This window comes from uncultured Dechloromonas sp., from assembly GCF_945957265.1.
GTDB lineage: Bacteria > Pseudomonadota > Gammaproteobacteria > Burkholderiales > Rhodocyclaceae > Azonexus.
On sequence record NZ_CAMFKO010000034.1, the window covers coordinates 1 to 46,595 of the forward strand.

The 46,595-nt window shown below is 63.4% G+C and carries 49 protein-coding genes; 32 read left to right on the plus strand and 17 right to left on the minus strand.

What is annotated here, in order from left to right; genetic code table 11:
• Positions 1–213 precede the first annotated feature (213 nt).
• Complete coding sequence (nifE, locus tag Q0P59_RS15540; protein ID WP_295007905.1) at positions 214–1,614, plus strand: nitrogenase iron-molybdenum cofactor biosynthesis protein NifE; 1,401 nt, start codon at positions 214–216, stop codon at positions 1,612–1,614.
• A 92-nt stretch (positions 1,615–1,706) separates the two neighbouring features.
• On the opposite strand, the gene Q0P59_RS15545 is transcribed toward nifE, so the two are convergent.
• From Q0P59_RS15545 to Q0P59_RS15555, 3 genes are all read right to left on the minus strand, one after another.
• Entirely contained in the window at positions 1,707–1,973 is a 267-nt protein-coding gene (locus Q0P59_RS15545) for a Txe/YoeB family addiction module toxin (protein ID WP_295007907.1), read from the minus strand.
• The gene (locus tag Q0P59_RS15550; RefSeq protein WP_295007909.1) at positions 1,967–2,209 is read right to left on the minus strand and encodes a type II toxin-antitoxin system Phd/YefM family antitoxin; all 243 of its coding nucleotides are present in this window, start codon (positions 2,207–2,209) and stop codon (positions 1,967–1,969) included. The genes Q0P59_RS15545 and Q0P59_RS15550 overlap by 7 nt, the downstream gene beginning before the upstream one ends.
• A gap of 94 nt (positions 2,210–2,303) precedes the next feature.
• Positions 2,304–2,690, minus strand: coding sequence for a DUF488 family protein (locus tag Q0P59_RS15555; RefSeq protein WP_295007911.1), 387 nt, complete (start codon positions 2,688–2,690; stop codon positions 2,304–2,306).
• Positions 2,691–2,935: 245 nt separating this feature from the next.
• Between Q0P59_RS15555 and nifN the strand changes: the two genes are divergently transcribed.
• The 8 genes from nifN to Q0P59_RS15595 are packed head-to-tail and all read left to right on the plus strand — an operon-like array spanning position 2,936 to position 6,950.
• Entirely contained in the window at positions 2,936–4,333 is a 1,398-nt protein-coding gene (nifN, locus tag Q0P59_RS15560; RefSeq protein WP_295007913.1) for a nitrogenase iron-molybdenum cofactor biosynthesis protein NifN, read from the plus strand.
• Positions 4,296–4,775, plus strand: coding sequence for a NifB/NifX family molybdenum-iron cluster-binding protein (locus tag Q0P59_RS15565; protein WP_295007916.1), 480 nt, complete (start codon positions 4,296–4,298; stop codon positions 4,773–4,775). Before nifN ends, Q0P59_RS15565 begins: the two co-directional genes overlap by 38 nt.
• The gene (locus Q0P59_RS15570) at positions 4,775–5,242 is read left to right on the plus strand and encodes a SoxR reducing system RseC family protein (RefSeq protein ID WP_295007918.1); all 468 of its coding nucleotides are present in this window, start codon (positions 4,775–4,777) and stop codon (positions 5,240–5,242) included. The genes Q0P59_RS15565 and Q0P59_RS15570 overlap by 1 nt, the downstream gene beginning before the upstream one ends.
• Positions 5,235–5,696 (plus strand): NifX-associated nitrogen fixation protein, encoded by a 462-nt coding sequence (locus Q0P59_RS15575; RefSeq protein WP_295007919.1) that lies wholly within the window; start codon positions 5,235–5,237, stop codon positions 5,694–5,696. The genes Q0P59_RS15570 and Q0P59_RS15575 overlap by 8 nt, the downstream gene beginning before the upstream one ends.
• Positions 5,697–5,698: 2 nt before the next feature.
• Complete coding sequence (locus Q0P59_RS15580; protein WP_295007922.1) at positions 5,699–5,917, plus strand: CCE_0567 family metalloprotein; 219 nt, start codon at positions 5,699–5,701, stop codon at positions 5,915–5,917.
• Positions 5,914–6,183, plus strand: coding sequence for a ferredoxin III, nif-specific (gene fdxB, locus Q0P59_RS15585; protein ID WP_295007924.1), 270 nt, complete (start codon positions 5,914–5,916; stop codon positions 6,181–6,183). Before Q0P59_RS15580 ends, fdxB begins: the two co-directional genes overlap by 4 nt.
• 2 nt (positions 6,184–6,185) lie before the next feature.
• Positions 6,186–6,530, plus strand: coding sequence for a hypothetical protein (locus tag Q0P59_RS15590; protein ID WP_295007926.1), 345 nt, complete (start codon positions 6,186–6,188; stop codon positions 6,528–6,530).
• Positions 6,531–6,533: 3 nt separating this feature from the next.
• On the plus strand, positions 6,534–6,950 hold the full coding sequence (locus tag Q0P59_RS15595; RefSeq protein ID WP_295007928.1) for a hypothetical protein: 417 nt from the start codon (positions 6,534–6,536) through the stop codon (positions 6,948–6,950).
• Here the strand turns inward: Q0P59_RS15595 and Q0P59_RS15600 are convergent.
• Both Q0P59_RS15600 and Q0P59_RS15605 read right to left on the minus strand, forming a co-directional pair.
• Complete coding sequence (locus Q0P59_RS15600; protein ID WP_295007930.1) at positions 6,947–7,540, minus strand: glutathione S-transferase; 594 nt, start codon at positions 7,538–7,540, stop codon at positions 6,947–6,949. The genes Q0P59_RS15595 and Q0P59_RS15600 overlap by 4 nt on opposite strands.
• Positions 7,541–7,568: 28 nt before the next feature.
• Positions 7,569–8,120: a pyridoxamine 5'-phosphate oxidase family protein gene (locus Q0P59_RS15605; protein ID WP_295007932.1), complete on the minus strand. Its 552-nt coding sequence runs from the start codon at positions 8,118–8,120 to the stop codon at positions 7,569–7,571.
• 117 nt (positions 8,121–8,237) lie between these two features.
• On the opposite strand from Q0P59_RS15605, the gene Q0P59_RS15610 reads away from it, so the two are divergent.
• The 7 genes from Q0P59_RS15610 to Q0P59_RS15640 all read left to right on the plus strand — a co-directional run bounded on the left by Q0P59_RS15610 (position 8,238) and on the right by Q0P59_RS15640 (position 16,266).
• Positions 8,238–9,134 carry a LysR family transcriptional regulator gene (locus Q0P59_RS15610; RefSeq protein ID WP_295007934.1) on the plus strand — a complete coding sequence of 299 codons (897 nt, stop codon included), beginning with the start codon at positions 8,238–8,240 and terminating at the stop codon, positions 9,132–9,134.
• Between the two features lie 178 nt (positions 9,135–9,312).
• A complete protein-coding gene (locus Q0P59_RS15615; RefSeq protein WP_295007936.1) occupies positions 9,313–9,636 on the plus strand; it encodes an iron-sulfur cluster assembly accessory protein in 324 nt (107 codons plus the stop codon).
• A gap of 12 nt (positions 9,637–9,648) precedes the next feature.
• A complete protein-coding gene (gene nifU, locus Q0P59_RS15620; RefSeq protein WP_295007938.1) occupies positions 9,649–10,545 on the plus strand; it encodes a Fe-S cluster assembly protein NifU in 897 nt (298 codons plus the stop codon).
• 43 nt (positions 10,546–10,588) lie between these two features.
• Entirely contained in the window at positions 10,589–11,803 is a 1,215-nt protein-coding gene (nifS, locus tag Q0P59_RS15625) for a cysteine desulfurase NifS (RefSeq protein WP_295007940.1), read from the plus strand.
• A 186-nt stretch (positions 11,804–11,989) separates the two neighbouring features.
• Positions 11,990–14,149, plus strand: a complete 2,160-nt coding sequence (locus Q0P59_RS15630) for a TonB-dependent receptor (protein ID WP_295007942.1) — start codon at positions 11,990–11,992, stop codon at positions 14,147–14,149.
• A gap of 326 nt (positions 14,150–14,475) precedes the next feature.
• Positions 14,476–15,723, plus strand: a complete 1,248-nt coding sequence (locus tag Q0P59_RS15635) for a porin (RefSeq protein WP_295007944.1) — start codon at positions 14,476–14,478, stop codon at positions 15,721–15,723.
• Positions 15,724–15,750: 27 nt separating this feature from the next.
• Positions 15,751–16,266 (plus strand): hypothetical protein, encoded by a 516-nt coding sequence (locus tag Q0P59_RS15640; protein WP_295007946.1) that lies wholly within the window; start codon positions 15,751–15,753, stop codon positions 16,264–16,266.
• Between the two features lie 15 nt (positions 16,267–16,281).
• Here the strand turns inward: Q0P59_RS15640 and fnr are convergent, their stop codons facing one another.
• Positions 16,282–17,025 carry a fumarate/nitrate reduction transcriptional regulator Fnr gene (gene fnr, locus Q0P59_RS15645; RefSeq protein WP_295007948.1) on the minus strand — a complete coding sequence of 248 codons (744 nt, stop codon included), beginning with the start codon at positions 17,023–17,025 and terminating at the stop codon, positions 16,282–16,284.
• Between the two features lie 85 nt (positions 17,026–17,110).
• Here fnr and hemN point away from each other — a divergent pair, with 85 nt between their 5' ends.
• The 10 genes from hemN to Q0P59_RS15695 all read left to right on the plus strand — a co-directional run bounded on the left by hemN (position 17,111) and on the right by Q0P59_RS15695 (position 29,601).
• Positions 17,111–18,514: an oxygen-independent coproporphyrinogen III oxidase gene (hemN, locus tag Q0P59_RS15650; protein WP_295007950.1), complete on the plus strand. Its 1,404-nt coding sequence runs from the start codon at positions 17,111–17,113 to the stop codon at positions 18,512–18,514.
• A 64-nt stretch (positions 18,515–18,578) separates the two neighbouring features.
• Positions 18,579–19,250: a sulfite exporter TauE/SafE family protein gene (locus tag Q0P59_RS15655; RefSeq protein ID WP_295007952.1), complete on the plus strand. Its 672-nt coding sequence runs from the start codon at positions 18,579–18,581 to the stop codon at positions 19,248–19,250.
• A 13-nt stretch (positions 19,251–19,263) separates the two neighbouring features.
• Positions 19,264–19,689 (plus strand): universal stress protein, encoded by a 426-nt coding sequence (locus tag Q0P59_RS15660; RefSeq protein ID WP_295007954.1) that lies wholly within the window; start codon positions 19,264–19,266, stop codon positions 19,687–19,689.
• Positions 19,686–21,884 carry a heavy metal translocating P-type ATPase gene (locus tag Q0P59_RS15665; RefSeq protein ID WP_295007956.1) on the plus strand — a complete coding sequence of 733 codons (2,199 nt, stop codon included), beginning with the start codon at positions 19,686–19,688 and terminating at the stop codon, positions 21,882–21,884. The genes Q0P59_RS15660 and Q0P59_RS15665 overlap by 4 nt, the downstream gene beginning before the upstream one ends.
• Before the next feature lie 85 nt (positions 21,885–21,969).
• The gene (locus Q0P59_RS15670) at positions 21,970–23,628 is read left to right on the plus strand and encodes an EAL domain-containing protein (RefSeq protein ID WP_295007958.1); all 1,659 of its coding nucleotides are present in this window, start codon (positions 21,970–21,972) and stop codon (positions 23,626–23,628) included.
• Positions 23,629–23,635: 7 nt separating this feature from the next.
• On the plus strand, positions 23,636–23,842 hold the full coding sequence (locus Q0P59_RS15675) for a heavy metal-associated domain-containing protein (RefSeq protein ID WP_295007960.1): 207 nt from the start codon (positions 23,636–23,638) through the stop codon (positions 23,840–23,842).
• A 43-nt stretch (positions 23,843–23,885) separates the two neighbouring features.
• Positions 23,886–24,932: a selenide, water dikinase SelD gene (gene selD, locus Q0P59_RS15680; protein WP_295007962.1), complete on the plus strand. Its 1,047-nt coding sequence runs from the start codon at positions 23,886–23,888 to the stop codon at positions 24,930–24,932.
• A gap of 234 nt (positions 24,933–25,166) precedes the next feature.
• Positions 25,167–27,320, plus strand: coding sequence for a TonB-dependent siderophore receptor (locus Q0P59_RS15685; RefSeq protein ID WP_295007964.1), 2,154 nt, complete (start codon positions 25,167–25,169; stop codon positions 27,318–27,320).
• A 113-nt stretch (positions 27,321–27,433) separates the two neighbouring features.
• Positions 27,434–28,447, plus strand: coding sequence for a Fe(3+) ABC transporter substrate-binding protein (locus Q0P59_RS15690; protein ID WP_295007966.1), 1,014 nt, complete (start codon positions 27,434–27,436; stop codon positions 28,445–28,447).
• Between the two features lie 23 nt (positions 28,448–28,470).
• Entirely contained in the window at positions 28,471–29,601 is a 1,131-nt protein-coding gene (locus tag Q0P59_RS15695; protein ID WP_295007968.1) for a DUF1513 domain-containing protein, read from the plus strand.
• Positions 29,602–29,673: 72 nt separating this feature from the next.
• Here the strand turns inward: Q0P59_RS15695 and Q0P59_RS15700 are convergent, their stop codons facing one another.
• The 3 genes from Q0P59_RS15700 to bfr (Q0P59_RS15710) form a co-directional block, all read right to left on the minus strand.
• Positions 29,674–29,877 (minus strand): (2Fe-2S)-binding protein, encoded by a 204-nt coding sequence (locus tag Q0P59_RS15700; RefSeq protein ID WP_295007970.1) that lies wholly within the window; start codon positions 29,875–29,877, stop codon positions 29,674–29,676.
• 239 nt (positions 29,878–30,116) lie between these two features.
• A complete protein-coding gene (gene bfr, locus Q0P59_RS15705; protein ID WP_295008003.1) occupies positions 30,117–30,599 on the minus strand; it encodes a bacterioferritin in 483 nt (160 codons plus the stop codon).
• A gap of 12 nt (positions 30,600–30,611) precedes the next feature.
• Entirely contained in the window at positions 30,612–31,094 is a 483-nt protein-coding gene (gene bfr / locus Q0P59_RS15710; RefSeq protein ID WP_295007972.1) for a bacterioferritin, read from the minus strand.
• A 298-nt stretch (positions 31,095–31,392) separates the two neighbouring features.
• On the opposite strand from bfr (Q0P59_RS15710), the gene Q0P59_RS15715 reads away from it, so the two are divergent.
• Together Q0P59_RS15715 and Q0P59_RS15720 are read left to right on the plus strand one after the other, a co-directional pair.
• A complete protein-coding gene (locus Q0P59_RS15715; RefSeq protein ID WP_295007974.1) occupies positions 31,393–33,900 on the plus strand; it encodes a PAS domain S-box protein in 2,508 nt (835 codons plus the stop codon).
• Positions 33,897–36,119: an EAL domain-containing protein gene (locus Q0P59_RS15720; RefSeq protein ID WP_295007976.1), complete on the plus strand. Its 2,223-nt coding sequence runs from the start codon at positions 33,897–33,899 to the stop codon at positions 36,117–36,119. Before Q0P59_RS15715 ends, Q0P59_RS15720 begins: the two co-directional genes overlap by 4 nt.
• A 9-nt stretch (positions 36,120–36,128) precedes the next feature.
• Here Q0P59_RS15720 and Q0P59_RS15725 read toward each other — a convergent pair whose 3' ends face one another.
• Positions 36,129–37,358 (minus strand): MFS transporter, encoded by a 1,230-nt coding sequence (locus tag Q0P59_RS15725; protein ID WP_295007978.1) that lies wholly within the window; start codon positions 37,356–37,358, stop codon positions 36,129–36,131.
• Positions 37,359–37,460: 102 nt separating this feature from the next.
• On the opposite strand from Q0P59_RS15725, the gene Q0P59_RS15730 reads away from it, so the two are divergent.
• Positions 37,461–38,108 carry an HD domain-containing protein gene (locus Q0P59_RS15730; RefSeq protein ID WP_295007981.1) on the plus strand — a complete coding sequence of 216 codons (648 nt, stop codon included), beginning with the start codon at positions 37,461–37,463 and terminating at the stop codon, positions 38,106–38,108.
• Positions 38,109–38,127: 19 nt separating this feature from the next.
• On the opposite strand, the gene Q0P59_RS15735 is transcribed toward Q0P59_RS15730, so the two are convergent.
• Entirely contained in the window at positions 38,128–38,592 is a 465-nt protein-coding gene (locus Q0P59_RS15735) for a PaaI family thioesterase (RefSeq protein ID WP_295007983.1), read from the minus strand.
• A gap of 198 nt (positions 38,593–38,790) precedes the next feature.
• Here Q0P59_RS15735 and Q0P59_RS15740 point away from each other — a divergent pair, with 198 nt between their 5' ends.
• A complete protein-coding gene (locus Q0P59_RS15740) occupies positions 38,791–39,021 on the plus strand; it encodes a DUF2789 domain-containing protein (protein ID WP_295007985.1) in 231 nt (76 codons plus the stop codon).
• A 37-nt stretch (positions 39,022–39,058) separates the two neighbouring features.
• On the opposite strand, the gene Q0P59_RS15745 is transcribed toward Q0P59_RS15740, so the two are convergent.
• The 4 genes from Q0P59_RS15745 to Q0P59_RS15760 form a co-directional block, all read right to left on the minus strand.
• The gene (locus Q0P59_RS15745) at positions 39,059–39,439 is read right to left on the minus strand and encodes a hypothetical protein (RefSeq protein ID WP_295007987.1); all 381 of its coding nucleotides are present in this window, start codon (positions 39,437–39,439) and stop codon (positions 39,059–39,061) included.
• A gap of 115 nt (positions 39,440–39,554) precedes the next feature.
• Complete coding sequence (locus Q0P59_RS15750) at positions 39,555–40,259, minus strand: nucleotidyl transferase AbiEii/AbiGii toxin family protein (RefSeq protein ID WP_295007989.1); 705 nt, start codon at positions 40,257–40,259, stop codon at positions 39,555–39,557.
• Positions 40,252–40,752: a helix-turn-helix domain-containing protein gene (locus tag Q0P59_RS15755; protein WP_295007991.1), complete on the minus strand. Its 501-nt coding sequence runs from the start codon at positions 40,750–40,752 to the stop codon at positions 40,252–40,254. The genes Q0P59_RS15750 and Q0P59_RS15755 overlap by 8 nt, the downstream gene beginning before the upstream one ends.
• Positions 40,753–40,819: 67 nt before the next feature.
• On the minus strand, positions 40,820–41,263 hold the full coding sequence (locus Q0P59_RS15760) for a phage holin family protein (protein ID WP_295007993.1): 444 nt from the start codon (positions 41,261–41,263) through the stop codon (positions 40,820–40,822).
• 139 nt (positions 41,264–41,402) lie between these two features.
• Here Q0P59_RS15760 and Q0P59_RS15765 point away from each other — a divergent pair, with 139 nt between their 5' ends.
• Positions 41,403–42,422, plus strand: a complete 1,020-nt coding sequence (locus Q0P59_RS15765) for a nucleotidyltransferase domain-containing protein (protein ID WP_295007995.1) — start codon at positions 41,403–41,405, stop codon at positions 42,420–42,422.
• 156 nt (positions 42,423–42,578) lie between these two features.
• Positions 42,579–42,971 carry a glutaredoxin domain-containing protein gene (locus Q0P59_RS15770; protein ID WP_295007997.1) on the plus strand — a complete coding sequence of 131 codons (393 nt, stop codon included), beginning with the start codon at positions 42,579–42,581 and terminating at the stop codon, positions 42,969–42,971.
• Positions 42,972–43,067: 96 nt separating this feature from the next.
• Here Q0P59_RS15770 and fliD read toward each other — a convergent pair whose 3' ends face one another.
• Complete coding sequence (fliD, locus tag Q0P59_RS15775; RefSeq protein WP_295007999.1) at positions 43,068–44,066, minus strand: flagellar filament capping protein FliD; 999 nt, start codon at positions 44,064–44,066, stop codon at positions 43,068–43,070.
• A gap of 342 nt (positions 44,067–44,408) precedes the next feature.
• Entirely contained in the window at positions 44,409–46,223 is a 1,815-nt protein-coding gene (locus Q0P59_RS15780; RefSeq protein ID WP_295008001.1) for a hypothetical protein, read from the minus strand.
• Between the last annotated feature and the right edge of the window lie 372 nt (positions 46,224–46,595).

Sequence of the window (46,595 nt, forward strand, 5' to 3'; positions counted from 1 at the left end):
CCGACAACTGCCGCATGCTCTATGGCGATGCCCAGCCCATGGCCGGGGAGATCATTCAGCATTTGAAGACAATGGGGTAGGGGAGGAGGGACTTTCCCCAAGGCCGGATTGTCGGATTTGCGACAACCGGCCTGTTCTGTAAGTCAAGTAAAATCAACGTGTTATGTTTGGCACGCATTTCGCTGAATCCTCTTCAGATCATTGGAGAACGCCATGAAAGCCAGCAAAATTCAGGCCCTGCTCGACGAGCCGGCCTGCGACCACAACAAGAAGGAAAAGTCCGGTTGCGCCAAGCCCAAGCCGGGCGCCACGGCCGGCGGCTGTTCCTTCGACGGCGCACAGATCGCGCTGCTGCCCATCGCCGACGTCGCGCACATCGTGCATGGGCCGATCGCCTGCGCCGGTTCGTCGTGGGACAACCGCGGCACGCGTTCCTCCGGTATCACGCTGTACAAAATCGGCATGACCACCGACCTGTCGGAAACCGACGTCGTCATGGGGCGCGGCGAGAAGCGGTTGTTCCATGCCATCAAGCAGGCCATCGACAGCTACGCGCCGAAGGCGGTTTTCGTCTACAACACCTGCGTCACCGCGCTGATCGGCGACGACGTCGGAGCCGTCTGCAAGGCGGCGACCGAGCGCTGGGGCGTGCCCACCGTGCCGGTCGATGCCGCCGGCTTCTACGGCACCAAGAACCTCGGCAACCGGCTGGCCGGCGAGGCGATGTTCAAGCACGTCATCGGCACGCGCGAGCCGGTGCCCGCCGCGCCGCGCGCCGACGGCCTGCCGACCTACGATGTAAACCTGATCGGCGAATACAACATCGCCGGCGAGTTCTGGCACGTCGCGCCGCTGTTCGACGAACTCGGCCTGCGCATCCTGTGCACGCTGTCCGGCGATTCGCGTTTCCACGAAGTGCAGACCATGCACCGTGCCAGGGTGAACATGGTGGTCTGCGCCAAGGCACTGCTCAACGTGGCGCGCAAGATGCAGGACAGCTTCGGCATCCCGTTCTTCGAAGGCAGCTTCTACGGCGTGGCCGACGTGTCGAATGCCCTGCGCGACTTCGCCCGGCTGATCGGCGACCCGGACCTGACGGCACGCACCGAGGCCGTCATCGCCCGCGAGGAGGCCAAGTCGCACGCTGCGTTGGAGCCGTGGCGCCAGCGCCTGAAGGACAAGCGCGTGCTGCTCTACACCGGCGGCGTCAAGTCGTGGTCCATCGTCTCCGCGCTGCAGGACCTGGGCATGAAGGTGGTCGCCACCGGCACCAAGAAGTCCACCGAAGAGGACAAGGCCCGCATCCGCGAACTGATGGGCGAGGACACCAAGATGATCGACGACGGCAGCCCCAAGGCGCTGCTGTCGACCTACCACGAGTACCAGGCCGACATCCTGATCGCCGGCGGCCGCAACCTCTACACCGCGCTCAAGGCGCGCATTCCCTTCCTCGACATCAACCAGGAACGCGAATTCGGCTACGCCGGCTACGACGGCATGGTCGAACTGGCCCGCCAGCTGGCGCTGTCGATGGAAAGCCCGGTGTGGAAAGCGGTCAGGCGGCCGGCGCCGTGGGCGGCGAGCAAGGGGCCGGGGGAAGTATTGGCGGCCTGATGGGGCGTGGCTGTCAGGAACTCTGGATGTAGCCAATCAGGCTACGAAGGTAGCCAATTTGGCTACAGTTTTGGGAGATGAGCAGGAAGGCGTTATTCGTAGTGCGTCCACATCCGCAATACGCGAACCACGCGTTCCTGCGGGAAGACCTCGTAAACCAGGCGGTGCTGGATATTGATGCGTCGCGAGTAAGCGCCAGCCAGATCGCCGACCAGCTTTTCGTAGGGTGGCGGATTCTGAAACGGGTCGGTCGCCAGGATGCCCAGGAGTTCCATCGCCTTGCTCTTCAAACCAGCTGCGGCCAGCTTCTTGGCATCCTTCTGCGCATGCTTCGAGTAGGCGATCTGCCAGCCTACCATTCAAGCTCCGTAGCGCTTTCGCCCAACGGCTCGGCCATGCCTTCCTTGATGGATTCGCGCATCCCCGGAACCGACAGCAGATGGAGCGTTTCCTGAATGGCCTCCCAGTCCTCAGATGCCAGCAATACCGCGCTCGTTCGCTTTCCCGCGATGTGAATCGGCTGGTGCGACTCGGCCGCCTGATCGATCAGTCGATACAGGTTGGCGCGGGCTTCGCTTGCGGTCAGGGTGGTCATGCTTGTTCTCCGGGAATGAGTAGAATAATGGTACGTTTTTGCGTACGAATTGTCGACCTATACTTTTTCGGGGATAAGCGCGGACTGTCCCCGATTACCCGACAGAAGCGCCCTTTTCCTGCAGAAGGGCTCGCAGCACCGAGCGATGGCAGCGCGCTTCGTCCTCGCAGTAACAGCCGACGGAAAAATTGTTCTGGCGTGACAGGGCAGCCAGGAGTTCAAGAGCATGGCTGTTCTCGGGGGTGCCCATCTCGGCCCGGTACTTCTTCTTGAAGGATTCCCACTCCGCAACGCTCTTGGCCTGTTGCCCAAGCTTCATGGTTTCCACGCTCGGCGCAAGATTGGGAAACCACACGTCGTACCAGTTCCCGGAGGCGAACTCGGTCTTCGGAATGCCGCGTGGCGGACGGCGCACTGTGCCAATGCGCGTGCCTTCATCATCGGTTCTTGGCGTGCCGAGTCTGACGATGCGAACGACCATGCGAAGTCTCCTTGTGATGTCCGGCAACCGGATGGAACGAGCTTGAGCGCCATGATTATGCCTTTACTTTGGACAGGTGATCCTGAAAGCACTCAAGTCATGAAGGGTGCCTGTCACAGCCCCGGCAGTAGCGGGTTGTCGTATTGCCTACAATTGAACTTCATTTAACCAATTGATTTTTCAGTGAATGTATATTGGCGCGTTCCTTGCTGAGATGTGGTCAATCTCAACGGGGCGATGTCCAAATGGCAGAAATCATCCAATCCAAGAAGGCGCTGGCGGTCAATCCGCTCAAGGTCAGCCAGCCGGTTGGCGCGTCGCTCGCTTTCCTCGGCCTGGCCAAGAGCCTGCCGCTGATGCATGGCTCGCAGGGGTGCACGGCGTTTGGCAAGGTGTTCTTCGTGCGCCATTTCCGCGAGCCGATTCCGCTGCAGACGACGGCGATGGATCAGGTGTCGACCATCATGGGTGCCGACGAGAACATCATCGAGGCGTTGCGCACGCTGTCCGACAAGAGCAAGCCGGACATCATCGGCCTGGTCACCACCGGCCTGTCGGAAACGCAGGGCACCGACATCCTGCGTGCGGTCAAGGATTTCCGTGCCGCGCATCCCGAATTCGCCCACGTCGCCGTGGTGCCGGTCAATACGCCGGACTACGTCGGTTGCCTGGAAAGCGGTTACGCGCTGGCCATCGAGTCGCTGATCGCCACGCTGGTGCCGGAAAGCCGGAGCGCCGGCAAGCGGCCGAAGCAGGTCAATGTGCTGGCCTCGGCCATGCTGACGCCGGGCGATATCGAGGCGATCAAGGAGTGGGTCGAGGCTTTTGGCCTGCGCCCCGTCGTCGTGCCGGACATCGGCGATTCGCTGGACGGCCATCTGGTCGAGGCGGAGACCTCGTCGCTGACCATCGGCGGCACGCCGCGTTCGGAAATCGAGATCATGGGCGAATCGGCGGCGACGCTGGTGGTTGGCCCCTCGCTCAACAAGGCGGCCGACCTGCTGCACAAGCGCACCGCCGTGCCCGATTTCCGCTTCGAAGGCCTGATGGGCCTCGACGATTGCGATGCCTTCACCCAGGCGCTGGCCGACATTTCCGGCAACCCGGTGCCGGCGAAGGTCGAACGCCAGCGTGCCCAGTTGCAGGACGCCATGGTGGACAGCCATTTCATGATCGGTTTCGCCCGCGTCGCGCTGGCCGCCGACCCCGACCTGCTCGGCATGCAGGCGCGCTTCCTGACCGGCATGGGCGCCAAGATTGTCAGCGCGGTCAGCCCGCACAAGCACGACAGCCTGCTCGGCCTGCCCATTCCGAAAGTCATCGTCGGCGACCTCGAAGACATGGAAAAGGAGGCACGCGCCAACGCTGCGCAGCTGGTGATGGCCAATTCGCACGCCGCCGAGACGGCCAGGCGCCTCGGCCTGCCGCTGCTGCGCGCCGGTTTCCCGCAGTACGACCTCGTGGGCGGTTATGCCCGCACCTGGGTGGGCTACCGCGGCACGCGGCAGGCCTTGTTCGATCTCGCCAATCTCATGTTGGGGCAACACCATGAACTCGAACCCTATCGATCGATTTACTGGAACGAATCCCGTCCAGACGAACGCCATGTCCTCTCGTCGGCTGCAACTGGTCTGGTCCATTAGGCAGGAGCCGGAAGCCGTGCTCAAGGTCGCCTTCGCCTCCACCGACCGCAGCCGGGTCAACCAGCATTTCGGCGCCGCCGAGGGCTTCGCCATCTTCGAGGTGACGCCGGACAAGGCCACCTTGGTCGGCGTCGCCGAATTCGCCGAGGAGGCGATGGACGGCAACGAGGACAAGCTGGGCGCCAAGGTCGATTTCCTGGAAGGCTGCGCGGCGGTCTACGTCATGGCCATCGGCGCCTCGGCGATCAAGAAGCTGATGGCCAGGGGCATCCAGCCGATACGCGTCGACGAGGTCGATGCCATCGACGACCTGCTGCTCGACATCTCGAAGGCGATGACCGAGGGTGGGGTGGCCTGGGTCGACCGCGCCATCGCCGCCCAGGGCAAGGCCAAGCCGGAAGACCGTTTTGCGTCGATGGAAGCGGAAGGCTGGGAAGGCTGATGGCAACGAACATGATCGAACACCGCGGCATCGTGCAACGCATCGAGGGCGGCCAGGCGCTGGTCGCCATGGAAACGGCCGGCTGCTCCTCGTGCGGCCAGGGCGCTTCGTGCGGGGTCGGCAAGATGGCCGCCGGCCGCCCGGCGACGCTGCTTACCATCCCTGTCTCCGCCGACATCCGGGCCGGCGATTTCGTGCTCATCGGCCTGCCGGAAAGCAAGCTGACCCTGTCGGCGCTGCTCGGCTACCTGTTCCCGGCCTTCGCCATGCTCGTCGGCGCATGGCTCGGGGCCAGCCTGGAAGGCAGCGACGGCGGCACGGCGCTCGGCGCCATCGTCGGCTTCCTCGGTGCGCTGGCCATCGCCCGCATCGCCATCGGCCTCGTTCCCGGCCTGCTGCCGGCGCCGCGGCTGATCCCGATTTCCAACCAATCCACCGCCTTCCCCAAGGAGCACCATCATGACTGAAGCCATCGCCGCCGATCCCATCCTCGAAACCGATTTCGTCAAGGAAATGGCCCGCCAGATGCGCGCCCTCGACACCTACGGCACCTACCAGGGCTGGAGTGTCGAGAAGATCCTCGACCCCTACGTGCTGACCAAGGAGCGCAAGGCGGAAATCCCGCTCATCGGCGATCCGGACGACGAGACCATTTCCCGCGTCAAGGCCTTCTACAACGCCGTCGCCGTGCTCATCGAGAAGGAATGCAGGCTGCTCGCCGTGCCGCTGGTGCACCTGACGCACGAAGGCTTCGGCCGCGCCCTGATCACCGTCGGCAAGCTGGTCGCCGTCGACCGCACGCTGCGCGACGTGCATCGCTTCGGCTTCGCCAGCCTGTCGAAGATGAAGGACGAGGCCGACAAGATCCTCGGCGTCGCCCTCGAACGCATCGGTCAGCACCCGGCGGTGGCGGGGCTGTGATCGTGTCCGATGACGAAATCGCCGCCCTCGACAAGGAAGTGAAGAAGCTGAAGCGCATCGCTTCCGAGTGGGCCTCGCAGATGCACGACCTCGTGGAAGACCGCCTGCCGGCGGCCTACCAGGAGATTCCCGGCATCGCCCGATCCACCTTCGACGCCTGCCAGGCCTGGGCCGAAGCCAATGCCCGCCTGAGCGCCGCCCGGAAAGGACAACCCGCATGATTACCGGCCTCACCCGCGGCGGCGCCGAATGGACGCCGCAATTCGCCACCCACCTCGACCAGGCCAAGTGCATCGGCTGCGGCCGCTGCTACAAGGTCTGCCCGCGCAACGTGCTCGACCTCGTCGAACGCGAGCTGGACGATGACGACGACAGCGAGGACGACAACATGATGGTCATGTCGCTGGCCAACCCGCTGGACTGTATCGGCTGCGGCTCCTGCGGCCGGGTCTGTCCGAAGAGCTGCTACACCTACGCGCCGGCCTGAGCATGGTCCAGCCGCCCGATCCGGCCTTCGGCGAGGCGGTCTGCGCCGCCCTGCGCGGCCAGGTCGAAAAGCTCGGGCTGTCCATCGGCCCCGAGCCGGTGTGGGCGGCCGCCAGCTTCGCGGAGGCGGTGGACCCGTTCTCGCAGGAAGCCAGCGTCGTCGCCACCTGGCGCGGCGGGGCGCGCTTCGGCAAGGCCAGCTTTTTCCCGGATGGCCGCGTCTTTGCCGAGTACCAGGTGCTGCTGCCGTCACCGACCGATGCCGGTCGCTACATCGACAGCGTGCAGGTCTGGGGCGATGCCGGCAAGCTGCGTGGCGAGGCCATTGCGGCCGAGTACGCCAAATAGGCCATGTCGGTCCTGCCTCGCCTGATCCTGCTGCACAAACAGAAGACCAGCGGCCGCGTCCGTTTCCTGTGCTTCGCCGCCGGCATCCTCGCCTTCGACCCCTTGCCGGCGCTGGCCGCCCTGCGCGACGAGGATTACTCGCCGACGGTGCACTTCCATCCGACCGCCGTCGTGCGCGAGGCGGAAGTCCGCCTCGGCTTGCCGGAGGGCGCCATCGAGCCGGAAGCCGAGTTCGCCGCCTGGGTCGATACCGCGACGGGCGACGTGCCGGTGCTGCTCGCCGCCTTTGCCGCCGTCGACCCGCCGTTCGAGGCGGCCGGGCGGAGCCATGGCCGCTTCATCGCGATCACCGAGTCCCGGCACCTGAGCGATATCGAACGCCAGTTGCTGCGCCGGGCCTACGAACACGTGCTGGGTTAGATTCCCGGCATCGGCACGAAGCCGGGCAGCGCCTTGATGCGGGCGATCCATTGCCGGATATGGGGGAAGTCGGCCAGCGACACGCCGCCTTCCGGCGCCAGCGCAACGTAGGGGAAGACCGCGCAATCGGCGATGGTCGGGCGGCCCAGCGCCAGCCAGTCGTGGCGCGCCAGGTGGGCGTCGAGCAGCGGCAGGATGCGGGCGGCGCGACGCAGGGTGTCGGCCTTGTCCAGCTGGTAGCCGAACTTGTCCACCAGGCGGGCCGCGCCGGGGCCATTCTGGATTTCATTGGCCGATGTGGACAGCCATTGCATGACCGTTGCCATGCCGGTCGCGTCGCCGGGCAGCCAGCTCTCGCCGGCATAGCGCCGGGCCAGGTAGACGAGGATGGCCTGGGAGTCGCGCAGCACCACGTCGCCGTCTTCGAGGATGGGGATTTCGCCCCACGGGTTGAGGTCGATCAGCGGCGGGCGCTTGTGTTCGCCGGCCAGGAAATCGACCGCCACGATGTCCAGCGGAATGCCGGCCAGCGCGGCCAGCAGACGGACCTTGTAACAGTTGCCGGACAGCGACAGGTCATGCAGTTTCATGGGGTTCTCCTTTGCTTGGGTGGGATTTTCAGGGCATCAGGCCGCGTTCGGCCAGTTCGTTCACGGTGTAGCGGGGGGTAATGTGCTGGGAGCAGTTCCAGTCGAAGGCGGCGACGCGGATGCGCATGATCCGCTCGGCGACCGGATCGCCGGAGGCGGTGACGGCCTGCAGCAAGGCCGGGTCGGCGGCCGCCGCCGGGCACACCTCGATGTTGCCGAGGATCTTCAGGCGCCGGCGGTTGGGGTAATCGACCAGGATCAGCGCCGCCTTCGGATTGTCCGCCAGGTTGCCGACGCTGACGAATTGCCGGTTGCCGCCATAGTCGGCGAAGGCGAGCAGCGATGGCGCGAGCACCTTGAGGAAGCCGCCCGGCCCGCCGCGATGCTGGACGTGCGGCCAGCCCGTCGAACTGACGGTGGCCAGGTAGAAGCTGTTGCGGGCGGCGATGAAGGCGCGCTCGCCATCCCCCAGCTCCGGCGTTGCGCCTGCCGCCGTCGGCGGCATTTCATTGCCGTTGTAGCGGCGCTGCTCGGCGCGCACGCCGGGCGTATAGGCAAGGTGGGCAAAATGGCGGGACATGATGGGTTCGTCTTTCTGATGGCTCGCGGTGATGAAGCCATGTTGATCCATTCGTGAAGGGCAATAAATAGATCGCATCGCATTTGATTGCTGCGAAAACCGGTTTAATATCGGGAGATGGACAAATTCAAGGCCATGAGCACCTTTGTGCATATCGTCGAAGCCGGCAGCCTGACCGGCGCGGCGGAGCGGCTCGGCGTCTCGCTGACCGCCGTGGTGCGCACGCTGGCCGCGCTGGAGCAGGGAATCGGCGTGCGCCTGCTCAACCGCACCACCCGGCGCATCGCGCTGACCGACGAGGGGCGGGAATATTTCGAACGCTGCCGCCGCCTGCTGGCCGATCTCGAAGAGGCCGAGAATGCGCTGAGCGACCGCCAGCTGACGCCGAGCGGCCGGCTCGCCATCACCGCCCCGGTGATGTTCGGTCGCCTGCACGTGGCGCCGGTGGTCACCGATTTCCTCGTCGCCTATCCGGAAATGCGGGCCCGGCTGCTGTTGCTCGACCGGGTCATCGACTTGCTGGAGGAGGGCGTCGACCTGGCGATACGCATCGGCCCGCTGCCCGACTCGTCGCTGGTTGCCATTCCGCTGGGCGCGACCGGCCGCGTCATCTGCGCCAGTCCGGACTACCTGGCCCGCCACGGCACGCCCCGGCATCCGGCCGACCTGGCCGGACATCGCTGCATCCGCTTTACCGGCCTGGGCAGCGGCAGCGACTGGGTGTTCGCCCGGGGCGGCGAAACGCAAAGGGTCGCCGTCGCCGACAGCTTTGCCGCCAACCAGGTCGATGTCGCCCTCGATGCCTGCCGCAAGGGGCTGGGCTGCGGCCGTTTCCTCGCCTATCAGGTGCGTGAGCTGGAGGCCGGCGGCCAGCTGGTGCGCATCCTGCGCGACTGGGAGCCGGAGGCGCTGTCGGTCAGCCTCGCTTACCCGCACAGCCGGCTGCTCTCGCCGCGCATCCGCGCCTTTGTCGATTGGGCGACACCCCGCCTGCGCGAGCGCCTGGCGGGATAGACGGCCTCCGTCGGCGGCATCCCGCGGGAAGCCGACAAAACCCCGCCGTCACCGCCTTTGTCGCAAACACGACAAAGCGATGTTGTGTGGCAAGTTATTGAAAAATCGGTGTTTATGGTGACCCGGTGGCGTGGCATGCCCTTTGCGAGAAGAGGGCATCAACCCCTGGAGAACCGACATGATCAACCTCACCCCCGCTGCCGTGAAAGCCGTCCAGCGCTTCATCCGCGGTTCCGAAACGCCGGTTGCCGGCCTGCGCCTGATGATCTCCGGCGGCGGCTGCTCCGGTCTGCAGTACGGCATGAAGCTGGAGGCCGAGAAGGCCGAGGACGACTGGGAACTGGAAGTCGAAGGCGTCAAGCTGCTGGTCGATCCGATGACCTTCCCGATGATCGACAACGTCACCGTCGATTTCGTCGACACGCTGACCCATACCGGCTTCAAGTTCGACAACCCCAACGCCAGCTCGCAGTGTTCCTGCGGCTCGTCGTTCTCGGTCTGAGGAGCACCAGCCATGTGGGAATATTCTGACAAGGTCCGCGAGCACTTCTTCAACCCGCGCAACTCCGGGCCGCTCGAAGACGCCAACGGCATCGGCGACGTCGGTTCGATCCAGTGCGGCGACGCGCTGCGCCTGATGCTCAAGGTCGATCCGGATACCGAGATCATCGAGGACGCGCATTTCCAGACCTTCGGCTGCGGTTCGGCCATCGCCTCGTCGTCGGCGCTGACCGAGATCATCAAGGGCATGACGCTGGACCAGGCGCTGGAAGTCTCCAACCAGAACATCGCCGACTACCTCGATGGCCTGCCGCCGGAAAAGATGCACTGCTCGGTGATGGGCCGCGAAGCGCTGCAGGCCGCCATCGCCAACTACCGCGGCGAGGAATGGTCGGACGACCATGAAGAGGGCGCGCTGATCTGCAAGTGCTTCGCCATCGACGCGGTGATGATCGAGGACGTGGTCAAGGCCAACAACCTCAACACCGTCGAGGAAGTGACTTTCTACACCAAGGCCGGCGGCGGTTGCGCGGCCTGTCACGAGGGCATCGAGGAAATCCTCGCCCAGGTCAAGGCCGAACGCGCCGGCCCCGGCGAAGTCTCGCCGCCGCCCGCCTGCCCGGCGACGCCGGAAGCGCCGAAGCCGCCGAGCGCCAAGCTGACGCTGGTGCAGAAGATCAAGAAGATCGAGGAAGTGCTGGAGTCGGTTCGCCCGATGCTGCAGCGCGACCACGGCGACGTCGAACTGGCCGACGTGCAGGGCAAGAAGATCTACGTGCATCTGAAAGGCGCCTGCTCCGGCTGCATGATGGAAGCGGCCACCCTGGGCGGCATCCAGCAGAAGATGATCGAGACGCTGGGCGAGCTGGTGCAGGTCCTGCCGTCGTCGCACATGCCCGTAGAGGCCTGAGTCGAACCCACCCCGTCACAACAGAGAACCCGAGGACCGCGCCATGGAACCGAAACCGATCTACCTGGACAACAACGCCACGACGCGGGTCGATCCTGCCGTGGTCGAAAGCATGCTCCCGTTCTTCACCGAGCATTTCGGCAACGCCTCGTCGATCCACGCCTTCGGCAGCGAGGTCGGCAAGGCGCTGAAGAAGGCGCGCAGCCAGGTGCAGGCGCTGCTCGGCGCCGAGCACGATTCGGAAATCATCTTCACCTCCTGCGGCACCGAGTCCGACTCGACGGCCATCCTGTCGGCGCTCAAGGCGCAGCCGGAGCGCAACACGCTGATCACCACCAACGTCGAGCATCCGGCCGTCCTGACCCTGTGCGAATGGCTGGAGAAGGAGGGCTACATCGTCCACAAGCTCAAGGTGGACAAGAAGGGCCGCCTCGACATGGACGAGTACAAGTCCCTGTTGAACGACCGCGTCGCCATCGTCTCGGTAATGTGGGCCAACAACGAGACCGGCACCATCTTCCCGGTGGTCGAGATGGCCGAGCTGGCTTCGGCCAAGGGCATCATGTTCCACACCGACGCCGTGCAGGCGGTCGGCAAGATTCCCATCGACCTGAAGAACACCAGGATCGACATGCTGTCGCTGTCCGGCCACAAGCTGCACGCGCCCAAGGGCATCGGCGTGCTCTACCTGCGCCGCGGCTGCCGCTTCCGGCCGTTGCTGCGCGGCGGCCACCAGGAGCGCGGGCGGCGGGCCGGCACCGAGAACGCGGCGTCCATCGTCGGTCTCGGCAAGGCCTGCGAGCTGGCCCTGCGACACATGGAGGCCGAGAACAGCACGGTCAAGCGCCTGCGCGACAAGCTGGAGCAGGGCATCCTGAGCCAGATCAGCCATTGTTTCGCCACCGGCGATACCAGCAACCGCCTGCCCAACACCAGCAACATCGCCTTCGAATACATCGAGGGCGAGGCCATCCTGCTGCTGTTGAACAAGCTCGGCATCGCCGCCAGTTCCGGCTCGGCCTGCACCTCCGGCTCGCTCGAACCGTCGCACGTCATGCGCGCCATGGGCATTCCCTACACCGCCGCCCACGGCACCATCCGCTTCTCGCTATCGGTCTACAACACCGAGGCCGAAATCGACCGCGTCATCGCCGCCGTGCCGTCGATCATCGCCCAATTGCGCAAGCTGTCGCCCTACTGGGGCGACAAAGGCCCTGCGGCCAACCCGCAGGAAAGCTTCGCCCCCACCTACGCCTGACGGCTACCGTCTCTCTCTGCAGCAACTCGGTTCGGCCCCGGAAGCGATTCCGGGGCCATTTTTTTGCGCGGGGCGCATTCTCATGATTTTCTGTAGGCTGGCGGGGCGATCGTTTGGAGGCGCCCGGCCGGCGTGGTTGGAATAATCACTGCCGGAGGCCGCCGGCCAAAAAATACAGGAGACAACATGAACACCCATTTTCCCGCACGGATTGCCCGGCCCAGCCGGATGGTCGCCCTGCTGGCCGCCACCTTTCCCGGGCTGGCCATGGCCGACGCGACGGTGAGCCTCGACGCGGTCGTCGTCACCGGCAGCCGCGTCGAGCACAACAGCTTCGACCTGCCGGCGGCCATCGACGTGGTCGATGCGGCGCGCATCGGCGCCGACCAGGCCCGCGTCAATGCCTCCGAAGCGCTGGCCTCGGTGCCCGGCATCACCGTGCAGAACCGCCAGAACTACGCGCAGGACCTGCAGATTTCGTCGCGCGGCTTCGGCGCCCGTTCGGCTTTCGGCGTGCGCGGCATCCGCCTGGTGTCCGACGGCATCCCGGCCTCGATGCCGGACGGCCAGGGGCAGGCCGCCACCTTCAACCTCGACCGCGCCGAGCGCATCGAGGTCATGCGCGGCCCGATGTCGGCCGTCTACGGCAACCACGCCGGCGGGGTGATCCAGATGTTCACGCCGGACGGCAAGGGCGCGCCGAGCATCGAGGGCAGTTTCGCGGCGGGCAGCTATGGCACCTGGAAGACCAATCTGAGCGCCCAGGGCGAGGTCGGCGGTCTCGGCTACGTGATTGACGCCTCGCGCTTCGCCACCGACGGCTATCGCGACCACAGCGCAGCCGAGCGCGACCAGACCCTGGTCAAGCTGACCTACCGGCCGAGCCAGGACGGCAAGCTGACCTTCATCGTCAACACCTTCCGCCAGGATGCCCAGGACCCGCAGGGCCTGCAGTGGTCGGAATTCAAGGCCAATCCGCGCGGCCTGGCGTGGGATGCGACGCGCAACAACTACCCGGCGCTGGCCTACGACACGCGCAAGAGCATCGACCACACGCAAGGCGGCCTGACCTACGAACACCGCTTCGGCGACCACAGCGTGCAGGTCTCCACCTACGCCGGCCAGCGCTCGACGACGCAGTACCAGTCCATCCCGGTGGGCACCCAGACCTCGTCGGCCCGGCAGTCCGGCGGGGTGATCGACTTCGACCGCGAGTTCGCCGGCTTGTCCGGCCGGTGGACCGGGCGTTTCGGCTTGGCCGGCGGCCGCCTGACGACGACGCTCGGCTTCGACTACGAGCAGGCGACCGACGACCGGCAGGGCTACGAGAATTTCGTCGGCAGCGGCTCGCCCGCCAACTGCATCGCCAACGTCTGCGGCGTCGCCGGCCGCTTGCGCCGCAACGAGGAAGACCGCGTCGCGACTTTCGACCAGTACGCCCAGGCCGAGTGGCAGGGCGAGCGCTGGGTGTTCAGCGGCGGCCTACGCCACAGCCGCATCGCCTTCCGGGTCGACGACCGCTATCGCAGCGGCGTCAATGGCGACGACAGCGGCCGCGTCAGCTACGACAAGACCACGCCGACCGTCGCGGCGATGTACCGGGTCACCGATACGCTCAACGTCTACGCCAGCGCGGCGCGCGGTTTCGAGGCACCGACCTTCAACGAGATGTTCTATTCCAGCGGCGGCGGCTCCTTCAATTTCGCGCTCAAGCCGGCGACCAGCACGCATTACGAGGTCGGCGCCAAGGCCATGCTCGGCGCCAGCAGCCGCCTCGACGTGGCGCTGTTCGACATCAGGACGCAGGATGAGCTGGTCGTGCTGTCCAGCACCGGCGGCCGAACCGCCTACCAGAACGCCGGCAAGACCGAGCGGCAGGGCGTCGAGGTGGCGCTCGACAGCCGCTGGAGCGAGCAGCTGAGCAGCCGTCTGGCCTACACCTTCCTCGATGCGCACTATGCCGAGAATTTCTCCACTTCCACCGGCGTCGTCTCGGCCGGCAGCCGGCTGCCCGGCATCGCCGCCCACAACCTGTTCGGCGAACTGGTCTGGCGGCACAAGCCGAGCGGCTTCCACGCCGCCGTCGAAGGCATCGTCCGCGACAAGGTATACGTCGAGGACAGCAACCTGCGCCAGGCGGCGCCCGGCTACGCCATCGCCAACCTGCGCATCGGCATCGACCGCCAATACGGGCCTTTGAGCCTGCGCAGCTTCGTCCGCCTCGACAACGTTTTCGATCGCCAGTACGTCGGTTCGGTCATCGTCGGCGACAGCAACAACCGTTTCTACGAGTCGGCGCCGGGCCGCAACTGGCTGGCCGGCGTCAGCGCCCGATACGCCTTCTGAGAGCTTTCCTTTCCCAGCTTGCCCGGCCGCGTGCCGGGCTTTTTTTTGCCTGTTTCCGTTGTTGCGTTTTGAGTCAGCGGCGGAGCAGGTGTCCAGAAAATGAGCGCCGGTGAAGCAGTTCGCGTCCCGCTCGGCGGCCGCGAACATCGGCGAAAATCCTTGATACGGCAGGGGTTTCGGCGTTTTTCGGGTGATTCGTGCAAGGCCTGGCACAGGCTTCGCAAACAGATAGGCTCCATGCCATCGGATCGGATGGCAGCGGGGGAAACAGCCCGGAGCGCGACTTCGGGCGGCACACATCAACGAAAAACACCTGGAGACTTTTCATGAAGAAAATCCCGTCCGTTCGTCCCTTGGTTCTCGCATTGCTCGCCTGCGGCAGCACCGGCAGCCAGGCCGTCAGCTTCACCCAGAATGATGTCACGCTCGACATCAACGGCACCATCAACGGTTTCTACGTCGTCCGCGACGCCAAGACCACCGACCGCATCACCGGGCAATCGACCACGACGACCAACAGCGAGCTGACCAACGGCCTGCTGCCGGGCTGGATCAACTTCGTCGCCACCACCCAGGCCAAGGGCCAGGACATCAAGGCGCACATCAGCTTCGCGCCGGGCATCAACAACAACTCCCAGACCGTCGGCCTGCCCATCGGCAATAACGCCAACGGCGCCGGCACGACCAATCCGTACAGCCAGATCGACACCCGCAACGTGTATTTCCAGTTCGGCAACAGCAGCTGGGGTACCCTGAAGTTCGGCCGCGATATCGGCCTGTTCGGCCAGAACATCATCCTCTCCGACATGACCTTGCTCGGCGTCGGCGGTACCAGCAATGCCGGCATCCCGTACAACACCACCTTCGGCATGATCGGCCACGGCTACATGTACACCGGCTTCCAGCCGCAGATCACCTACTCGACCCCGAACATGGGCGGCCTGCAGGCTTCCGCCGGCATCTTCCAGCCGAGCAGGTTCGCCGGCGACGAAACCAAGACCCCGGGCTTCCAGGCCAAGGTTGACTACGACTGGAAGGGCGCCATGCCGGGCAAGGTGTGGGGCGGCCTGGTGACGCAATCGACCAGCTGCTCGGTCAATCCGTGCACCACCAAGTCGTTCACCGGCACCGGTTACGAAGTCGGCGCCAAGGCCGGCATCGGCAATTTCGAAGCGGTCGCCTACGCCTTCAAGGGTACCGGCCTCGGCTTGTCCACCGTTGGCGCCCAGTTCTTCGGCGGCAGCGACGGCAACGGCAACAAGACCGATTCGACCGGCTACTTCCTGCAGGGCACCTACAAGTTCGGCGACACCAAGTTCGGCATCAACTACGGCCAGAACAAGGACAAGGACGGCTACACGCTGACCAGCAGCCGCACCATCAACAGCGTGCTGCGCGCCACGCCGGACAACCAGATCAAGAACCGCGCCGTGACCGTCGGCGTCTATCACTCGCTGAACAAATACATCACCCTGGTTGGCGAATTCAACGACGAGCGCATCACCAACGTGCTCGACACCAACTACGACAACAAGAACCGTACGTTCTCGGTGGGCGGCCTGATCTTCTTCTGATCGTCGCCCCGGCAGTCAAAAAACTTCTTGCGTCAGATGTTTTCCTCGCATCTGTTCAGGGCACCCCTCGGGGTGCCCTTTTTTCTGGCGTTCGTCCTGTTGGCGCTGCCCTGCGCTCCGCTCGGGGCGGCGGAAGGCGTTGCCACGGTCGAGATCGCGGAAAGCGACTTCCAGTCCGCGCACGACGCGCTGGTCGAGGCGATCGAGGCGGAGGGCATGGTGGTTGGCGCTGTGCTCCCGTTCGGGGAAATGCTGGAACGCACCGGCAGGCAGGCGCGGGAGCATGAAGCGGGGCCGTACCGGCGTGCCGAGCTGGTCCAGTTCTGCAGCGCCGCCCTGGCGCACGCCATGGTTCGTGAGGATGCCGGCCAGATCGTCTTCTGTCCCCTGTCCATCGCGATCTACGTGCCGGCGGCGAATCCGTCGCGCGTCGTCATGGCCTATCGCACACCGGGCGACGGGTCGCCGGCCAAGAGGCAGGCGGGCGAACTGCTCGGCCGCCTGGTGGCCCAGGCGGCGCGGCTGGCCAAGTTGCGTTGGTGACGCCGGGCGGGCGACTCAGCGCTGGTGGTTCATCAGGGCCTTGAGGCCGCTGACGTTCAGGATCCGGATGTGTTTCTGCTGGACCGCGATGTGGCCTTCTTCCTGGAACTTGGAGAAGGCGCGGGAAACCGTTTCCAGTTTCAGGCCGAGGTAGGAGCCGATTTCCTCGCGCGTCATGCGCAGGTAGAACTCGGCATGCGAAAAGCCGCGCGAAGTGAAGCGCTGCGACAGGTTGAGCAGGAAGGCGGCCAGCCGCTCCTCGGCGCGCATGGTGCCGAGCAGCATCATCACGCCATGGTCGCGGACGATCTCGCGGCTCATCACCTTGTGGAAGTGGTGCTGCAGCGTGTGGATTTCCCGCGACAGGCCTTCCAGGCGCGAAAAGGGAATGGCGCACACTTCGCTGTCTTCGAGCGCGATGGCGTTGCAGGTGTGATGTTCGGTGCTGATGCCGTCGAGGCCGAGCAGTTCGCCGGCCATCTGGAAGCCGGTCACCTGGTCGCGGCCGTCCTCGAGCAGCACGTCGGTCTTGAAGAAGCCGCTGCGGATGGCGTAGATGGCATCGAAGCCCTCGCCGGCGCGGTACAGATGGTCGCCGCGCTTGACGCGGCGGCGGGTCGATACCAGGTCATCGAGCCGCTCCAGCTCTTCAAGGCTGAGGCCGAGAGGCAGGCACAATTCGCGCAGGTTGCAGTTCGAACAGGCCGTCTTGATAACGGACAGGGAAACTTCCTGATTCAGCGGGCGTGTTTGGGGCATTGGCAACCTGCGTTGGCTTGATCCATGTCAACCGCGATATGATGCCCTCCGAACATAATCCGAGCAATACTTCGTGGCTTGTCTAATGAATTTCGCAACTGAAAATCTCGTCTTCGATCCGCAGATCATTCGCCGTTTTGACGTCAACGGCCCTCGCTACACGTCCTATCCCACTGCTGACCGCTTCGTCGAAGCGTTCGATGCGGAGGCAGCCAAGCTGTGGCTGGGCAAGCGCAATATCGGCGGGATCAGCAGACCGCTCTCATTATACTTCCACATCCCTTTCTGTAACACTATCTGCTACTACTGCGCCTGCAACAAGATCATCACCAAGGATCACGGGCGCAGCGCCAAGTACCTGAAATATCTGGCCAAGGAGCTGGACATGCAGGCGGCTGCGCTGGAAGGGCGCGACGGCGAGCACGAGGTGATCCAGCTGCACTGGGGTGGCGGCACGCCGACCTTCCTGTCGCATTCCGAAATGCGCCAGCTGATGGGCGAGACGCGCAAGCATTTCAAGCTGCTCGACGGCGGCGAGTATTCCATCGAAGTCGACCCGCGCAAGGTCGATTACGAGACCGTCGCGCTGCTCGGCGAGCTCGGCTTCAACCGCATGAGCGTCGGCGTCCAGGATTTCGACGAAAAGGTCCAGGTTGCCGTCAATCGCGTGCAGAGCGAGGAAGAAACCGCGCTGGTCATCAACGCGGCGCGCGCCAACGGCTTCAAGTCGGTTTCCATCGACCTGATCTACGGCCTGCCGCACCAGACGGTGATGGGTTTCAACCGCACCCTCGAACGCGTGCTGGCCATGGACCCGGATCGCCTGTCGATCTACAACTATGCGCACATGCCGAGCCTGTTCAAGCCGCAGCGCCGGATCAACGACGGCGACCTGCCGAACGCCGACACCAAGATGCAGATCCTGGCCCTGGCCATCAAGAAGCTGACCGAGGCCGGCTACGTCTATATCGGCATGGACCACTTCGCCAAGCCGGACGACGAACTGGCCGTCGCCCAGCGTCAGGGTCGCCTGCATCGCAACTTCCAGGGCTATTCGACCTACGCCGACTGCGACATGCTGTCTTTCGGCATCTCGTCGATCAGCAAGGTCGGGCCGAGCTACTACCAGAACGTCAAGACCGCCGACGAATACTACGACCGCATCGACGCCAACGTGCTGCCGGTGTTCCGCGGCATCGAGCTGACCGCCGACGACATCCTGCGCCGTTCGATCATCCAGGCCCTGATGTGCCATTTCGAGCTGTCCATCGAGAGCATCGAAAGCGCCCACCTGATCGACTTCCGCAAGTACTTCGCGGCCGAGCTGGAGGACATGAAGGAAATGGAGCGCGCCGGCCTGCTCAAGGTCGAACGCGACTGGATTTCCGTTCTGCCGCCGGGACGCATGCTGGTCCGCGTGATCTCCATGGTCTTCGACCGTTACCTGCGCGAAGGGCGGCAGCGGGCGAGTTATTCCAAGGTGATCTGATCACCTTACGCGGTGCGAACGGGCAGGTTAAACTGCCCGTTTTGCTTTTGACGTCTGCCGCCTGATGCCCGATACCGGTTTTCTCGCCCTGTTCCTCGTCGGCCTGCTCGGCGGCACGCACTGCGTCGGCATGTGCGGCGGCATCGTCGGGGCGATGTCCATGGGCGGCAAGGCCGGCTGGGGCATGCACCTCGCCTACAACGGCGGCCGCATCCTGTCCTATACCGCGGCCGGCGCCATCGCCGGCGCGCTCGGCGCGGCCAGCATGGGGCTGGAGGGGCAGGTGCCGGCCCGCATGGCGCTCTATTTCATCGCCAACCTGATGCTGGTCGCCCTCGGGCTCTACCTGCTCGGCATCACCGGCGCGCTGGCCTTCACCGAGCGTGCCGGTCAGGCGCTGTGGCGCCGCCTGCAGCCGCTGACCCGGCGTTTCCTGCCGGTGCGCAGCATCGGCCAGGCCTTCCCCTTGGGGCTGCTCTGGGGCTGGCTGCCCTGCGGCCTGGTCTATAGCGCGCTGGCGACGGCGCTGGCTGCCGGTTCAGCCGGTCGCGGCGCGGCCGCGATGCTGGCTTTCGGGCTGGGCACCCTGCCCAATCTGCTGCTCGCCGGTCTGCTGCTGGCAAGGCTGAACGCATTCGTCCGGCGCCCGGCTGTGCGTACCATCTCCGGGCTGTTGGTGCTAGGCTTCGGGATATACGGATTCTTCGGCCTGATGCGCTTGTCGGGCTGGATTTGAGATAGGTCTTGCCATGAAAATCTTGTTGCCGGCGGATGGTTCGCCCTGTTCGTTGCGTGCCGTCGACCAATTGATCGCGCACATCGCCTGCCTGCGCGAGGTGCCGGAAATTCACCTGCTGCACGTCCATCTGCCCATCCCCATCGGGCGCGTCCAGGCGTACATCGGCAAGGACACGCTGCACGCCTACTACCTGGAAGAGGGGCAGGAGCAGTTGCTGGCGGCGCAGCAGAAGCTCGACGCGGCCGGCCGTTTTCACACCACGCACATCCACGTCGGCCAGCCGCCCGAGGTCATCTGCAAGATGGCCGGCGAACTCGGCTGCGACCTGATCGTGATGGGCACCCACGGGCGCAATCCGCTGGCCGGGCTGGTCATGGGGTCGGTGGCGACGCGCGTGCTGCACCACGCGCCTTGCCCCGTGCTGCTGGTCAAATGAGCGATACGGCGTCGGGACGGGTCGTCGAGTTTTCCATCGGCGGCATGACTTGCGCCGCCTGCTCGGCCCGGCTGGAGAAGGTGCTGAATCGCCAGTCCGGCATGCAGGCCACGGTCAATCTGGCCGCCGAGCGGGCGCGGGTGCGGCTTTCGGGCGCGGCCGACGAGGCGGCGGTGGTCGCCGCGGTGGCCAAGGCCGGCTTCATGGCGCAGGTCGTCGATGCGCAGACCCGCGGGCGGGAAAAGGCCGAAAAGCTGCGTACCTATCGGCGGGAAATCCGACGCTTCTGGATTGCCGTGCTGCTGACCCTGCCGCTGGTCGGGCAGATGCTTTTCATGTTCGGCGAACATGGCCACGACAACGAATTGCCCCGCTGGCTGCAGCTGGCGCTGGCGACCCCGGTGCAGTTCTGGATCGGCTGGCGCTTCTACGAGGGCGCCTACAAGGCGCTGCGCGGCGGCGGCGCGAACATGGATGTGCTGGTCGCGCTGGGCACCAGCATGGCCTGGGGCTTTTCGGCCGTGGTGACGGTTTTCGCCTTGCCGCAGCACGTCTATTTCGAGGGCGGGGCGGCGGTCATCACCCTGGTCCTGCTCGGCAAGCTGCTCGAAGCGCGGGCCAAGGCGCGGACCTCCGAGGCCATCGAGTCCCTGATCCTGCTGCAGCCGAAGAGCGCGCGGGTCGAGCGCGACGGGCAGTGGGTCGACATGCCCGTCGATGCCCTGATGCCGGGCGACATTTTCCTGGTCCGGCCCGGCGAGAGCGTTCCGGTCGATGGCGAGGTGGTCGACGGGGAGTCCAGCGTCGACGAAGCCATGCTCACCGGCGAGAGCATGCCGGTCGGCAAGCGTGCCGGCGACCCGGTCTTCGCGGCCACCGCGAACGGGCAGGGCGCCTTGCGCTGCCGGGCGACCGGGGTTGGGGAGCATACCCTGCTCGCCGGCATCATCCGGCTGGTCGGCGAGGCGCAGGGTTCCAAGGCGCCGGTCCAGCGGCTGGCCGACCGGATTTCGGCCATTTTCGTGCCCGTCGTCTGCGCCATTGCGCTGGCCACCTTTGTCGGCTGGTGGCTGTATTCCGGCGAGTTCGCCGAAGGGCTGGTCAATGCGGTCGCCGTCCTGGTCATCGCCTGTCCCTGCGCCCTGGGCCTGGCGACGCCGACGGCGATCATGGTCGGCACCGGGCAGGGGGCACGGGCCGGCATCCTGGTCAAGAACGTCGAGGCGCTGGAGCGGGCCGAAAAAATGAAGGTGCTGGCCGTGGACAAGACGGGAACGCTGACCTGCGGCTTGCCTCAGGTGACGGACAGCGAGTCGCGCGGCCTGCCGGCCGCCGAGGCGCTGCGCCTGGCCGCGGCGCTGGAACAGAACTCCGAGCACCCCCTGGCGCGCGCCATCGTTGCTGCCGCAGCCGGCGAAGCCCTTGCACCGGTGACCGGCTTCAGGGCCTGCGCCGGCATGGGGGTGGAGGCTGTCGTGGCGGGGCGCTCGTTGCGCCTGGGGTCTCCGGAATGGCTGGGGCTTGGGGACGACGGCGTCGTCCGCGGCTGGCAGCAGCAGGGAAAGACGGTCGTCGTGCTGGCCGAAGGTGCCGAAACGCTGGCCGTCTTCGCGGTGGCCGACGCCTTGCGCCCGACCTCGCGGGCGGCGGTCGAGCGCTTGCGGCGACGGGGTGTCCGCGTCGTCATGCTCACCGGCGACAACCCGAGAACGGCGGCGGCCATTGCGGCGCAGGCCGGCATCGACGAGTTCAGGGCCGGCATCCTGCCCGGCGACAAGGCAAGCGCCGTGGCCGAGCTGAAGGCCGGGGGCAATCTGGTCGGCATGGTCGGCGACGGCATCAACGATGCGCCGGCGCTGGCCGCCGCCGATGTCAGCTTCGCCATGGGGGCCGGTTCGGATGCGGCCATCGAGGCGGCGGACCTGACCTTGATCCGTAGCGACCTGCTCGGGGTGGACGACGCGATTTCCCTGTCGGCTACTACTTTAGGCAAGATCCGGCAAAATCTTTTCTTCGCTTTCATTTACAATGTGCTCGGAATTCCGCTTGCTGCCTTGGGTTTGCTCAATCCGGTCGTCGCAGGCGCCGCCATGGCGATGAGTTCGGTTTCGGTGGTTTCGAATTCCTTGCTGCTCAAGCGTTGGCGGCCGCGGAACCCAATGGAGCGGTCGGGGGAGCTCGATGGTCGGCACTGACGATCACGTGCTTTACAGCAAAGCGGGTGTCGATAGTGGCAGGGAATTGGCAGATAGCACCGTGACGATGAGCGAGCAGGAAACAATGTTCCGAGATGCGATGGAGGCGGCCCAGGTGGGCATCTTCATCCTTCAGGATCAGTGTTTCAAGTTCGTCAATCCCTTTCTGGCCGGCTTGCTGGGCTATTCCGTCGAGGAACTGGTTGGCGCGATGGGGCCGCTTGACGTGGTCGCGCCCGAATACCAGGGGCTGGTTTACGAGCAGATGTCCTTGCGCGCGTCGGGCGTCGCCGGGCATGCCTATGAGCTGACCATCGTCCGCAAGGATGGCTCGACATTCCCCGCCACGGTCCAAGGCTCGCCCGCGGTGATTGGCGGTCGCCAGGCTTCGGTCGGAACGATCGTCGACATTTCGACGCAAAAGTCCGCCGAACAGCGTATCCGCGAACTGGCCGATTACGATGTCCTGACTGGCCTGCCCAATCGCCGGCTGCTGCGCGAGCGCTTCACCCAGCTGCAGGCCGCGGCGGAGCGCGACAAGGCCGAGCTGGCGCTGATCTTCCTCGATCTCGATCATTTCAAGCGGGTGAACGATTCGCTGGGGCACAGCGTCGGCGACGAGCTGCTGTGCGAGGTGGCGCGCCGCCTGGGCAGCGTGGTTCGCCGTGTCGATACCCTGGCCCGCCTGGGCGGCGACGAGTTCATCTTTGCCATGCCCGGCTTCCATACCGCGGCGGCGGCCGATGTCGCGCGACGGCTGATCGATGTCTTCGCCCGTCCTTTCGAAGTGGCCGGGCATGAGCTGACCGTCACGCCGTCGCTGGGTATCAGCATCTACCCGCACGATGGCGAGGACCTGGAAACCCTGCTGCGCAACGCCGATACGGCGATGTACCGGGCCAAGGAAATCGGGCGCAACGCGTTCCAGTTCTACGCCAGCGAGATGAACTCTTCGTCGCTGGATCGCCTGCTGATGGAGAGCAATCTGCGTCGCGCGCTGGCCCAGCGGGAGTTCGTCCTGCATTACCAGCCGCTGGTCAATCTCGAGAGCGGCCTGATCATCGGCGTCGAGGCGCTGATTCGCTGGCTGCATCCCGAACTGGGGGCCATCCTGCCGGATCGCTTCATCCACGTTGCCGAGGAGTCCGGCCTGATCAACCCGATCGGCGACTGGGTGCTCTGCGAAGCCTGCCGTCAGGCCCAGGCCTGGCGCGACGAGGGGCTGCCGCCGATCAGCATGGCGGTCAACGTGGCGCCCGTGCAGTTCCGGCAATCCGGCTTCATCGAGGTGGTTGCCGGCGCCCTGGCCACCTCCGGGCTGGAGGCGGGCCGGCTGGAACTCGAATTGACCGAGCGCACCGTCATGCACGATGCCGATGCCACCATGGGAACCCTGTCGGCGCTGCATCGCATGGGGGTCGAACTGTCGCTCGACGACTTCGGTACCGGCTATTCGTCGCTGGCCTATCTGAAGCGCTTTCCGGTCGGCAAGCTGAAGATCGACCGCTCCTTCGTCAATGACCTGGAAACCGATCCGGACGACTGGGCTATCGCCTCGACCATCGTCAGCATGGGGCGCAGCCTGCGCATGACGGTGCTGGCGGAAGGCGTCGAAAAACCCGAGCAACTGGCGTTATTGCGTAAAATGGGATGCGACATGGCGCAGGGTTACCATTTCAGCCGTCCGGTTTCGGCCGAGGGAATGGCCGACATGCTGCGTCGCCAACCTTTCATCCGCGAGTAATCTGAACATGGAAAATACGGTCATCAGGATCGGTGGCATGAGTTGCCAGGGCTGCGTCCGGAATATCGACGGCGTGCTGGCCGCGCTGCCCGGCGTGGTTTCGGCCGATGTTTCGCTGGAGTCGGCCGAGGCCAGGGTGGCCTTCGATCCGCAGCTCGTTTCGCGGGCCGCGCTGGTGGATGCCATCGAAGATGCCGGCTTCGACGCCGAATAAGCGCTTTAACCAACAATAACCTGCTTTACCCGAGAGAACAGCCGTGCCGGATGAAACCGTCAGATTGACCCAGCTTTCCCATGGTGGAGGTTGCGGTTGCAAGATCGCCCCCGCCGTTTTGCAGAAGATCCTTGGCGAAATGACGCCCGGCATCGTGCCGCCCCAGCTGCTGGTCGGCACCGAAACCAGCGACGACGCGGCGGTCTATCAGATCAATGCGCAGCAGGCCATCGTCGCGACGACCGACTTCTTCATGCCCATCGTCGACGACCCGCGCGATTTCGGGCGCATTGCCGCGACCAACGCCATCTCCGACGTCTACGCCATGGGCGGTACGCCGCTGTTCGCGCTGGCCCTGGTCGGCATGCCGGTCAACGTGCTGCCCCTGGAAACCATCGGCAAGATCCTGCAGGGTGGCGAAGATGTCTGCCGGGCGGCCGGCATCCCCATCGCCGGCGGGCACACCATCGACTCCGTCGAGCCCATTTACGGGCTGGTCGCCATCGGCCTCGTCAATCCGGCGCATCTCAAGCGCAATTCGGGGGCGCGGGCCGGGGACAAGCTGATCCTGGGCAAGCAGCTCGGGGTCGGCATCTACAGCGCGGCGCTCAAGAAGGACCAGCTGCGTGCCAGCGACTATGACACCATGGTCGCGACCACCACCCAGCTCAATACCCCGGGGCCGGTTCTCGCCTGCCTGGACGGGGTGCATGCGGTGACCGACGTCACCGGCTTCGGCCTCGCCGGCCACCTGCTCGAAGTGTGCAAGGGCAGCGGCCTGCGGGCCAGGGTCAATTATGCCGACCTGCCGCTCTTGCCGCGGGCGCGGGAATTCGTGCAGGCCGGCCTGATGACGGGCGCCTCGGGGCGCAACTGGGCGAGCTACGGCGACCGGGTGCGCCTGGCGGCCGATCTCGAGGCACCGGCGCAGACCTTGCTGACCGATCCCCAGACCTCGGGCGGCTTGCTGGTCTCCTGCGCGCCGGATACGGTGACGGAAGTGCTGTCGATCTTCCTGCAGCATGGTTTTTCGCATGTCTCGGTGATCGGCGGGATGGATGACGGCGAACCCGGTGTCGACATCGTCTGAGACGCCTTTCTTAGGCAAATAAACAACACTTCTTGCATGTCGGCCAGGGTAGACCCCTGGCCGTGTTGTTTCTGTGTTGCAAATGCGATATATTCGCATTATCGTTATTGATCGTATTCTGCTGTTTCGAGGGGGATTTTCTCGCGGCCGATACGTAAACGACCCCAACGTCCGGCAAGCCAGCCTTTATGCCAGCCAGCCAAAAAATTGACTGACTACAAAAAAGGTCTGCACGTGAAAACTCAACACCACCCGGGGCGCCAGGCTCCCTTCCTCCCTCGTCCATCCGGCGTCTCCGCATCGCTCGGTCGTCGCTTGCCGCTGGCCGCTGCCGTGGCCACCGCCATGCTTGCCATCGGCGGTCAGGCCTGGGCCGAGGATGACAAGACCCTGAAGCCGGTGACGGTTACCGCGACGCAGGAGCAGCAGGATGGCTATCGCGCCACCAAGACCCGGGTCGGCAAGGTGGTGCAGGACCCGCACGATGTGCCGCAGGCCATCACGACCGTGACCCGCGCCCTGATCGAGGAACAGGAAGCCAATTCGCTGCGCGAAGCGCTGCGCAACGTATCCGGGCTGAGTTTCAACGCCGCCGAGGGCGGGCGTTCCGGCGACAACATGAACCTGCGCGGCTTTTATACCTTCGGCGACATGTACCTCGACGGTATCCGCGATACGGCCCAGTACAACCGCGAACTGTTCAACCTCGAGCAGGTCGACGTGCTGCGCGGCGCCGCCGCCATGCTGTTCGGCCGCGGCCAGGCGGGCGGGGTGATCAACCAGGTCAGCAAGACGCCGATGCTCTACGGCATCAACAAGGTCGGCGTCGGCGTCGGTACCGACGGTTTCCGCGAGGTCAAGGCCGACCTCAACCAGCGCGTCGGCGATACCACCGCCTTCCGTCTCAATGTGATGAACCGCGACGAAGGCAGCGCGCGCACCAATCCGTATACCGGTACGGAGCCGGAGGTCCACCGCATGGGCTTCGCGCCGAGCATTTCCTTCGGTCTCGGCACCAATCACGAAGTCACGCTCAGCCACCTGTGGCTGAAGACCAACGACCGTGCCGACTACGGCGTTCCGTTCAGCGGTCGCCGTCCGGTCGAATCGATGGCCAAGGCCGGTAACTACTACGGGGTCAACGACAGTTTCGACGACAGCGAAACGAAAGTCTCGACCCTGAACTACCTCTACAAGATTTCGCCGGATACCCAGTGGCGCACCGTGTTGCGCGCCGCCAACTACAAGCGCTCCTACTGGGCGGTGGCCGGCCAGGGAACCCTGACCCAGTACAGCACCACCGGCCAGGCCAAGACCCGCCAGTTCGAGACCGACAACTACGTCCTGCAGAGCGACCTGAACACGGTCTTCAACCTGTTCGGCATGCGTAACGAACTGATTACCGGCGTCGAATACCTCAACGAGGACTCGATCCGCTGGGCGCTGCGCAACGTCGGCTCGACGGCACGCCCGCTGTATCTGCCCGGCCAGTTCACGACGGCGCGGCCGATTACGTACAAGGGTGAAACCTACAGCGCCTATGTGCAGGACACCGTCGAGTTCATCCAGAACTGGAAGCTGACCATGGGTGTCCGTCGCGACATCATGAAGTCCGACTACTTCACCACCACGGCCTTCAGCGGCAATTTCGGCGAGAACAGCTACCGCGCCGGCCTGTCCTGGCAGCCGACGGCGGCCCAGCACTACTATGTCGGCTGGAGCGATTCGTTCAGCCCGACGGCCGACCTCTATCAGCTGTCCGGCAACCAGTACCCGGCCGAACGCTCCAAGGTCGTCGAGCTGGGCAGCAAGTGGCTGCTGGCCGACGGCAACCTCTCCCTGCGCACCTCGCTCTATCGCGCCATCAAGGATTGGGAGCGCAATACCGACCTGGAGTCCACGGCGACCATCCTGACCCGCAAGCGTCAGTCGGACGGTGTCGAACTCGAGGTGGCGGGCCGGATCACCGACAACTGGGAAGTGTTCAGCGGCCTTTCCTACATGCACGCGGAAATTCGCGAGGTGGCGCCGGGCAACGGCAACCCGAACTTCATCGGCCAGTCGCCGCGGAATACCCCGAAGAAGACCTTCAACCTGTGGAGCACCTACCAGCTGCCCTACGGCTTCAAGGTGGGCGGCGGCATGGAATACAAGAGCCGTCGCTACGGCGGTGCGCCGACCGGAACGGCGGCCTTCAACCCGAACTGGGTGGAGTCCTACGTGCGCTGGGATGCGATGCTGTCCTACGACCAGCCGAAGTACACCGTCAAGTTCAATGTCCAGAACATCTTCGACAAGCTGTATTACGACTCGCTGTATGACAACGGCGGTTTTGTCGTCCCCGGCCAGGCCCGTCGTTTCATCCTGAGCACGGAATACAAGTTCTGAGCCAATTGAGTGCAGCCCCCGCCTTCGGGCGGGGGCTTTTTGTTTTTTGTGCCGGAGTTCGCGCGGCGGTGCAGTCCGCCCCTCCGGTTTTCCTTGCGATGGAGAACATCCCGATGAAGAAGAACCTGGTCCTGATCGTCCTGGCCATGGCTGCCGCGTTTGCCGCCGAGGCCCAGGAGAAAGTCCTCAACCTGTATTCGGCGCGGCACTACCAGACCGACGAACGGCTTTACGAGAATTTCACCAAGCAGACCGGTATCAAGATCAACCGGATCGACGGCAAGGAAGACGAGCTGATGGAGCGCATTCGTAACGAAGGCGCCAACAGCCCGGCCGACGTATTCATCACCGTCGATGCAGCGCGCCTGGCCAATGCCGAAGCGCTGGGCCTGTTCGCGCCGGTCAAATCGAAGCTGCTGGAAAGCCGCATCCCGGCCCATCTCCATACCGACTCCTGGTTTGCCTTCTCGACCCGGGCCCGCGTCATCATCTACAACCGCAGCGCGGTCAAGGCCGAGGACGTCGCCACCTACGAGTCGCTGGCCGATCCGAAGCTGAAGGGCAAGCTGTGCAGCCGCTCGGGCTCGCATCCCTACAACCTGTCGCTGGTCGCCTCGCTGATCGCGCATGACGGCGAAGCGAAGACCGAGGAGTGGGCCAGGGGCGTGGTCGCCAACTTCGCCCGGGCGCCGAAGGGCGGCGATACCGACCAGATCAAGTCGGTCGCCCTTGGCGAGTGCGGCGTGGCGGTGTCGAATACCTACTACCTGGCCCGCCTGATCCGTTCCGACAAGGTCGACGAGCGGCGCATGATGGAACGCGTCGGCATCGTCTGGCCCAACCAGGCCAATCGCGGCACGCACATCAACATTTCGGGCGCCGGCGTGGTCAAGACCTCGAAGAACGTCGACGCGGCCGTCAAGTTCCTCGAGTACCTGGCCAGCGACGAGGCCCAGCGCTACTTCGCCGACGGCAACAACGAATGGCCGGTGGTGGCCAGCGTCGTGACCGGCAATCCGGCGCTCGAGGCGATGGGCAAGTTCAAGGCCGATACCCTGCCGATCGGATCGCTGGCCAAAAACGTCGTGGCCGCCCAGAAGCTGCTCGATCGCGCCGGCTACCGCTAAGGAGAATGCAGATGTCGATGCCCATGGACAGACGCCAGTTCGTCAAGTTGCTCGGCGCCTGCGGCCTGCTCGCCCAGGCCGGCCTAGCCTCTTCGGCCGATGAAAACCCGCAGTCCGCGCTGATCGCCGCCGCCTGGCGCGGGCCGAATCCCGGCGATACCTATTACGCCGGCGTCCTGGCGGCCGACTGGGGGCGGAAAAAGCTGGAGATCCGTCACGCGGTGGCGCTGCCAACGCGCCCGCATGGTTTGTATCCGGAGGCGGATGGCAGCTTGCTGGTGGTCGGCGTGCGTCCCGGGGCGTGGCTGATGCGCATCGATGCGGCGGGTGCGGTCAGCCGGCAGGTCAATCTGGAAGACGAAGTCTCGTCGGCGCGCCTGAACGGCCATGTCATCCCCAATGCGAAGGGCGACCTGCTGTACACCACCGAAACCGACATGAAGACCGGGCGCGGCCGGATCGGCGTGCGCGACCGTGCCACCCTCGGCAAGCTCGCCGAGTGGGATAGCCATGGCCTGGAGCCGCATCAACTCCTGCTCGATGGCGACGGCAACCTGATGGTCGCCAATGGCGGCGTACCGCGCACGCCGGCGGACAAGAAATACGATCTGCACCGGATGGATTCGTCGCTGGTGCGCCTGGAAGATGGCAGCGGTAAACTCCTGCGCCACTGGAAGCTGGGCGATTCGCGCCTTAGCCTGCGCCACCTGGCGTGGAGCCATGCCCCGTCGGGCCGCGCCTACCTGGGCGTGGCCATGCAAGCCGAGCACGAGGATGCGGCGCAGCGTGCCAACGCCCCGATTCTGGCGGTGCTGGATGGCGACCAGCTCCTGACCCCGGCGCGTTCGGGCGATGGTGCCGGCTACGCCGGCGATATCGCCGCCGCCTACAACGGCGGGTTCGCGTTGTCGAGCAACCAGGCCGGTCTGGCACAGCTCTGGCATCCGGGGGCGCCGGAAAAGATGGTGCCCATTGTCGAACTGCAGGAAGCCTATGCATTGACCGAATGGAAAGGTCCGCAACCCGGCGGCGGCGTGCTCGTCGCCACGGGGCTGGGGCTGGTGCGCTGGCATCCGACGGCCAAGGCGACTTTCCTGCCCTGGCCGAAGCCGATGGCGCTGGATAACCACTGGGCGCTGATCAGCGAGGCCTGACCCGCTTGCGGGTTTTTTCGCCAATAAAAAAGGAGCCCAAGGCTCCTTTTTTATTGCTTGATCGTTGCTTGTTCAGGTTGCCTGGCGGGCAGCCTTTCCCGGCTTGGCCGATCCGCCATGCACTTCGCGCAGGCAATCGTGGGCGCAGGAGGCGCAGCGGCCGCAATCGCGGGTGACGCCGAGGTCGCGGCGCAGGTCTTTCAGCGTGCGGGCACCGCCCAGCGCGGCTTCGCGGATTTGCCGATCGGTGACAGCCTTGCAAACACAAACGTACATGAATGATCTCCGCCTGCTGCGTTAATGAGAACTGTTCCCAGTTTATTTGAATGAGAATGAATGTCAATAACTATTTGCGGGCGATGACTGGCTGATGCGTTTTTGGCAAATCGCTTGCCGACGCGGGCGGCGCTCATCGCCGGCTCGACCTTCGGGCTGGCGACGACGGGCCGTTTTGTCCGGGCAAAAAAAAGCCGCAACGCTCGTTGCGGCCCCGATGACGGCAGTGTCGACGTGAATCAGTCGCCACCCGGCTCCATGTGCGCCTGCAGGTAGTTCGGCAGGGTCACGTTCTCGATCAGGCTTTGCTGGGTTTCCAGCCAGTCGATGGCCTCCTCGCAGTGCTCGAGCAGTTCTTCGAGCAGGTCGCGGCTGACGTAGTCCTGCGCTTCCTCGCAAAGCGCGATGGCGTCGACCAGCAAGGGGCGCTGCGTTTCCTGCTCGTACTTGAGGTCGCCCTGCAGGCACTCGACGACGTTCTCGCCGATGAGCAGCTTGCCGAGGTTCTGCAGGTTGGGCAGGCCTTCGAGGAAGAGGATGCGTTCGATCAGTTCGTCGGCTTCCTTCATGACGCGGATCGACTGCTTGTACTGGTAGTCGTTGAGTTTTTCCAGGCCCCAGTTGCGGAACATGCGGGCATGCAGGAAATACTGGTTGATCGAGGTCAGTTCGTTCTTCAGGACCTTGTTGAGGACTTCGATGATCTTCTTGTCGCCTTTCATCGCCATGTCCCCTTAGATCGACGAAGAGCCCATCTGGCTCTGCTGGTAGTTTTCCAGGCCGACCAGTTCGATCAGCTTGAGCTGCTTTTCGAGGAAGTAGGCATGGTCCATCTCGGTGTCGTCGAGCTGCACCACCAGCATTTCGCGGGTCACGTAGTCCTGGGCCTTTTCGCAGGCGGCGATGGCTTTCTTCAGTTCGCCATCGACCTTGTATTCGACGGCCAGGTCGGATTTCAGCATTTCCGGTACGGTCTTGCCGATCTTCAGGCCTTCGCGCTTGGAGAGGTCCGGCTTGCCTTCGAGGAAGAGGATGCGCTGAATGATGGAACGGGCGTGCTGGCGCTCGTGATCCGATTCGTGAATGCTTTTCTCGGCCAGCTGGTTCAGGCCCATGTCGGCATACATTTCGCCATGGATCAGGTACTGGTCGACGGCGGTCAGTTCGCCGGCCAGCAATGCGTTCAGGATGTCGATGATTTTCTTGTCGCCCTTCATGGCTATCTCCTTGGAAATCAGTGTTTCAGAATGGCATAGGGGGACGCGGAAAGCAAGGCGGGAGAAGCGCCGGTGCCGTCCGGCGCGGTGACGCACACGCCGCGTTGCGCCGGCTGCGATCGCCTGCGCCTTGCCACTTGCCCGGATCGTTCCAAAGGTTCATTATTACTAAAAACATCAAAAATTGGAGGGGCTGTGGTTTCCTGTCTTCAATTCGCAGATCGTCACGGCCTCGTCCGCGCGGCGGAGCGATCATGCGGCCGCGTTCCGGCCGGCATGCTTGGAAGCCCCTCCTGACGTGGGCGGCATATCCGATCAGGCGGCGATCCTGCACGCGGCCATTCTCGACAACTCCGGCCATGCGATCATCGCGACGGATACCGACGGCCTCATCTCCGTGTTCAACCGGGCGGCCGAACGCATGCTGGGTTACAGCGCGTCGGACGTCATCGGGAAGCTGACGCCGGCGCCCTTTCACAAGGCCGAGGAGGTTGCCGAGCGGGCCCGGCTGTTCGCGGCGGAAATCGGCATTCCTCTCGAGCCCGGGTTCGAGGTATTCGTCGCCAAGGCCAGGCTGAATCTGCCGAACGACCACGAATGGACCTACATTCGGAAAGACGGCTCCACCCTGCGCGTTCTGCTGTCGGTCACCGCCTTGCGCAACGGCTCCGGCGAGCTGTTCGGTTTCCTCGGCATGGTGGTGGATGTCAGCGAGAACACCGCCTACCGTTCGGTGCTGGAGGAGCGGGAAGTCCAGTATCGGCAGCTGTTTCAGGAAAACCCGAACGCGATGCTGGTCTATGACATGGACAGCACCCACATCCTGGCGGCCAACGAGGCCTTGCTCGAGATGTATGGCTACCAGGCGGGGGAGCTGACCGGCGTGCTGCTGTCCGATCTCTGGGTGGCCGACGATCGCGCCCGGCTGAATGAAATGATCGAGGCGCTGGCCGACGACAGCAATCCCGCCATCCTCAACAGGCGCTGGCGCACCCAGCATTGCGACGGACACGAAATCGTCGTCGAGACCACCTCGCGGGAGCAGACCCTGGGCGAATACCGTGCCCGGCTGGTTCTCGTCCAGGAGGTCACGGACAAGGTGCTGACCGAAAAGAAAGTGGCGGATCAGGGGCGCTTCCTGAGCAGCCTGCTCGATGCCTTGCCCGTGCCGGTGTTCTACAAGGACAGGGCGGGGCGTTACCTGGGCGGGAACCCCGCCTATTTCGCGCTGATCGGCGTTACCCCGGAGACGTATATCGGAAAGACGGTGGAGGACATTTCGCCGCCCGAGCTCGCGAAAACATACCGCGCGGCCGACGAGGGCGTCTTCGCCGAGCCCGATGTCGTCCAGATCTACGAGTCGCAGGTCAGGTCGGCGAACGGCGACCTGCGCGACGTCGTCTTTCACAAGGCAGCATTCCGCGACCACCAGGGATCGGTGGCCGGGCTGATCGGCATCCTGCACGACATCACCCAGCAGCGCCGGGTGGACAAGGCCCTGCGCGAGAGCGAGGCCCGCCTTCTGCAGGTCTTGCACAACAGCCCGCTGCCCATTTTCGTGGTCGACCAGGGGCAGCGCGTGGTGCTGTGGAATGGCGCCTGCGAGCGGGTGATCGGCATCCCCGCGGCCGAAATCCTGGGGACCTGCGATGCATGGCGCGCCTTCTATCCCGAGCGGCGCCCCGTGCTGGCCAACCTGATCGTCGAAGGCGGCGACGAGGGCGTGGTGCGCGGCTATTACGGCTCCTCGTGCCGCCGTTCGCCGCTCAATCCGGATGCCTTCGAGAGCGAGGGGTTTTTCCCGAAGATGGGGGACGGCTCGGGCCGGTGGCTGTACTTCAGCGCCTCCCCCCTGCGCAATGCCGAAGGCGAAGTGATCGGCGCCATCGAGACGCTGGTGGACATTTCCGAGCGCAAGCGGGCCGAAGCCGAGGCGCGGCAACTGACCGACGAGCTGGAGGCGCGGGTCGAGCTGCGCACGCAGGAACTGGAGCGCGCCAACGAAGAATTGCGGATGGCGATGTCGCAGCTGGTCCAGGCCGAGAAACTGGCTTCGCTGGGGACGCTGGTTGCCGGCGTCGCCCACGAGCTCAACACGCCGCTGGGCAACGTGCGTACCGTGGCCAGCACGCTCCAGGGGCGGGTCGCCACCTTCGCCCGGGCGGTGGCGGAGAATACCCTGCGCCGCTCCATGCTCGACGAGTTCCTGGCCTCGTCGCTGGAGGCCTCCGAGTTGATCGACCGCAATGCCCAGCGGGCCAGCGACCTGATCGCCGATTTCAAGCAGGTCGCCGTCGACCAGACCAGCACCCGGCGGCGGCAGTTCGATCTGTCGCAGGTGGTGCACGAAATCTACGCCACCATGCGGCCGCGTCTGCGGCACTCGCCCCATCGCCTGCTGCTGGATATCCCGCCGGATATCGGCATGGACAGTTTCCCGGGGCCGCTGGAGCAGGTGCTGCTGAATTTCTTCAACAATTCGCTGATGCATGCTTTCGACGACGATATCTCCGGAACCATCTCGATCAAGGCGCGCCAAAGCGGCATGCGGGTCGACGTCGACTACAGCGACAACGGTTGCGGCATGAATGCCGAAACGGTCGCCCGCGCCTTCGATCCGTTTTTCACCACGCGCCTCGGCAATGGCGGCAGCGGGCTGGGGCTGTACATCGTGTTCAATCTGGTAACGGCGGTGTTGGGCGGCGAGATCCGCATGCAAAGCGAACCGGGCAAGGGAACGACGTTCCACCTCAGGCTGCCGCTGGTGGCGCCTAATCAGAGCGTTGTGGAGGAGCCGTATCGATGAGCGACGACGACCAACTGATCAGCATTTTCGAAGACGTTCCCGAGGTGCCCGCCAGCGCCTTGCAGAAGGCATGGCGGGTACTGATCGTCGACGACGACACCGAGGTCCATTCGGCGACGGCCTTCGTCCTCCGGAACTTCACCTACCAGGGCCTGGGCGTCGACATGCAGCACGCCTATTCGGCGGCCGAGGCGCGCCGGATTCTCGGCACCGATCCGGCTTTCGCCGTCATCCTGCTCGATGTCGTGATGGAAACCGAGGATGCCGGCCTGAAGATGGTGCGCCATATCCGCGAGGAGCTCGGCATGGCCGAGGTGCGGATCATCCTGCGCACCGGCCAGCCGGGGTACGCGATGGAACTCGAGGTGTTCACCGGCTACGACATCAACGACTACCGGACCAAGAGCGAGCTGACCCAGGTCCGGCTGTTTACCGCGATGATTTCGGCTCTGCGCTCCTACGAGCAGATACGCTCCATCGCCGAGAACCGTCGGGGCCTGGAAAAGATCGTGCATGCCTCGGCCGACCTGATGGAGCTGCACGCCGTCGGCAGCTTTGCCGAAGGCGTCCTGATCCAGCTCAGCGGCCTGCTGCGCGTGCCCATGCACGGCATCGTCTGCGCCCAGCGCGGCTCGCCCGTCGACGGCTCCGATCCGGACGGCCTCTACGTCATCGGCGCCACCGGCCCGCACCGGGACTGGCTGGCGCTGCCCCTGGCCAGGCTGGAACAGCCGCGGATCGTCGACGCGATCGAGCAGGCCGTCGCCGGCAAGGAGCACTACTACGGCGACGGCTGCACCGTCATCTACATTCGCGGCGGGGAAAGCGAAGGGGCGGTTTACGTCGAAACGGTCAACGCGCTGCAGGAGACCGATCGCCAGCTGCTCGAGGTGTTCGCGGCCAATATTTCGTCCTGCTACAGCAACGTCAAACTCGTCGAGCGCCTGAACTACGTCGCCTACCACGACGGCCTGACCCACCTGCCCAACCGCAGCCAGTTTATCGTCGAGCTCGACGACGTGGCCAGCGCCGGCGAGCAGGTGGTGGTGGCGCTCGTCGACCTGCGCCACTTCGCCGATCTGAACGACGGCCTGGGCCACGACGTGGGCAACAAGCTGCTCAAGGCCGTTGCCATCCGCCTGCGCGAAGAGCTCGGCGGCGTTTGCCGCATCGCGCGCGTGGGCGCCGACGTGTTCGGGGTGGTCGGGCCGGAAAGCCAGGTCAATCCGGACCGCCTCGACCGCGTTTTCGAGCGTCCGCTGGCGGTCGGCGAACATGCCTTGCCGGTATCGATCAACCTCGGCCTGTGCCGCGTGCTGGGCGACGAACGCTCGGGGCTGGTCCTGCTCAAGGGGGCGAACATCGCGCTGAATCGGGCCAAGCGCAGCCTGTACGACAACTACCAGTACTTCGTGCCGGAGATGGAGGACCGCTCGCGCTGGCGTCTCGAGATCATCAACCGGCTGCGCGGCGATTTCCGCAGCGGCAAGCTGGCGGTCTGGTTCCAGCCCAAGGTGGCGCTTACCGGCGGTGCCTGCGTCGGTGTCGAGGCGCTGTTGCGCTGGCCGGGCGAGGGGGGCGGCTTCATCCAACCGCCCGATGTCTTCATCCCGCTGGCCGAATACTCCGGCGTGATCGTCGAGATCGGCCGCTGGGTCCTGGAGGAATCGTCTCGCGCCTACGCCCAGCTGCGGCGGGAAAGCGAAGGCGAAGTGTCGGTCGCGGTGAACGTCAGCATGCCGCAGTTCCTGACTGCCGGCTTCGTGCAGGAGGTGCGCGAGATCATGGCGCGCCACGCCCTGCCGCCCGGCGCGCTGGAGCTGGAGATCACCGAGAGCGTGGCCATGGAGGAGCCGAAAGCGGTGATCGGCAGCCTGGCCGCCCTGCGCGAGGCTGGGGCGCGGGTCGCCATCGACGATTTCGGCACCGGTTACTCGTCGCTGGCGCAGCTCCACGAATTGCCCATCGACTGCCTCAAGATCGACCGCGCGTTCATCAAGGACATCGCCGCCGGCAAGGGCGGGATGTTTGCCGAGACCATCGTCGCACTGGGCAGCAAGCTGGGCCTGACCATCGTTGCCGAGGGCGTCGAAACTGAGGAGCAGGCGGGTTTCCTGCGCGGATTGGGGTGCAAGGTCGCGCAGGGCTTTCTCTACGGCAGCCCGATGCCCCTGCCGCAACTGCTGAACTGGCTGAGGCAGCGCCGGCAGGCCTCCTGACGGCCCGGTTCAGAGGTCCGCGGCGGGCGACGGCGGGCGTCCGTGCATGGCGATGCGCGCCGCGAACCAGATCGCCAGCAGGTTCGCGGCGACCGCCACGTAGCCGACCAGCGGGTAGCCGACGATCTTGCCGCTGCCGTCAAGGCCGGTCAGGAAGCCGGCCAGCGTCGTCGCCAGGCCCATGGCCAGCGACTGCACGGTGCCGTTCAGGGACATGAAGGTGCCGCGCAGCCTGGGCTGGGCGGCCGAGGCGATGACCGCCATGGCCGGGATCATGCGTCCCGAGGTGAGCACGAAGAAGGCGGTGCTGAAGATCAGCCAGATGCCCAGCGGCAGGTGGCCGGCGTGCGTCACGGCCAGGAGCGGCAGCGTCGCCAGCAGGGCGACCCGGCGATAGACCTCGATCTTGCCGTACTTGTCGGCCCAGTGGCCGATCAGCCGCGCGCTGACGAAAGTGGCGCTGCCGCCGACCAGGTAGACGATGGGAATGTCACCCTGGGCGATGCCGACGTTGTTGACGGCATAGACGGTGATGTAGGGAATGATCGTGAAGCCGGAGAAGATGATCAGCGCCGAGAAGAGCAGGGCGCGCAGGTGGTTGGCGTCGGCGAGGACGCTGAAGGTCGCCGACAGCAGGTGGCCGCGCTTCTCCTCGCCGAGGTGGTGGCGGAGCTCGGGCAGGAAGCGCATGCCGACGACGATGAACAGCACGCTGAGCGCGGCGATCAGCACGAACGGCGCCCGCCAGCCGAGGTGGTTGGCCAGCCACAGCGACAGCGGCACGCCGGCAATCGTCGATACCGAAAAGGCCGTCGACACCACGCCGCTGGCTCGGGCGCGCCGGGAGAAGGGAATGGCGTCGCCGATCATGGTGTGGATCAGCGCGCCCATGATGCCGCCGAACACGCCGGCCAGGCCGCGGGCGACGAGCAGCGTGGCAAACCCCGGGGCCAGCCCGCAGGCCAGCGTGGCCAGCCCGAACAGCGTAAAGCAGGCGAGCAGCACGCGCTTGCGCTCGAAGAGGTCGACGAAGGTCGCCGCCAGGATGCCGGATACCGCGGCGCTGAAGCTGTAGGAGGCGACCAGCAGGCCGAATTCGTGGGTGCCGATGGCGAAGGCCTGCATCAGGATCGGGCCGAGCGGCATCATGATCATGAAGTCGAGCACGTGGCTGAACTGGATTCCGGCCAGGGTGAGCAGGAAGAAACGTTCGGCACGGGGCGTCAGGGTGGCGGTCATCGACGGATTCGGGGGGGCGAAGGAATGCAAGGATACGCGGTGGTTCGCGGCGCGGTACACTGCAGCCCCTTCCGTCTGGCGAAAAAACACGAGGATATCCGCATGCAAACCTTGGTCGACCGCGTTGCCGCACACATCAAGGCACGCTTTCTCGCCGAAAGTTCCGGCCACGACTGGCATCACATCAACCGCGTCTGGCAGTTGACCCGCCGGATCGCCGCACAGGAGGGTGCCAATGGCGAAATCGCCGAACTCGGCGCCCTAGTGCACGACATTGCCGACTGGAAGTTCCACGGCGGCGACGACAGCGCCGGCCCGCGCGCGGCGGAGGCCTTGCTGCGCAGCGAAGGCGCCAGCGACGAATTGATCGCGGCGGTGGTCGACATCGTCGCCTCCGTTTCCTTCAAGGGGGCCGGCGTCACCACCGCGATGCGCACGCTGGAAGGACGATGCGTGCAGGATGCCGACCGTCTCGATGCCATCGGCGCCATCGGCATCGCCCGCTGCTTCGCCTACGGCGGGCACGCCGGGCGCCTCATGCACGACCCCGACGAGCCGCCGGTGCTGCACCAGACGGCGGCCGCCTACAAGGCCTCGAAGGGGGCCAGCCTCAACCACTTCTACGAAAAGCTCTTTCTCCTCAAGGACCGGATGAACACGCCGACCGGCCGCGCCCTGGCCGAGCAGCGCCACCGTTTCATGGAGGAATTCGTGGCGCAGTTTCTCGCCGAGTGGAACGTTGCCGCCTGAGCGGCGGGGGCGATCGTGATTATTTCGCCACGAAGGTGTCCGGCATCTGCAGGGCCACCACCTCGCCGCGCGCGGTCGCCACGCCCTCGGCGTACACCGTCACCTCGACCACCACCTTGCGGCCCTTGATTTCCTTGATCTGGCCGCGCAGCTCCAGTTCCGGGCCGAGCGGTGTCGGCTTCAGGTAGCTCACCTGCAGCGAACCGGTCACGAAGCGGAAGGCCGGCAGGCTGTCCATGGCGCGATTCTCGGCGCGGTACATCGCGGCGGCGGCCGTTCCCGTGCCGTGGCAGTCGATCAGCGAAGCGAGCAGGCCGCCATAGACGAAGCCGGGGATGGCCGTATGCTCCGGGCGCGGCTGAAAGCGGGTGACCGTCTCGTCGCCATCCCAGAAGGTCTTGATCCGGTGGCCGTGTTCGTTGTTGCGGCCGCAGCCGTAGCAATGCGCGAGATTCTCCGGGTAGTAGTCCTGAAATGCCTGCATGCTGTCTCCTCGTTGTTGTGTGCAAAAAGGCATCGTAGGCGAGGCGGCGCCGGGTGGCTACTGCAGGGGAGGACAGGGTTCGTGCAAGTTCCGCCAGCCCCGAATCGCGCGCCGCGCGCTTGGGCCGGCGCAATGCAAGGGAACGCTTTAACGCTCAGCCCATCCAAATGTTGGGTCATCGAGATCGAAGAGCGTTCCATGCAGGCACAACTGCACACCCTGAACAACCTGTTTGCCCAACTCGGCTTGCCGAGCGAAGATGCGGCGATTGACGCCTTCATTGCCGGCCATCGTCCGCTGGACAACGGCATTGCGCTCTACCGGGCTTCCTTCTGGAGCGCCGCGCAGCGGGATTTTCTCAAGGAGGAAATCATCGAGGATGCCGACTGGGCGACGGTGATCGACGACCTCAACGGGCGCCTGCGCTAGGCCGGCACCTCCCGGGCAGTCGGAGACGGATGGCCGCCTAGTTGCCGCCGGAATCCGCCACCAGCTTGCCGCCCGAGGCCATCACCCGCTCGCCGAGCGCCTGCACCATGGCCTGCGCCTCGTCGGCGGCTTCCTGCATCTCCTCGGCGGTCAGCGGCCGGGCCAGCGCCTCCAACTCGATGCGCTGGATGTTCGGGCATTTCTCGACCGCGCCGTGCAAAATCGAATCCACCTTCTTCGCGCCCAGCCCGAACAGCACCTTTTCCAGCACGAACAGGCGGACGACGATGATCTCCTCCGGACTCTGCGCGCCGGCCTGCACGGCTTGAACCTCCTTGCGCAGATAACCGCGGAACTTGAGCGGCGTCACCTCGGCGGGCACCTGCAGGACGGAAGAGCGGAACTGGCCTTGGATCATGATCGGGAGAAGAACGGGAAAGCGGCGATTTTCGCAGAAGGGCGGGGGCGGGGGAAGCTTTGGCCGGGGTGTGCGTGCGCCGAAGGGCGGATTTGCTGCCGGGGATGAATGGGCTTCAGACCAGCACGCGGCGCAGCGCCCGGATTTTGTTCCACAGCACGGCCTTGGGCAGGTTCATTGCCATTACACGCATACAGCGCTCCAGCCAGTCCGGACGATTCCGCAAACGCTCTATGGCGCGTTCGAGGTCGCGGGTGATCGCCTCGCCGTAGGCACCCTGCGCCTTGAGAACGGCCTTTCGCAGCAAAGGTAGCGAAGGGCTCATCATGGCCAGGTCGATCACGTCGCGGCTGAATACGCCGTCGTCGCTCCAGCGATCCGCATTGGCCAGCAGCTTGCCGCTTGCCATGTCGAGCGGCGTCAGGGTCGAAATACCGCAGACCTCATCTTGAGCGGTAGCAGCCTCGATCTCGATGCGGCCTTCGAGAACGATTTCAAACTTGATCGGCGCTTCGTCGACGAGCAGCGTGGTGCGTATGCCGTATTGATCGGCGCGGATCTCCCGCCCCAGGCGAAAACGCTCGCCATTCGGCCGCAGCAGCCCGGCAAAGCATGCATCGCCGGTCAACAGTTGGCGCAGTCGGCGGTAACTGTCGAGGTTCGATACCAGGAAATCCATATCGACCGATTCGCGATATTCACCGAAGCGCAGCGCCATGGCCGTGCCGCCGCCAAACAGGCAATTCGCCTCGCGCAACAAATCGCCATTCAGCGCCGACAAGACCCGGGCAATCCGGCGATGGTGGGGGCGCTCAAACATCGCTTGCGCCGGGCATGGCGATACCGTTCAAAGCCACTCGCAGGGCCTCGATCAAATGTTGTTCGCGGGGCAGCAGTGCCGCCTCGTCGAGGTGCCGCCAGTTGCGTTCGTAAATGTCCAGGGCTTCGCGCGGCGTCAGTTCATCCGCGCCTTGCACCTGCCACGCCAATTGCTTCAAGGCCGGGTAATCGGCCAGGCGGATACGGGCGGGCAGCCAGCCGGGGTTACCCTCGGCCAAGCGATTCGCTGGCTCCTCCCGGGCCGCTGCCGAAAAAACCAGCCCCAGCGCAGCCAGTACGTTCAGGTAGGCTCCCATCGTCACCGAAGGCGCACCCTGCTCAATGCGATGCACGCTGACCCGTGACATCCCGGCTGCCTCGGCCAGCGCGGTTGCGCTGACCTTCAAGGCCTTGCGGCGTGCACGTACCAGTGCGCCGAGTGCGGTAAGCTGCTCGGTTACGACAACGGATGGAGGTGGGGATTTTGCTGGCATTGTGTTTCTCATGTTAGGCAATAATACTTACTTGTCAATATTGAGAAACAAATTGCTTTGCGATGATCTACATCGAGATCGTCCGCCCGGAAGGCGGCAGGCGGTAGACCTCCATTTCGGCATCCGGCATCAGCGAATTCAGGAACAGGCTGAAGATCGAAATGAACAGGCTGGCAAAGAATGCCGTCCAGAAGCCGGAAATCGTGAAGCCGCGCACCAGCTTCGCCACCAGCAGCAACAGCAGGGCGTTGATCACCAGCAGGAATACGCCCAGGGTCAGGAAAGTCAGTGGCAGCGTCAGCACCACCGCGATGGGCCACAGCACCGCATTGACGAAACCGAGCAGCAGTGCCGACACGATCAGCGCCGACTTGTCGGCAAAGCGGATGCCATTGAATACGAGGCTGGCCACCCACAGGGAAAGCGCGGTGATGCCCCACTGGATGAGGAAGCCGGTCAGGTTGGCGAACATGGTTTTCCCGGGATAAGCGAAGGTTTCATTATCGATCATGTCGCCAGCGGTGGAGAGGATCAGAGGCTGGATGGGTCTCAGATGCAGGTGCCAAGACAGTCAAAAAAATGGCTTTTTCATTGACTTTAAATGGTTTTCCATTCAATCTAAAGAAAATTATTGATTGAAAGGAAATTCGATGTATTTCAGTAATTTATCTAACAATCAACAGCGAATTTCCATAGACGTCAGGCAAACCTTTGAAGCTTTCCGCGAGGCCAGGCGGAATGCGGTCAAATACGCCGGCGGCTTGAGCTGGAAGACTGTTGGTGGCAAGGACTATCTGATCAAGGTGCTCAATCGCAGCGGTGCCACGCGGAGCCTTGGGCCACGCAGCGCCGAAACCGAAGCGATCCATGCCGAGTTTGTCGCCGGCAAGGTCCGCGCCAAGGAGCGTGAAGCCGCGCTGAAGCAGTCGCTGCGGGAATTTGCCGGTATGGCGCGTGGCGTGTATCTCAACCGCGTGCCAGCCATCGTCACCGCTACCCTGCGCAAGCTCGACGAACACCATTTGCTCGGGCGGAACCTGATGGTTATTGGCACTCACGCCATGTACGGCTACGAAGCCGTCGGCGGTGTCATGTTCGACGCGGGCCTGCTTGCGACCAACGATATCGATTTACTCTGGGATGCCCGCAGCCGCCTGAAACTGGCACTGCTCGACAACGAAGTCGCCGATGCCGGGTTGCTTGCCATATTGCGCAAAGTCGACCGCTCCTTCGAACCCGTTCGCAAGGGAGGCTTTCGTGCCGCCAACAAGGATGGCTTTTATGTCGATCTCGTCAAACAAGCCCCGAACCCACCCTGGAAACAAGACGAGCCGGAACAAATCGCCGCTGCTGACCTGACCCCCTCGTGGCTTCCCAATATCAAATGGCTGCTGGCCAGCGAAAAATTCCAATCCGTCGTGATTGGTCACGATGGCCTGCCAGCCCCCATGGTCAGCCCAGACCCGCGCGCCTTTGCCGTCTACAAGCACTGGCTCAGCGAACAACCGGATCGCGAGCCGGGCAAGAAGCAGCGAGATAAACAGCAAGCCGAAGCAACCATTGCCCTGCTTCGCGACAAACTACCGCATCTGGTACTGGACGAGCGAGCGCAGCAGATGTTTCCGAAGACGGTGAGGGCTGACGTTGCTGGGCAGGGGTTTGAGTGGTGACGATTGAGGCTGAGCGTCGCAAATCAATAGCGTATGAACTCCACTGATTGGATTTGCGGGCCGATTGTCGCTCTACGCCTCATGTTCAGCCGTGAGGAACTCTGCAGCGTATAGACTGCCTTAAGCCCATCTTTTTACGGAATCAAACCATCACCCATGAAAACAGTCGTCAGAGCCTTCTTCAAAACGCTGCGTGTCATTCTCGGCCCCTTCATGCTGCTCGGCGAATTCGTCACCCGGCCGAAGGCCATGTCGCGGCCAGCCTCGAGCCAGGCCGAGATCGACCGGCAGTGCGCCAGTCTCGTCCTCTATCAGTACAAAACCTGCCCGTTCTGCATCAAGGTGCGCCAGGAGATGCGGCGTCTGGCGCTTGATGTGCAAAAGCGCGATGCGCAACAACCGGGGGCAATCCGCGATGAACTGGTGAGTGGTGGCGGCAAGGCGAAAGTGCCCTGCCTGAAAATCACCGATGCGGCCGGCAAGACCGAGTGGCTGTACGAATCCGGCGAGATCATCAAGTATCTGCGCAGCCGTTTCGCCGCCGCCTGATGTAACCGGCCGATATTGAACGGCCCGTCGGTCAGCCTGTTTGAGCAGCAGCCTTCAAGTCAGGCTGCTGTTTTTCGTTTACGCCAAAACACCAGTTCAGCCAACGCCGTGCGTCGCGTTGTAGTTGGCCAATGCCCTAGCCAACTGCCCGGTCGGTTTCGCCGGGTCGCCCAGGCCGAATTCGGCCTGCAGGGACGTCATGTTGGTATCAATATAGCCAACGACGTGCGACAGATTATCCAGACGGTTATTGATGAAATTGCCGGCCGAATTCCACAGCTCGGCCGCCTTGGCGAAATGGGCGGTGAATTCGTGCAGCGCCCCGATGGCGGCCGACTTGCCGTTGGCCAGCGCGGCATCCAGGTGAGCGTTATCGACGGTCGCCCGCTTGGTCACCGGGTCGATGCTCAGGCCCAGGTCGGCCATGCCGTGCAGCCCGTCCTTGGCGCCATGGAACGGATTGGCGATGCTCTGCTCCAGTTCCCACTGCGCAATCCTGGCCGCCTGCGTGCCCGCCAGCATGCCGCCATCCTTCAGCTCGCCGCCGAAGCGCTGCATCCAGCCATTGTAGGCATCGGCAAAAGCCTGCACGCGGGCGCGGATGTCCTCTCTACCCGTCGCTACATCGGTGCCGCCCAGCTTGATAGCCTCCTGCTGCAACGTCGACACATAGGCCTTCATGTCGCCCATTTCGGACGACTCGGCCTTGTAGGCGACGGCCCGGGCGTTGATATCCGTCATCATCCGGTAGGCCGACTCCGGGTCGAACAGCCCCATGTTGCACCCCGTTGCCGAAACGCCATGCGTGCCGCTGATGCTGGCGGCGCTGCCCAGCATGGCATCCAGAGACGAAATGCCGGCCGTTTTGCCGGCCCCGACAATATCGGAGAAGCTCGTCCCAGCCGACACCTTGCCAGGGCTCAGCGCGGACGAAACCAGCGCGCCGACCGTTTGCGATTGAATGCTGGCCATCTGCAACTTCAGCTCGGACGAAAAATCCACCGCCCTTGCCGAACCCGCAACTGGCGTCGCTACCTTGCCGCCCTGGAGTTTCGAGAAATCGAAACTCTTGCCGTTGATTTGATTGATCGACATATCGCCTCCAGTTGTTTGGAAGGCCAAAGACCCCCTCGTCCTACTTCATGTCCAGTTACAGGCAACAATCACACCGGTCTTCTTCACGGCCTTGGATCGTAGTGGCGCAAAGCCGAACCCCCGGTCGGCCCGCTTGCTGTACTAGGAACCCGAAGGCAGCTGAACGTATAGGGCAGAACTTCCACGGTCAATGACAGACCTGAAACCAGCAGGCATGTTCCCGGCAAGGCAGATAATTCTTTCTGGCTGCTAAGCAGCAAGGCCAACCTAGAGGAACTGCCCGTTTTTGTGGCTGACCGAATAATAATAGAGGTCTGCCCCCTGTTTTTTTACGTTGTTGAATTAATCTGAGTCACATAATTCGACTACGTCATCATGCAGTAAACCAGATGAGGCCAATATTTTTTTTGCCCTGTCGGATTGTTTTCTGACGGGCTGAACAACGCCGCCATAGAAGCTAACCATGTTGTGCTGCTCTAAAATATCAAGAACTCCATCAATCTTCCCAATGATTGATGGCGGAATCCCTCGCTTTAGCGCAGATAGTTTTCGTCCAGACCCTGCTTGAATATAAAGTTTTCGTAATACAGTTAAAAGCGCTTTCTTGCCGTTTGATAGGCTTGTTGCACGAACAATTGCTGCATTTGTATCCAATTCGTCGAATGATTCAATTTCGCAATCTTGAGAAATTAATTTTTCGGGCAACCCATCTCTTGAAGAAACCCCTAGAATTTTTACGATTCGACCGCCTTTTATTGATATGCTTGAATCAAGACCAAATTCGCCGACAACGAAATCTCCAAACTGGCAGTCATGAAATTCAGAATTTTTTAGTTTTACATTTTCGAGAGACATTGAATTTATGATTGCCCCTGATATTTTCAATCCCCTGCAGTCTATTTCGCTTTCTTCTTGAGCCATATCAATGGCTACCATGAGTAGATCTGCAGAAAATTGAGAATTGTCGCTGTAGCTATTTGCATACGTAACCACGCTGTAAATATCGAAATTGTTTTTTTCAAAATAATGGGTGGCAGCTCCAATCCCGATTGAATTTAAGCCGGACAGCCATCCTCTCGATTTGGGTGGAGTTGTTCCGCGTAATGCGTGCTGCGCAACATTGAAGCCTTGCAATGCCCAAAGCATGTCTTGGTCCACAAATTCACGGTCGGAGTCGCCAGAGCCCCGCAGCGTTAAGCATGGTAGTCGTTGTAGATGCGCTATGGATTGATTCGTAGGCTCTTGATCTGTTACCCGTTTATATATTTCAGCTAGTCCTTGAGTTGTTATTGGGCCAGTCCCGGAATACGTGGATCTCACATCTCCAGACAATTCAATAAGAACATTTCTAACGGACTCTGGGTCGATGGCAATCTTTGCAATTTTTGCTTCCCGGAGACAAACGTAGTCGATAAATTCGTCCCATGCATTACCCTGTCCGCGAGCACCGTTGATTCCGATGGCATCTTTTAGTAACCCATTTTTTGCGAGGTAGCTTAAAAATAATGGTTTGCGAGGTATCCAGTCTGGTGGAGCTTCATCAATTCCATAGGACTTTAACAATTCAAGTGCATTGGCTTCGTTAAATTCCCCGAGACGGACTAATCTAAAGTCACGGCCTACAAGGCCTAATGCAGACGCCAGTTCTTTGACGTCGTCAAAATAGTGGTCGCGCCCAGCTACTACGGCCCCCGTGCCAGAAGGGAGTGAGAGCACAATTCCCTTCAGGCCAACCATTGATTGTGTTCTTACCTCCCTCATGAAGTTTTTATTTTGTATATTGGCAACCCCTGTTATTCCGATTTCATCGAATCCGTCGATGATTAAGCTACACATGTTTGCGCGTATTCCAATATTTAGTTCTTCTCTTCTTGGGTACCCAATTAATTTCCCATGGCGCTCCAAAATTTCATCACTATCCTGACTCCAATGATCTCTCAGGTTAACTGCAATAGGGCATCTGGCCCCTTCGCCAATTTGATATTTTTTAGAAAAAATATTAAACAATTCTTTGCACGTAAAGCTTTTTCCGGACCCAAATGGAGCTAGGATAACAACTAGTAATCCATCAGCAACCCACTGATATATATCATTCAGTCTACAGTCGGATTGGCCTTTTAGCGACTTTATCCTTGTATTGTAGGCTTCGTAGGTCATAGGCAAGTTGACATATAATTGAGGGGCTATATACCCAGAATTTGATGGTTCTTCAGCAGAACCAAATGGATAATCCGCTCGCCTTGTACAGTAGAGCGATCCATCAAAGAATCGCCTTTTGAAGTCGGTTATTGTAATTGCATTAACGTCTTGCGCTCGGCACATTGTTACAAGTGATCCATCGATCTGCCTCTCAGTAATTAACCACATTGTGATTGGCGCCAACGGATTTGATTTTTGCTCTACTTTCCTTGCAAAAATGAGACGCTTTATGTCAGCACTTATTTTTTCTTTTTTTGTGCTGGTCGTAATAAGGACTAGCAGGCTGCTGAAATACCGCCCCGTGAACACGGCTGGCGGCACTCAAGTAAA

Excerpts from the sequence above, each read along its gene's own strand:
- nifE (WP_295007905.1), top strand. The coding sequence starts at position 214 with ATGAAAGCCAGCAAAATTCAGGCCCTGCTCGACGAGCCGGCCTGCGAC.
- Q0P59_RS15545 (WP_295007907.1), bottom strand. The coding sequence starts at position 1,973 with ATGGTAGGCTGGCAGATCGCCTACTCGAAGCATGCGCAGAAGGATGCC.
- Q0P59_RS15550 (WP_295007909.1), bottom strand. The coding sequence starts at position 2,209 with ATGACCACCCTGACCGCAAGCGAAGCCCGCGCCAACCTGTATCGACTG.
- Q0P59_RS15555 (WP_295007911.1), bottom strand. The coding sequence starts at position 2,690 with ATGGTCGTTCGCATCGTCAGACTCGGCACGCCAAGAACCGATGATGAA.
- nifN (WP_295007913.1), top strand. The coding sequence starts at position 2,936 with ATGGCAGAAATCATCCAATCCAAGAAGGCGCTGGCGGTCAATCCGCTC.
- Q0P59_RS15565 (WP_295007916.1), top strand. The coding sequence starts at position 4,296 with ATGTCCTCTCGTCGGCTGCAACTGGTCTGGTCCATTAGGCAGGAGCCG.
- Q0P59_RS15570 (WP_295007918.1), top strand. The coding sequence starts at position 4,775 with ATGGCAACGAACATGATCGAACACCGCGGCATCGTGCAACGCATCGAG.
- Q0P59_RS15575 (WP_295007919.1), top strand. The coding sequence starts at position 5,235 with ATGACTGAAGCCATCGCCGCCGATCCCATCCTCGAAACCGATTTCGTC.
- fdxB (WP_295007924.1), top strand. The coding sequence starts at position 5,914 with ATGATTACCGGCCTCACCCGCGGCGGCGCCGAATGGACGCCGCAATTC.
- Q0P59_RS15590 (WP_295007926.1), top strand. The coding sequence starts at position 6,186 with ATGGTCCAGCCGCCCGATCCGGCCTTCGGCGAGGCGGTCTGCGCCGCC.
- Q0P59_RS15595 (WP_295007928.1), top strand. The coding sequence starts at position 6,534 with ATGTCGGTCCTGCCTCGCCTGATCCTGCTGCACAAACAGAAGACCAGC.
- Q0P59_RS15600 (WP_295007930.1), bottom strand. The coding sequence starts at position 7,540 with ATGAAACTGCATGACCTGTCGCTGTCCGGCAACTGTTACAAGGTCCGT.
- Q0P59_RS15605 (WP_295007932.1), bottom strand. The coding sequence starts at position 8,120 with ATGTCCCGCCATTTTGCCCACCTTGCCTATACGCCCGGCGTGCGCGCC.
- Q0P59_RS15610 (WP_295007934.1), top strand. The coding sequence starts at position 8,238 with ATGGACAAATTCAAGGCCATGAGCACCTTTGTGCATATCGTCGAAGCC.
- Q0P59_RS15615 (WP_295007936.1), top strand. The coding sequence starts at position 9,313 with ATGATCAACCTCACCCCCGCTGCCGTGAAAGCCGTCCAGCGCTTCATC.
- nifU (WP_295007938.1), top strand. The coding sequence starts at position 9,649 with ATGTGGGAATATTCTGACAAGGTCCGCGAGCACTTCTTCAACCCGCGC.
- nifS (WP_295007940.1), top strand. The coding sequence starts at position 10,589 with ATGGAACCGAAACCGATCTACCTGGACAACAACGCCACGACGCGGGTC.
- Q0P59_RS15630 (WP_295007942.1), top strand. The coding sequence starts at position 11,990 with ATGAACACCCATTTTCCCGCACGGATTGCCCGGCCCAGCCGGATGGTC.
- Q0P59_RS15635 (WP_295007944.1), top strand. The coding sequence starts at position 14,476 with ATGAAGAAAATCCCGTCCGTTCGTCCCTTGGTTCTCGCATTGCTCGCC.
- fnr (WP_295007948.1), bottom strand. The coding sequence starts at position 17,025 with ATGCCCCAAACACGCCCGCTGAATCAGGAAGTTTCCCTGTCCGTTATC.
- hemN (WP_295007950.1), top strand. The coding sequence starts at position 17,111 with ATGAATTTCGCAACTGAAAATCTCGTCTTCGATCCGCAGATCATTCGC.
- Q0P59_RS15655 (WP_295007952.1), top strand. The coding sequence starts at position 18,579 with ATGCCCGATACCGGTTTTCTCGCCCTGTTCCTCGTCGGCCTGCTCGGC.
- Q0P59_RS15660 (WP_295007954.1), top strand. The coding sequence starts at position 19,264 with ATGAAAATCTTGTTGCCGGCGGATGGTTCGCCCTGTTCGTTGCGTGCC.
- Q0P59_RS15665 (WP_295007956.1), top strand. The coding sequence starts at position 19,686 with ATGAGCGATACGGCGTCGGGACGGGTCGTCGAGTTTTCCATCGGCGGC.
- Q0P59_RS15670 (WP_295007958.1), top strand. The coding sequence starts at position 21,970 with ATGTTCCGAGATGCGATGGAGGCGGCCCAGGTGGGCATCTTCATCCTT.
- Q0P59_RS15675 (WP_295007960.1), top strand. The coding sequence starts at position 23,636 with ATGGAAAATACGGTCATCAGGATCGGTGGCATGAGTTGCCAGGGCTGC.
- Q0P59_RS15690 (WP_295007966.1), top strand. The coding sequence starts at position 27,434 with ATGAAGAAGAACCTGGTCCTGATCGTCCTGGCCATGGCTGCCGCGTTT.
- Q0P59_RS15695 (WP_295007968.1), top strand. The coding sequence starts at position 28,471 with ATGGACAGACGCCAGTTCGTCAAGTTGCTCGGCGCCTGCGGCCTGCTC.
- Q0P59_RS15700 (WP_295007970.1), bottom strand. The coding sequence starts at position 29,877 with ATGTACGTTTGTGTTTGCAAGGCTGTCACCGATCGGCAAATCCGCGAA.
- bfr (WP_295008003.1), bottom strand. The coding sequence starts at position 30,599 with ATGAAAGGCGACAAGAAGATCATCGAAGTCCTCAACAAGGTCCTGAAG.
- bfr (WP_295007972.1), bottom strand. The coding sequence starts at position 31,094 with ATGAAGGGCGACAAGAAAATCATCGACATCCTGAACGCATTGCTGGCC.
- Q0P59_RS15720 (WP_295007976.1), top strand. The coding sequence starts at position 33,897 with ATGAGCGACGACGACCAACTGATCAGCATTTTCGAAGACGTTCCCGAG.
- Q0P59_RS15725 (WP_295007978.1), bottom strand. The coding sequence starts at position 37,358 with ATGACCGCCACCCTGACGCCCCGTGCCGAACGTTTCTTCCTGCTCACC.
- Q0P59_RS15730 (WP_295007981.1), top strand. The coding sequence starts at position 37,461 with ATGCAAACCTTGGTCGACCGCGTTGCCGCACACATCAAGGCACGCTTT.
- Q0P59_RS15735 (WP_295007983.1), bottom strand. The coding sequence starts at position 38,592 with ATGCAGGCATTTCAGGACTACTACCCGGAGAATCTCGCGCATTGCTAC.
- Q0P59_RS15740 (WP_295007985.1), top strand. The coding sequence starts at position 38,791 with ATGCAGGCACAACTGCACACCCTGAACAACCTGTTTGCCCAACTCGGC.
- Q0P59_RS15745 (WP_295007987.1), bottom strand. The coding sequence starts at position 39,439 with ATGATCCAAGGCCAGTTCCGCTCTTCCGTCCTGCAGGTGCCCGCCGAG.
- Q0P59_RS15750 (WP_295007989.1), bottom strand. The coding sequence starts at position 40,259 with ATGTTTGAGCGCCCCCACCATCGCCGGATTGCCCGGGTCTTGTCGGCG.
- Q0P59_RS15755 (WP_295007991.1), bottom strand. The coding sequence starts at position 40,752 with ATGCCAGCAAAATCCCCACCTCCATCCGTTGTCGTAACCGAGCAGCTT.
- Q0P59_RS15760 (WP_295007993.1), bottom strand. The coding sequence starts at position 41,263 with ATGATCGATAATGAAACCTTCGCTTATCCCGGGAAAACCATGTTCGCC.
- Q0P59_RS15765 (WP_295007995.1), top strand. The coding sequence starts at position 41,403 with ATGTATTTCAGTAATTTATCTAACAATCAACAGCGAATTTCCATAGAC.
- Q0P59_RS15770 (WP_295007997.1), top strand. The coding sequence starts at position 42,579 with ATGAAAACAGTCGTCAGAGCCTTCTTCAAAACGCTGCGTGTCATTCTC.
- fliD (WP_295007999.1), bottom strand. The coding sequence starts at position 44,066 with ATGTCGATCAATCAAATCAACGGCAAGAGTTTCGATTTCTCGAAACTC.
- Q0P59_RS15780 (WP_295008001.1), bottom strand. The coding sequence starts at position 46,223 with ATGACCTACGAAGCCTACAATACAAGGATAAAGTCGCTAAAAGGCCAA.